Genomic DNA, 56,974 nt, shown 5'->3' with positions numbered 1-56,974 from the left:
ACTTTTCCAACGCCAGGCACGCTGGTCATGATCTCCATTTTGGTACGCCACTGATCCACTTTGGCGACCTCCTGCTCAATCTGTCGGGTCACGGTTTCGATCTGGCTCTGGAGCGTTCTGAGCAGGCTTTTGATGGACCGGTGAAGGTATTTTGGCAGTATCTGGAGACGGTTTTTCTCCATGGTGGACATTTCCAGAAGCTGAGAGCGCCTGATCAGTAAGTCCTTAATCTTCTGGGAGGTTTTATCCGGAATCGGCTTGATCTCAGGCTTCAGCGTGGCAGCATACCGGGCAATGACCTGTGCATCGATCCGGTCGGTTTTGGCGAGCACGCCAATGGCCTGAGCATAACGTCGAACGCTGATGGGATTGATGATGATGATCGGCAAACCGGCTTGGTCGCAGGCTTGAACCAAGGCATGTTCATATCGTCCTGAGGCTTCAACAACGATGCGTTCGATCTCGTAGTTTTTGAGGATACGGACAAAGCGGCGAATATGCGCTTCGGTATTTGGGATGGTGTAGAACTGCCCGGAGGGATGAAGAGCGATGTCCAGATTGGCTTTACCGACATCGACACCGACATTGACTGGGGTTTGGATTTCCGTGTTGTTCATAATAAGCTGACTCTGCCTTGCTATACGGGCTCGAGGCCCCGATGACTGTTCGAGTTATCGCTTGAGAGTCATGCAGCGCTACACACTGGTTATCGGTCTCTCGAAAGAGGAGCCTGCCAAGCATCGAGCTGCTGCATGAAGGCCCCCAGCGGCCACTGGGGGTGGGCCTCAATTTACCCAAACACGGCAGAAATTATCCATACAATGCAGGCACAGCGACGCCCATTACATTGCGCCTTCGGCTCCATTCCTTGGGCGCGCATGCTGCAAGCGTTATGTGGCAGTGACAGCCAGATTATGGAGATAGAGAAGCTCAGCAAGCTGCACCGATATGCAGCCCTCATGGCAGGCCTTTTCTTTGTGGCCGGTTTCATTAAAGCGTCTTTCCACGGTGGGAATGCTAGTGTTGCCGCCGTCGTTTGGTTGTTCGGGCTGTCGATTTATTTGCCTTTCTATGTCCTATATTCAGAGGGCACAGGTGCAATACGAATTCCGTATGGTGGAGAGGTTAGAAAGGACACTGGGGTAGTTGGTTTCCGTATTGCCCAGGGCTTATATTCCATTGGAGCAATTACGTTTTTTTTGCTCACCGTGGGTGACATTACATAACAATTGACTGTTGTCGGACGCGCCTACGCTGGCGCTCCGGGGCGCCGCAAAGCCGAAGCGTTAACTCGTAGAGCCGGTATGAATCTGATCTTGGAACGGACCGACCAAGTACGTTTTTTCACAAATATGCGTGAAGTCATAGCGGCGTTGGGTATTAGCTGCTCTGATTACGATTGGTATGTGAGCGATATCGAGACGAATGGCTTTCAGTTTGCCGAGGGCTGGTATTCCGGTGGTGAGCTCGAACCCCAGATCACAAGTGACGATATTCAGTTCATCTGGGCCGTATTCAGTGCCTTTCCTAAAGGAGTTCGGGTTGAAGTGAGAGAAGCGCCATTTGTCGATGGCAACCCGCATTACTGGGATGGCTCTGAGCCGGGGCCTCAATTAGACGGGGCTAGCTTCGAAATCGCTTGCTGGGAAAGTAGCGCAACCATCCTCGTCGGATTGGACGCAGAGAAGGCTGGCAGCTATCGATCAACTTTTTCCGATGCTGTGGATCTGAAATCCGCTGCCCGGAAATGAGTTAACAAATGCAGGCAAGGGACGCTCCTAACGTCGCGCCCCTGCTGCTGGCGTTATATCTTAGGGTCATATGGAAGAAAGTAATCTGGTTCAGGCATTGGCAATTTGGGGGGCTGTTACGGGAACTATCGGTACTGTAACTGGGGTTATCGGCTTGATTCTTCGTTATCGAGCGCACAAGAGAGATAATCCATGCCTGCAATGTGAATCGGATTTCTCCTTTGAGCATTCCTCGGGGAAGGCCAGTCCGAAACATAAAATCACGATCAGGTCTGTAGGTCGCCGTCCGGTAGCAGTGGATTATGTCAGATTTTTTATGAGGCCTGGGCGCCGCTGGCATCGTGTTTTCAAGTGGTATCACTGGTCTAACAAAAGGTGGGTCTACGATCAGGCGCCAAGAAGACCAATAAACCTGCCCGAAGGAACAAAGGAAGACATCTTAATATCGGTTCCAAACGGTTTTCCTCTTGGTGAAGTGCAAAAAGCAGAGGTGCACGATCAGGCTGGGAATGCTTGGAAGGTCTCCTGGCCAAGGCGAGGACGGCTTCAAACTTTGATTAGAAGTCAGGCGCTTGATGACAAACAGGAACAAAATGAGCGTCAGAAATGCACGGTTGAAGGGTACTTGGCTGGCGAGCACTTCTATATTTATGCTCAATGGAACCAAGAGCCAGGGAAAAAGAATTCGTTTAAGGCGCGGTTGTTCCGGTTCCAGACACGGCAAGAATATGATCGTAAGTGGACAGATTTAATAGAGAATCAGGTCCCGAGGCTTCTGCGAGAAGAGGTTTTAGAGATTCAGTGATATAACAATCGGCTGCACGGCGACCGATTTTCCGCCGCTTCGCGTCTCCAAACCGGCGCGTGAGCCGGGCGTTACGCACATAAATCAGAGGATCATGGCTAGCATCAGTCAGACTAAGGCTACACTTCGGATAATCGGCGATGATCTGCTTCCGGAGGACATAACCGATTCCCTTGGTGGCTTTCCAACCAGTTGCCAAGCCAAAGGCCAGGAGATCATTGCCAAGTCCGGAAAGGTCCGGGTGGCTACCACTGGGCTGTGGCGGTTGACTGCTACCGATCAGCTGCCGGGTGATTTGGATGCCCAAGTCTCTGAAATTCTTGACCAGCTTACAGACAATCTCGACGCATGGCAGGAATTATCCGATAACTATCGAATTGACCTTTACTGTGGTGTTTTCTTGGGTGGCAGTATGGAAGGGCTTCGTCTCAGTGCGGGATCTCTGTTGAAGCTTGGCGAACGTAATATATTGTTAGATATGGATATTTATGGCCCTGATTAAGGCCTCGAACTTGCGTAACAAGCGCATGTTGTCGGACTGGTTTTCCGCTGCGCTCCAAACCAGCCGAAAATGCAGGCGTTAAGCATCAAGCACACATAAGCATGTGTGAATATCACGTGTATATCGCAGGCCACCAATGAAAACTTACGATTTCCAGTCCTCCAACGCTTTTGCTGAACGTTTTGAAATAGCCCCCTATGCATCCGGCGCATTGGATGGTTTGTGCTTTGCAGTTAAAGACAACATTGATATCCGTGATCGATTTACCTCCTATGGTAGTAAGCCATGGCGTGAAGCGCATCCGCGAGCTGCCTACCATGCGGTTTGTGTGGAACAACTGCTGATGGCTGGAGCGCGTTGCGTCGGCAAAACAATAGCCGACGAATTTACCTATAGTCTGGACGGCGAGAGCTACTTCTACGGTACGCCAGTGAACCCACGCGCCCCGGATCGGATCCCCGGCGGGTCATCAAGTGGCTCGGCGTCGGCAGTCGCGTGTGGGTTGGTAGACTTTGCGCTGGGTACCGACTGTGGCGGATCAATCCGGATTCCCGCTAGCCTTTGTGGGGTGTTCGGTATGCGGCCAAGCCTGCACCGCATCTCCGAAGCCGGAGTACTTCCTTTTGCACCAAGTGTAAGCACTGTTGGCATATTGGCTCAAAATCTTCCTGTTCTGCGCCAAACGATGCGTGTACTTCTTCGCAGCCATGACGTTGCACTTCCACCAGTGAAAAATATCTATTTGGTGAAGGAAGCCTTCGCACTAGCCGACCCCGCGATCCAGAACGCCTTGTCCGAGTGCATTACGCATTTGGGTAATTTCCCTAACATCACCGTCACCTCCATTTCTCTGCGTGACATCACCGGCTTGGACATCAGCCTGAAATCGTGCAACGAGGATGCTCTTCGGATACTCCAGACGGCGGAAATTGCCAACGCCATTGGAGGCTGGATTCAGGAAAATCGACCTGAACAAGGACCGAACTTCCAGGCAGGATACCGGAACGTCGAACAGTTCGACCGCAGCACGATGAGCGACGCCCTGAACTTATGCGAAGTCCTCTTTTCACGGGTTGCCGCGTTCACTCAGCCAGGCGATGTTTTCTGTTACCCGACGGCACCTGTGCTTGCTCCGAAGAAGGGCACACTCACCGGCAGCAACCTAAATTCTGTACTCGATTATTACGACCGTACTATGGCCGTCACATCGTTTGCTGGTGTTGCCCGGCTACCCGAGATCACCATTCCACTGGCTCAGGTTAATGGTATTCCTGTTGGGCTTTCTCTGACAGCTGGTCACTATCAAGATGAGTTCCTACTCGACGCCAGTCTGCGCTTGTGGGGTTCTCAACCAACGGGGTTAGACTTATGTTCCGTAACTACGTAACGCACAAAGCCCAGATGCCCAACCACTCATTCCACCGGACACTGCGCGATAAAGCTGCGCATCGCCGGTGAATGCAGCCGTTAGCTATGATTGCCTTACCTGCAAAGTGATACTATAGTGTCACTTTCTATGTGTATCAGGGTGGGCCCATGAAAGTTGAGCTTGTTACCAACCTTAAGCGCCAAGCCACAAAAATCTTGGCAGACCTGCATCTGTCCAAAGAGCCGGTACTGATTACGGAGCACGGACAGCCATCCGCATACCTTGTCGATGTGCAAGATTACGAATTCATGCAGCGCCGACTTGAGCTGCTTGAGGGGCTCTCGCGGGGAGAGCTTGCTGTACTTGAGGGAAGAACGTACAGCCAAAGTGAGGCCAGGGAGAAAATGAGTAAATGGCTGAAGTAATTTGGACAGAGCCCGCCCTTCAAGAATTGGATGCCATTGCTGAGTACATTGCTCTGGATAATCCTGCTGCCGCAAGTCATCTGGTCCAGGAAGTTTTCGATAAGATCGAGCGTTTGGAAAATTTTCCCCAATCCGGACGGATTCCTCCAGAGCTCCCTAATTCGGTATACAGGGAGGTGGTGGTTCCACCGTGTCGCATTTTTTATCGTGAAGATGAGAAACGGGTTCTCGTCCTCTATGTCATGCGAGAGGAGCGGCAGCTTCGTGCGTACATGATTGGGAACAGCTAACCAGGCGCGTCACCCGGATGCCCTTGTCTGCGCTTCGCTACGTCAAGGTCACCGGTGCGCTCAGCGTTAGGCCGGCCAGGTGAACACAAAATAGTGCTGTCCCGGTTTGCGTACTGACGCCAAAGCTGTTGGTTGTCACTGATAAGTAAGGTCGTTTATTAAAGGGAGGGGGGTTAACGCCTGACTGAAACGAAACGCAAAAGGCCGGCAATTTTTTATCCCGCCATAGCGCGGCTCCAAAAACGCACCTGATTAATCCGAAATATCAAACCAATGAATATCAATAAATACACTGAGTGCCTGAATGATCTAATGGACTATTTTATTCTCGCCGACGTCCAAAGGTTGTCCCAGTTCAGCTCTGAAAATGCTTTGTCGGATGACTTGATGACTGAATTCACAACCAACGACAGTGGTGAGAAAGCGGTAGAGTCTGGTGTAATTATCCCGATGAGGGGTATTGAGAACTATCCTTACACGGTGTACTTCAATGAATCGTCCGATTCAGTGTTTTCGGCGCAAAACAGCGATCTCCAACACCGAAAAGCTGGTTATCTTATAGAAGTGAAGAGTTCCCGGTTGCACCTGTTAACTATGCCGCTTTTGCGAGCATGGTCAAAGAGTGTTGGGTTTATTGAATCGGGAACGCCTGGAAAGCCCTTTTTCGATTTGGAGAATGGGTGGTATGCCGTAGAGATCCTTTGTGGAGAAACCCCGCAGGAGAGTGGCTGGGAACCCACCATCGAATTCCTTTTTGAGCCGCGAGAAACGAAACCGGTTTATGGGGCGAATGTGGATTACAGTTTTCACATCAGTGCCAGAGAGTATTGAGAGTGGCATTCCAAACATAACGCTCAACAGCTGTACAGTGGCCTTGGTTACTGAGCTCCACCAGAGTGGGGAAAGTCCACCCTTTGGGGCTGGACCTTCAACGGAACAGCCTTTTCAGGCCGTCGAGAATCATCTCCTGGCAAATTGCGCCATTTCTGCAAACGCTGTGGTTCTCATTTGGTCGCCGAGAGGCCTGCACAGCCACACGTAATTGTTCGGGTAGCCACTCTGGACGATGACCCCGGTTTGAAGCCCGAGGCCCATATTTGGGTGTCGCACGACGTGCCATGGCTTGAGTACGATCGGGTGTGTCAGCATAGCGAATGGCGCGACGACATTTAACAAATCAATCAAGTTCGTTCCCGGCCTGGCGGCCGTCCACCGGACGCCCCTGTCGGGGTGCCGCTAAACAAAAGCTACATGGTGAAGCCAGTCTTATGATTACGGTGAAACTGAGGAATCTTCGTCTCCAGGATAAAGAGGCTGTCATAGCCATGCTTGGGGACCCACAGGTAATGAGGTTTCTTGGGCCTCGTCGTGCTCTGGCTGAAGATGAGGCTGATGCGTGGTTCGAGAATTCGCTCACTAATCCGGCCCGCTTCGCTGTTGCTAACGCAGATACTGATGAGTTCATCGGATTCTGTGGCATTAAACAGATAGATGGTGTTCCAGATTTCGGCTATTTCATCAGATCGGAGTTTTGGGGCAACGGCATAGCTGCCGAGGCATGCGAGCTGGCAGTCGAAAGGCTATCCTCTGAGATCGATTTAGAGACTGTTCAGGTTTTCATAGCGGATGACAACTTGGCTAGCCAGAGAGTAGCTCAAAAATTGGGTTGGCAGGCCACGCACAATGGTTCTAAGGATGGAGAGTATGGCCGATACTACCGAATCACCATGTAACCAAGCGGTCAACCGGACGCCAAAAGCGTGCCGCTTTTGGTTCCCTCCGCTGCGTTCCGGCGCCGGTTACCATTAGCTTTATATTTATGTGCGAGGGAAGCACCATGGCTATCGCTGAAATAGAAGCATATTTCGGGAAAGAGCTTCCGAGAGCCTACAGAGACTTTGTTCTAGGACAACCAACAGGGATAACTGGGGACATTCATCTGTACCCCCTTGCGCTATTAGTAGAGCGGAATGAGTGCTACGAAACGAGAAAGTATGCGCCCGGCTACCTAAATATCGGAGATGATGGTGGAGGGCAGGCCTTCCTAATCAGATTTGACGAAGATGATCCGGCGGTCGTCGCTGTGGGGCATGGGAGCATGGACCCTAAATTCAAAGAGCTGGTTTGCTCAAGCTTCAGCGGTTGGGTGGCTACAGGCTTTCAGTATGAAGACGGGTAACCACATAACCATACGGTGAACCGGACACTGGTTTTCCGCTGCGCTCCAAACCAGCCGAAAATGCAGGCGTTATGCCTCAAGAGAGAACCATGGAATATAGTGAAGTCATAGAAAATTGGAAGCTATTTTCTGTTGGAGTAAAAGAAATAGGTGGTGAAGTACATACACTATCCATTGAGGAACCTGCCACAGAAGATGAAGTCGCGACGGTCGAAAGCAAACTTGGCTTTGAAATACCCCGCTCCTTGAAGGAGGTATTGCTTGTTTTTTCTAAAAAAGTAGAGTTTCGGTGGTTTTTGCCAGATAACTACAAAATGGAAGGAGAGCTGTCTCAGATATTTTCAGGTGATCGGCATTGGTCTTTAGAATGGCTAGTTAAATTTAATGAAAACAAGAATGAATTGCGGGACGAAATCTTTCCGAACAAGAATGATCCATATGATCTTGTTTGGCACGACAAACTTGCGTTTCATGAAGTCGGTAATGGTGATTATTTAGCAATCGATCTATCGCGAGCCGGCCAGGAGCCGGTCGTGTACCTTAGTCATGATTTCGGTGATGGTCACGGGGTTGAAATGGCCAAGAACTTTAAAGAATTTGTATTCTTGTCTAGTCGCTTGGGTTGTGTCGGTGCAGAGGATTGGCAATGGCTTCCATTTTTAGCTGAGGGTGTACCATTTATTAATCCTGACAGTGAAAATTCAATTAGGTTTAGAGAGGCTCTGCGTGTCAAGGTATAGCAAACGCGTCAAATGCGACGCTAGTACCTCACGCGCTTTATTCGGGCGTTATACGGTCTTATGAATTATCAATGCTGCTACTGTAAAGAAGAATTTCCTGTAACCGAGGCTATTGATGGGTACAAGGAAGGCTACAAAATTGGATTTCTCTGCCCTAAGTGTGGAAAAAATATTCAAGACACTCTAATGAATGAAGAATGGATTTTTTCTAGTAATTCATCCAAGTTATTCTTCGCTATCTTTATGGGTTACTTTTTTCTAGTGTGGGTATTTTTAGAGTTTTCTGAACCGAATACTTGGGTGCACTACGGTGTTGCTTTAGGAGGGGTAGTTCCATTTCTAGTTTATGGCCATATAAAATACCCAAAAGATATGTACTCTCCAACAATTGGAACTAAACCGGTAAAGTGATCGTTGCCCTCTCGTATAACAAAGCAAGGCACAACCACACAGCAAGCTGTGCTGGACTCGCTCATTTTTCGCTCGCCTGTGCTTGCGGGCATTAGAAATCCGAGTGACCCACGGAGGGAGTAGCCATTCGATTCCACCACATCCGGCAAGCGTTGTTGAATGAAGATATCTCTAGATGGCGAAAGCGGGTAGTTTTTCTTGTCCTCGTTGCAGCTATTATCCTTGGGATTGCTCACTTCTGCGTGTAGTTCGATTTTGAGAATGCCTCTCGTCAACTCTACGCATCTATTAGCGCGATGGGCGCCGCTTAATATATAGCTTTATATTTTTTTGACCGCACCTGCTAACAATGGTGCCTCGAAGAGGCGCGCCGAAAATCCGGATATTTATGAGTCATTGCATGTATCCAATTACGCCAAAGAAACCGTCAGAAATTAGAGAAGGGGACTTCTACTACATTCCACTAAGTAATGGCTGGTTTGCCTGTGGGCGTCTTCTTGAAATCGAGAAGAAGAGTGGTAGGAAAACTAAAAGTATTCTTGTCGGATTACATGATTGGACAGGGAGAGCGAAACCCACGGCTGAAGATATCCATAATTGCCCGATTATTGAACAAGGCGTTATGCATATAAATTCAATTGGTCATGTTGGTGGTGAGGTTATTGGCTTTAAACCATTAGGGGATGACGGTTTAAAACCATTGCCACAATTCGAAGCCGGAAATCTTATCCTGGGCTTCAAGAATTTGGGGCCCTTGCCAAAAGAAGAATATGAAAAATATAGCCGGCGTTTGACTTACGGCTTGAAGGTTATTCTCCTATTGGCGGAGAAACACTTTGTCGAGAACTAATAAAAAGCCAAAGTAGCCGGCGCATACACACGCCGCTAAACAAAAGCGTGAAGTGGGAGAAGTATGGCCTCAGAAGGTTGGAATAATGTTGCAAGTCAAGTCAATTTCAACCTGGAAATTGACCGTGAATGATTCTGCGTTCTGATCAAGTGAAGCTGTAAGCTACGAAGTTGAGGGGAGTTTAGGCCCGGTCTTCAATTGCCACTGCTCCAAATGTCGAAGGTGGCATGGCGCAGCGTTCCGTACCCGTACATAATCATGCCGTGCACCGGATGCCAAAATCTCCGCTTCGCTCGTCGTTAACCACTACCAATATGAAAGCAGTATCTAGGGTATTACTAACAATTGAAGTATTTGTCTGCTTTGCTCCCGTCGCCTATATATGGTTGCTGAGTCTGGTGGCATTTCCGGTCATGATTATGATTTTCGTAGAGAGCGGTGCGCCGGGTTCACTGGCGGCTCCCATAGCCACAATTCTTGGTGGCCCAGGCCTTCTTGGTGCTGGCGCTCTTTTTGTCGCCTTGGATTCAGGCAAGTTGATGATTTCGAAAAGAAAACTGTGGGTATTTTTGGTGTCAGGATGGATAGCATCCGCGATTGGTGCCTTGATGATTGGTTTTGGCGGCGTTGCCATATGGGCGATATTTTCCGCTCCGGTTATGGCATCGGTGCATTTCCTGTATTTATGGCTTCGGGCAGCGAGCAATGGTTAACCAGTGGGTGACACTGACCGGTACTGGGCTGCGCTCCGTCCTGCTGGACTTCCACCAACGACGCTGCGTTTCGTTGCCGCCTATGACCACCGGCGTTAGACAGGCGATGGCACTCCAATGAGCCTGAAATATCACTTTGAATGGCTCGCCACATACAATCAATGGATGAACTCGAAGGTTTATGAAGCAGCGGGCCAGCTCTCAGTGACTGATCTGGTGAAGGATCGCGGGGTCATTGCCGCGCTGCTGATGGGTTCCTCATCTGCGTACGCGACGAGTCAGTGCCCGCCTGGGTTCGGTCAGAAAGATCCGCTTGTCGATGCGATAGGTTGGCTTGTTGTCTCAGCAGGCGTCTTCGCTGGCGGACAGCTTTTTACTTACCTCATCCGACGTTCTCGGGGCATACGTTGGTTCCCTCGCTCTATCCTTATCATCATGGGCTTTTTGGGGATGATACTCGTGTGGGTTGGCGGGTTCGCCCTGGGGTTTGTGAATTTTTTCTTCAGGTGCTAAGGAATCTTGACTAATGGCGGCTTCGATATCGTTTTCTATTATTGAAGGAATGTCGGGGCAGGTGTATCTGCAATGAATAGCTTGCTCGAATCAGGCGCGTTTTCTCTTGAAGTGGAATTAGTGTCGATTCATGGTGAAGATGCACAAGGAGAAATCGGTGCAATTGTTTGAAACAGAGAGGTTGGTTGCAAGAACGTTATCCCATCAGGACGTACCGGTGCTCACCGCAATGCTCAGCGACCCAGAAGTCATGCGTTTTTCTGTCCGCGGGGTTTGCGATGAAGACGCCACCCGAAAGTTCATCGATTGGTGTCTTGGGTGCTATGCCTCTCATGGAATCGGGCCCTGGGCATTTTGCGAGAAAGAATCCGGGGAATTTATTGGTTTCTGTGGTGTAGGGCCGGAGTTGGTGGGTGGAGTTGAAGAGATCAATCTAGGTTACCGCCTGGCGCGCAGGTTCTGGCATCAGGGGTTTGCGACAGAAGCTGCCAAAGGTGTGCTTCGATACGCTTTCAGCCAAAAACGCTGTGAGTCGGTTATTGTCATCATCGAACCGGAGCATGCAGCTTCCGTTAGGGTTACGGAGAAGATTGGGTTCGGAGCCTGCACACACCAGAAATTCCATGACCGACCTGTGCGAGTGTATCGAATGACGAACGAGGACTGGGCATTGCATAACCCATTGGTGTAGTGCGTTTTGGAATTCACCCGCAGAAGAGAAGCTCAGAGAGTGTTGAGTTTGTGGAGTGTCTATTTTTAGCTGCCTTTCCCAAAGTGATTCAGAGGGCGGCATCATTCGTCAGGGGTTAAGGTGTGTATAGATCTGTCGAATTAAGTCCTTTTGGTATTCTCAAGTCAAAAGGCAGGACCAAGGTATGGAAAACGTCTTTAATCATTCCAGCGTTGGGGGGAAGTTTTGACGTTGTCGTTCATGGCACCATTGAGGGGCCATCAATGGCGCAAACGCGGATGTTCTCAAAACTGATGGATCACAGCGACGATTGGTGCGGGAAGGTGGCGCCCAAAGTTGTTGAGTTTATCCGGGTGTGTCATATCGCACCGCCAGATATAGAGGTTACGGCCTTGAATGTATGGTCGTTTTTAACCCCAGAGCAAATAGAAGTGCATGAGAGTCATCAGTATGCTCATGGCGAAAGCGAACTGGGTACCAACGCGATATCAATTGGTTATTTGACGCCCTGGACGGAAGAGCAAGCCATTCAGATTCCATTTTTAAATGGAAAAATCGGACGTATTTATAGTGAGTGAGGCCAGATCTTCGTGGCTGCATGCTTTCGTTGGCCGCTGAGGAAACATGGAATTCGAATCGAGTTTATTTGAGTGGATTAATGAGTCCCTGGCGAACGGAGTGCCATCGGACGTGAAGGCCTTCAGCTTTAACCTCTACCAAACCCGTTCCCACTTTGGCCTTGAACTCATCGGAGCCTCGGAGTTTGATGAGGCCGACCCTGGCTGGGCTTGTGAAGAAGTGTTCGAGCCGGCGCAAAGGCAGCTTGAAATTCCTCTGGCCTACTCTGGCAACACGTGGGAGCAGTGCCTGGAAAACATCAGGTCTGCGGTCTCACGTTATCTTCAGACCAGTGAGCCCGGGGCGGCTGTGCTGAGAAGCGCGCAGGGGGTCGCCATTGGCTTTGTGGACGGCGAGCTGGACATTCTGGCCTGCGACGGTTAACGGGTGTCTGTGTCAGGCACTGATCAGGATGGCCCGTCGTTCACGGTGTGGACCCCGGGCACCATACAAGGAGATGAAATGAGCACTCATACGTCAAACCGAAAGATTACCACGGCAAATATTCGGCAGATGAAAGGAAAAGGCAGCATTGTTTCTCTGACCGCCTATACCAAGCCAATGGCGAGCTTTATGGACCCGTATGTAGACCTCATTATTGTGGGCGACTCAACAGGAATGGTGGCTTACGGGTTTGATTCTACCTTGCCTGTCACTCTGGATATGATGATTGCTCATGGTGCCGCCGTTGTGCGTGGCGCTGAACGGGCCTGTGTTGTTATTGACATGCCCTTTGGGTCTTATCAAGAGAGTAAAGAACTGGCGTACCGGAACGCTGCACGCATATTAACTGAAACCGGCGCCCAGGCGGTGAAGATCGAAGGTGGGCTGGAACTGGTTGAAACGGTGGAGTTTCTGGTCAGCCGGGGAATTCCGGTTATGCCGCACATAGGTCTCCGCCCCCAGCATGCCAACGCGCTTGGAGGGTTCAAAGCTCAGGGTCGAGATGATGACGCTGTTGGCCTGCTGGTAAAGGAAGCGCAGGCCTTTGAAGCTGCGGGCGCGTTTTCGGTTCTGATTGAGGGGGTTTTTGAGAAAGCGGCAAGGCGTGTGACGGAAACCATCGCGATTCCTGCCATTGGCATTGGGGCTTCTCCGGAATGTGACGGGCAGGTTCTGGTGACGGAAGATATCCTAGGTTTATTCTCAGATTACACCCCGAAATTTGCTAAGAAGTATGTTGACCTCAGTGTCCAGATTAAAGAAGTCTTTGCGGAGTTTGAGAGAGAGGTTAGAGCGGGGGATTTCCCGTCGGACGAACATTGCTTTGGCTTGAAAAAGTGACCTGAAAAAGCGATCCGTCCTGTTTCAGCCGGTTGTTTTTCAGCAGCCGGGGCAGAGCGGATTGCCCGTTTTGGCGTTATGCAGAACCGGGATATGAAAAATGAATGAGAAAGTCCCGTGCGCGGAATGCGGTGCGGCAATTCTTCCAGGTACCGCTGAACGCACCGGAGGCCTGTGCATGCCGTGTAAAAACGGCAACCGTAAGAATATTGAGCAGGCAAAAGCGTACTACAGAAGAGAGCGTGAGCTGGACAAAACCTGCCCGTTCCGGGCACTTTGGCGGGAGCTTGTTGATAAGGTTTATAACCGGGAAGGTGGTTTTTCCCAGTTAACGGATGACGAAAAACTTTACTACGCGGTCAATGTGCTCATCGGCGAAGTGTATAACGGCGGGTTTAATCAGTATTTTGATAACAGCGCTGGCGGGCACTATCGGCACGCTGAGCTAGGCCTGATCCAACTTGGGGCGACGCATTCCCTTGAGTTATTGCGTCAGGCCAAAGCCACGTTATTTGGTGCAGCCGATGTGCCCGGGAACCGGGCCGAGCGCTTTGCTGCCCTCGATCAGTTTGCTGAGCCGCCAAATCTGAAGGCTCTGAATGATCAATTTTATGAAGACCCGGATGCACTGGAAGACAAGCTTCGGGCATTTGCGGAGGCAGCTGGGATGGTCCCGTGAGAGGTGTGCTTGAAACCATTGATTCGGCCATAAAGCGTTTGGTTTCTACAACCGCCATGCTGGTTGCTGCCGTGTTATTAACTCGCGGACTGGGCAAACCAGACACTAATGTCTGCATCCTCTATGGCCTGATTGTTCTCCTGGTGATCTCAGCGTTTGTGTACCTCGCAGCTTCGGCGATGGTTGCGATCAGAGAGTTGGAGGAAATGAAGCTTCGGTTGTGGCAGAAGGGTGCATTCAGTTGTACTCAATGGCATAGGGGCTTTGTCATGGCGGTGTCATAGTAACCTTCTAGCGTGGATGGTTTTTTCGAGTTACAGGAGCATTAACATGCAAGAGCGGGAGTGCGGGGAAAGCGCGGCGCCTCTTTATTTGAGAGTACGGGATCAGTTGGCAAGCCAGATTGAGGAAGGCTCGTTGGCGCCAAATACCCGACTGCCCTCAGAGAGGATCCTGGCGGAAGAGTATGGCACCACACGTGTGACTGCGCGCCTTGCGCTGGCCCAGCTGGAAAGAGAAGGGCGGCTGTTCCGGTCTAATCGCCGGGGCTGGTTTGTCTCTCCTCCCCGGCTGATTTACAAGCCGGCCCACGACTACAGTTTCTCCGATTACGTCACGGCTCAGGGACGGGCTCCGGAAACCGATACCCTGGGTGTCACGCCGATGGAGGTCAGCCCCTGGCTCGCTGCCAAAACCGGGTTGTCTGTGGGCGATCCTATTGTCCTGCTTCGCCGGCGCCGACTGATTGATGGCCGCCCGGTGCTTGTTGAAAACATTTATCTGAACCCGAAACGATTACCGAACATTGAGACCTACGACTTTAACCGGTCGTTGTGGAAGCTGCTGCGGGAAAAATACGATGTGGAGCTGCGGCAGAAACGCATTGAAATGTACCCGACGGCACTGGTAGATCCGCAGGCCAGTGACATTGGCGTGACGGTGGGCACTGCCGGGCTCTACGTAACTCGTTGCAGCCGGGATGCCGACGGGTGTTTTGTGGAGCTTGACGAGGAGTTCTGGCTGCACGATGCCCTGAGTATTCAAGTCGACGTCGACTGATTTTTCGAGACGGATGCGCCAGACTGTCATCCGTCTTTCATAAAAACGTCATAGTTCTTCGTCAAGCTGGTCTATACCAGTTGAGCGAGGAGCTATCATGCCCACAACTTATCATCCGGATGTCGTCATTATTGGCGGCGGTATACTCGGATGCGCCATTGCCCGATACCTCAGTCGGGGGTCTGATCTCAGCATTGTTGTTGTCGAACGCCACGGGCTGGGAGAACAAACCACCAGTTACGCGGCGTCGTTGCTGACCCGCGTTCGCCCGCACCGGGCACTCACCGACATGGTGATGGAAACCTTCCGAGCCATTGACGAACTCAGCGAAGCCCGGGGCGAGCCATTGCCCCTGCGAAGGGTTGGTAGCCTGCATGTCTCGGCCCGGCCCGAAGGGCAGCAGCAGCTTGAAGTGACGGCTCAACGCGCTGCGGAGGCTGGCGTTGTGGCTGAACCGGTGGGTGCAGACGACGGGATGGCTTTGGCCCCCTGGTTGTCGTTGTCCTCCGACACTTCCGCCCTCTGGATACCGGATGACGGCTACATCGACCCCTACGCGCTCTGTATGGCCTATGCCGATGACGCCCGGCGTCAGGGTGTCCGATTCCTGCTTAAACAGACGGTCACGGAGCTGCTGACTCAGGGGGCTCGGGTTTCCGGCGTCCGTCTGGCGAGTGGCGAGTCGATTTCCTCAGGCCTTGTGATCGATGCTGCCGGCCCCTGGAGTACCGCGCTGGCCCGGCAGGTGGGTGTTCACCTCGGCATGGCGCCGGTTCGCAGTCACTACTGGATCTCGGCGGAGCACCCTCGCATTACCAGCAATGGTCCGATGACCATTTTGCCCGACAGCGGCTCCTATGCCCGCCCAGAGGTGGGCGGGCTGTTGTTCGGCCTGCGAGATGCCCAGGCAGTGGTCGCCGATCCCGCAAGCCTGCCGGACAGCCTTCAAGGGTTTCGTTTTGACACCGATCCCACCGGAGAAATTGCGCTGGAAAGTGGCTATGAAGCCTTGCGCGCCCAGCTTTCGGTACTCGACGAACTTCCGCTGGCCCATTACATCAGCAATGTGTCCAGTTATACCCCCGATGGTTTCTATCTGATGGGGCCCATGCCTGGGGTAGATGGCTTTGTGGCAGCCACCGGCTGCTCAGGTGCGGGGATTGGCATGTCTGGCGGGATCGCCCGCTTTATTGCCGAGCAGGTTACTGGCCAGCCCACCTTTGTGCCGCCGGAACCGTTCCGCCTGGATCGTTTCGGTGCCATCGATTCCTTCGATTCCAATTTCATTCGCCTTTGCTCTGAGGCTCGTGCCCAGAAACGCACCGGTTAATTCCCAGGGAGAATCTCATGACTCAGAAAGACCCGTATCTGCTCACCCCCGGTCCTTTGACCACCAGTCTGTCCGTTAAAGAGGCCATGTTGCACGACTGGGGATCTTGGGATGGAGAGTTCAATCGTTTGACGGGCGAGGTATGTGAACGCTTGCTGCGCGTAGCCGGCGGCCAAGGCAGTCACGTGTGTGTGCCCATGCAGGGCAGCGGCACGTTTGCGGTGGAGGCAACGCTGGGCACGCTCATTCCGCCGGCCAGTACGACGCTGGTGTTGATGAATGGGGCATATGGGCAGCGCATTGGCAAAATCCTGGACACGCTGGGGCGACCCTACCTCGCGATTAACAAAGGTGATTACCATCCGCCACGGGGTGAGGAAGTGGCCAGGGTACTGGCGGACAAGCCGGAAATTGAGCAGGTGGTGGTGGTTCATTGTGAAACCAGTTCCGGCATTCTCAACCCGGTCGAAGAAATTGCCGACGTGTGCCGTGAGGCCGGCAAACGGCTGATCATCGACAGCATGAGTGCCTTTGGTGCACTGCCGGTTAATGTGGCGGAGTTGCCGTGTGCGGCGTTGGTGTCGTCGGCTAACAAATGTTTTGAAGGGGTACCCGGGTTCGGGTTTGCCATTGTCGAGCGTGAGTTGCTGGCGGCCTCGGCTGGGCAGTGTCACAGCCTGTCTCTGGATCTGCACGCTCAATGGCAGTACATGGAAAAAACCGGCCAGTGGCGCTTTACGCCACCCACGCATGTGGTGGCGGCTTTCCTTCAGGCCCTGCGTGAACACGAGGCCGAAGGCGGTGTGGCAGGGCGCCTGGCGCGCTACCGTCGTAACCGGGACCGCCTCGTGGCCGGACTGCGTGAGATTGGTTTTCAGACTCTGCTGGCTGATGAGTGGTTGTCACCGATTATCACCACTTTCCTGTCGCCAGACAGCCCGAACTTTGAATTTTCCCGTTTCTACGATGCGATCAAAGCACGTGGTTTTCTGATCTATCCCGGAAAGCTGACCGTTGCAGACAGTTTCCGGGTTGGTTGCATTGGCCAGCTTCACGATGAGCAGATAGATGCCGTGGTGTCGGCCATCTCTGACGCCTGTCAGAACCTTGGGCTGTCTGTCCCGGTTCCTGCACCGGCTGCGGCTCCCGATAACCTCGAACACGCCTGATATTTCCAAGGAGACTTGTTATGTACACCTACACCCGTCGTTACACCGGGCCGCTGCAGGCGGTCATTATGGACCTGGCTGGTACCTGTGTGGATTTCGGATCACTGGCGCCCATTCAGGCGTTTTTGAATCTGTTTGAATCCGAGGGCATCGAGCTTTCGGAAGCGGAGGCAAGGGAGCCCATGGGCACCGAAAAACGAGAGCACATCCGCCGTCTGCTGACGATGCCCCGCATCCGTAATCAATGGCAAAGCCGCCACGGCCAGATGCCGGGCAGTGACGACATTGACCGTCTCTATCAGGCATTTCTTCCGTTGCAAACTGCGGCCATTGCTGAACGTACGAAGCTGATTCCCGGCGCGATTGCTCTGCGTGATCTGCTTCGGGAGCACGATATCAGGCTGGGCGTGAACACCGGATACAGCCGGGAGATGGTGAATGTCATGTTGCCAGGGCTGGCCGGACAGGGATTCGAGCCGGAAAGCGTGGTGGTGGCAACGGAAGTGCCCCAGGGGCGGCCCGCGCCTCATATGAGCCTGAAGAATGCGCTTGAGCTGGGCGTTGGCGCGGTTCAGGCGTGTGTGAAAGTGGATGACACAGCAACCGGGATCGAAGAAGGCCTGAATGCCGGCATGTGGACTGTGGCTGTGGTGGCCTCCGGTAACGCGGTTGGCCTCAGCGAAGAACAGTTCACCGCACTGGAGTGCGAGGAAAAAGAAGCCATCCTTGCCCGTGGCTACGCGGAAATGGCGAAGTCGGGCGCGCATTACGTGATCGATTCCATCGAGTATCTGCCAGAAGTGCTTGAAGACATTGAGCGCCGTCTGGCTGAGGGCGAGTGCCCCTGAGTGTTGTCGGGGGCGGCGTCATATTGCTGTCACGTATTTGCAATCAAATGACTCTAAAGTGGCGTAATAATTTTGGTATATACCAGAAGTTTGCGACCGACCGACAACGAGATAAGGAGACGTCTGTGAAACACCTGAAGCAAGCCTTTGCCCTGGCTGCATTGACGATGGCCATGAATGCCAGCGCCCAGACTGAACTGACCGTGTACACGGCGGTTGAGGCTGAGGACCTGAAAACGTATGCCAAGCGGTTTAATGAAGAGCATCCGGACATCCGGATTAATTGGGTGAGGGACTCGACAGGAGTAATCACGGCGCGTCTGCTGGCGGAGAAAGAGAATCCCCAGGCCGATGTGGTCTGGGGGCTGGCTGGCACCAGCCTGCTGCTTTTGAAGAACGAAGGCATGCTGCAACCCTACGCACCTGAAGGGCTGGACAAGCTGTCTCCGAAATTTCGTGACCGCGACGAAACGCCATCGTGGGTTGGGATGGATGCGTGGATGGCGGCCCTGTGTGTGAACACCATTGAGGCGGAGAAGAATAATCTGCCGATGCCGAAAAGTTGGCAGGATCTGACCAAGCCGGTGTACCAAGGCCACGTGGTGATGCCTAACCCGAACTCCTCAGGAACCGGTTTTCTTGATGTCTCGGCCTGGTTGCAGCTGATGGGTGAGGACGAAGGCTGGACGTTCATGGACGGGTTGCACCAGAACATCAGCCGTTACACCCATTCGGGCTCCAAGCCCTGCAAGATGGCTGCCTCTGGTGAAGCGGCGATCGGCGTCTCCTTCGCGTTCCGGGGTGCCCGCCTGAAAGAGAAAGGCGCACCTTTGGAGCTGGTCTTCCCCGAAGAGGGCCTGGGCTGGGAAGTGGAGGCCACGGCGATTGTGAACGGCACCGACAAACTGGATGCGGCTCAAACGCTGGTTGACTGGTCCATCTCCCGTAAGGCGATGGAAATGTACAACGAAGGATACGCCATTGTAGGCATGCCCGGTGTGGCACAGCCTGTCGCCCATTTTCCGGAGAACGCGGAAGCGCTGATCATCGAGAATGATTTCAGTTGGGCTGCCAGCAACCGCGAGGCGATTCTGACGGAATGGGCCAGCCGTTACGACGGAAAATCCGAGGCCAAGTAAACCGGTTGGTGAGGCCGCTTCGCCCACCAACTCCACTGGGTGCCCATCAGGGCACTCAGACCTATTTTTTGTAAAGCAGAGGGATTCACCATGATCCAGCAAACTCAGGGAAGCCGTCTCGACATCCGGGGCGTAAACAAGTTCTTCGGCGATTTCTGTGCACTGAAAGAAATCAACCTCACCATCGAGCCCGGCGAGCTGGTGTGTTTCCTAGGGCCGTCCGGATGTGGCAAGACCACTCTGCTTCGCATCATTGCCGGACTTGAACAGCAAACAGCAGGCCTGCTCCATCAAGGTGTTACGGACATTTCCCGTAAACCGCCCAAGGATCGCGATTTCGGAATTGTCTTTCAGTCCTACGCGCTGTTTCCGAACATGACCGTGGCAGACAACGTGGCTTATGGCCTGCGCAGTATCGGCATGCCCAAGCCACAGGTGGCCAGCCGGGTATCGGAGCTGTTGGCCGTGGTTGGTCTTGAAGATCACGCCCGGAAATATCCGGCGCAACTGTCGGGTGGCCAGCAGCAACGGGTTGCTCTGGCTCGGGCTCTGGCACCGTCCCCCGGTTTGTTGCTGCTTGATGAACCCTTGTCGGCGCTGGATGCCAAAGTCCGCCATCACCTGCGCAGTGAGATCCGAAGTCTTCAGAAGCAGTTGGGAGTGACGACCATCATGGTCACCCACGATCAGGAAGAAGCCCTGGCCATGGCCGATCGCGTGGTGGTTATGAACAACGGCGTGATTGAACAAGTGGGTACGCCGCTGGAAATCTATCAGCAGCCTGCGTCGGCGTTTGTCGCGTCCTTCATTGGCGCCATGAACTTCTTTGACAGTGCTCCGGTGAATGGACAACGGGTTCGGGTTGGTAACCGGGAACTGGACCTGGTTCGGCCACTCCCCTCTGACCAGAGTTGTGTTCAGCTGGCGATTCGCCCGGAAGATGTTCACCTGTTACCCAATGGCGACGGCGAGTGGGAAGGGCAGGTGGAGTCCATGGATTATCTGGGGGCTTTCATCCGGACCCGGGTTCGCCTGAGCGAGGTTGAGCTGGAGCTGGTTGTAGACGTAGATCCACGTTCCGCTCGCCAGCTTGAGCTTCAGGTCGGTGCCTGTGTGTGCCTGAATCTGCCCTCCGATGCCCTGCATTGCTTCGCGGCCTGATAGGTCGCGAAGTCTGACTTCCCCGGTTTGACCCTGGTATCTGTTCCATGATTGATTCTCCTGCGCTTTCCACCCCGTCATCACACAACCGCCGACCCTTGTCGGCGTTCGGCCAGCGGTTTGCCGGGCGCTGGGTGTTCGCACTGCTGCTGGTTGCCGGCTGTGCGGTTCTTGGCTTACTGGTGCTTGCCCCGTTGTACACTCTGCTCTCCAAGAGCGTAGAGAACAAAGACGGCGAATTTGTCGGGCTGGATAACTTCGCCCATTACCTGAGCTCGGGCGGGATCGAGTCGGCCTTCTTCAATTCCCTCTGGGTGGCTGGGCTCAGCACGGTGATCGTGGTGTTCCTGGCGTTCATGGCGGCCTGGGCGATTACCCGAACCCGGCTGCCCTTTACCGGATGGATTCGTGGTGTCCTGGTGTTGCCAATTCTGGCGCCGTCCCTGTTGCCCGCCATCAGTCTGGTGTACCTGTTCGGGAATCAGGGTGTGCTGAAAAGCTGGTTGTTCGGTGCTGAAATCTACGGCCCGATTGGCATCATCCTGGGATCGTGCTTCTGGACCTTTCCTCATGCCCTGATGATTCTTCTCACCGCAATGGATAACGCCGACGGGCGTCACTACGAGGCGGCTACGGCGCTGAAGGCAAGCCCCTGGCGCACGTTCTGGACGGTCACGGTGCCGGGGGCCCGGTACGGGTTGGTGAGTGCTGCCTTTGTGGTGTTTACCCTGGTGATCACGGATTTTGGGGTGCCCAAAGTAATCGGCGGGCAGTTTGATGTGCTGGCCACAGACATCTACAAGCAGGTAATCGGACAGCAAAAGTTTGAAATGGGCGCGGTAATCAGCGTGTTGCTGTTGTTGCCGGCCATGCTTGCCTTCGTGGCCGATCGCTACGTTCAGCGTAAACAATCTGCGAGTTTCACTGCCAGATCGGTGCCCTACAAGCCCAGTCACGACCGTCGGCGAGATGCGGTTGGTGCTTTGATGCTGACGCCAACCCTGGTGTTCATCTTTGCCATCATTGGTATGGCAATCTATGCCTCGTTTGTCACGTTCTGGCCATACAATCTAAGCCTGAGCCTGAATAACTATGACTTTGGCCGGATGGATGGGGGTGGCTGGGGTGCCTATCTCAACAGCCTCCAGATGGCACTCGGGACCATGCTGATCGGAACCGCACTGGTATTCTTCAATGCCTGGCTGGTTGAACGGACGCCACAACCCCGGCTGCTGACGGGGGTGTTCCAGCTTTTGTCACTGTTGCCGCTGGCGGTGCCCGGGCTGGTATTGGGGCTGTCCTATATTTTCTTCTTTAACCACCCCGACAACCCGATCAATTTCATCTACGGCACACTGTTCATTCTGATTTTGTCGAGTGTGACTCATTTCTACGCGGTGTCTCATCTCACCGCCGTAACGGCGCTGAAACAGCTCGATAAAGAGTTCGAAGCGGTCGGCGAGTCTTTGAAGGCTTCCCGGTGGCGGGTGCTGTTTACCGTGACCTTGCCGCTGTGTCTGCCGGCCATACTGGATGTTGCCCTGTACCTGTTCGTGAATGCCATGACAACGGTCTCGGCGGTTGTGTTCCTGTACGGGCATGATTCCCAGCTGGCATCGGTGGCGGTCCTGAACATGGACGAAGCGGGTGATATTGCCCCCGCAGCCGCAATGGCGATCCTGATCACGGTCACCTGCGCAGGGGCGAAGCTGTTGCAGGGTGTGCTTCGGTTCTGGGTAGATCGTTCAACCCGGGCCTGGCGGCAGGGCACAGAGTGAGCCGCCGGCCGGACGCATTATGACCGCCGCTGCCATTGTGATCGTACTGGTTTCAGCCTTGGCTCACGCTGGCTGGAACCTGTTTGGCAAGAAAGTGAGCCCCAGCGGGGCTTTCTTTTGGCACAGTACCTTGTGGGGGGTACTGCTGACCGTGCCGGTGCTGGTATACCAGCACCGGCTTTTGTCCCAATTGGATTCCGGGGTCTGGTGGCTTGTGGTTTTGACGGGCTTTTTCCAGGCGACTTACCTCAGCTGTCTGGCTGCTGCTTATCGTCATGGTGAGCTGTCGGTGGTGTACCCCCTGGCACGTTCATCGCCCTTGCTGATTTTACTGGTGGGTGCCCTGTTTCTGGGAACCGCAGACGCCATCACTGGCGCAGCGGTTGCGGGCATTGTTCTGATTGTCGCCGGCTGCGTAATCCTGCCAATGCAGAAATTCCGGGATTTCCGGCTGGCCAATTACCGTAATCTTGCCACTTTGTTTGCGCTTCTGGCCGCCGCCAGTACCGCCGGTTATTCGATCGTGGACGATAACGCCACGGCGCAGATGCGGGGCCTGCTCGCCGGGCAGTCTCTGGATGCCGAGGTGGCACTGGTGTTCGTTATTCTTCAGGCATGGTCTGCCCTGGCGTGGCTCAGCGTTGGTCTTCTGTTGCAAAAGACGGAACGAAGACTGCTGCGGGAGCTGGTGTCGAAGTGGCGCAGCACCATGGCGGCCGGCGTGCTGATCCTGGGGACCTACGCGCTGGTGGTATGGGCCATGGCCTACGCCGATGACGTCAGTTACGTGGTGGCTTTTCGCCAGATCAGCATTCCCATCAGCGTGGCGCTGGGATGGTACTTTCTGGGTGAGACAATCCATGCCCCGAAAATTCTGGGTGTTCTGACGATCCTCGTGGGGCTTCTGCTGGTCGTTCTGGGATGAGTGGCCGTTGGCGCCTGTAGGGGGCAGACCCCATGCAGGCGCGCGCCGCGTTCAGGAATCTGAGGGTCATGATGGCCGGAGCGCGTCGTTAAGAATACGCCAGCCGTGGTGTTGAGCGTGCTCGTGAAGGCGCGCATCCGGGTTGATGGCAACGGGGTAGTCCACTGTGTTCAACAGCGGCAGGTCGTTGTGTGAGTCCGAGTAGAACCAGGTTTTTTCCGGTTGAAAAGCCTGGGCCTCCAGCCATTCATCAAGGGCGCTGATCTTACCCTCCCGAAACGGACGGCGGGCGCCGATACGGCCTGTGAGGCTGTTATTCTGCCATTCCACCTGAACGCCAATCCCGTCTTCAAGGCCCAGATAGCGCGCAATGGGGGCGACGAGGTGTTCGCCTGTGGCGGAAATAATCAGCAAGCGGTGGCCCTGGGCTCTATGCCACGCAACACGCTCTTTGCCGGTGGGAAGCACCCTTGGGGCGATGATGTCATTCACGAACTTACCGACGAGCGCATCAAGCCGCTCCCTTTGCCAGCCGCGCAATGGCGCCAGGCTGAACTCCATATAGGCCTGAAGGTCCAGTTTTCCGGCCTGATAATCGGACAGAAAAGCCCGATCCTGCTCCATTGCCTCGGGGTCTGTATCGATAGCTTCCTGTCGCAGAAACGCGGTGAACAGGTGAGAACTATCGCCATGAATCAGGGTTTCATCCAGGTCAAATACTGCAAGCATGTTACACTCCTTTGGTATAGACCAGATTGTGGGGCAAGGGTGTTACGGTTGTATGACGAAAGGTATTGGCCGGAGCTGGGTGCTGGTTGGTGAATGAAAAAACCCGGCGTAAGCCGGGTTTCTATGGTCATGCTATGGCTGGCCGGGTCAGTTTTTCAGGCCCATTTCTTCTATCGAGATCTCCCGCATTTTGAACTTCTGGATTTTCCCGGTCACGGTCATGGGGAAGGCATCCACGAATTTGTAGTTTCTGGGAATCTTGAAGTGGGCAATCTTGCCCTTGCAGAAGACCTGCAGGTCCTCTGCGGTTACCGGGTCTGCATCGGGGCGAAGTTTCACCCAGGCAATCAGCTCTTCACCGTATTTTTCGTCCGGAATGCCGGTTACCTGCACCTCTTCGATGGCGGGGTGGGTATAGAGGAACTCTTCAATCTCTTTCGGGTAAATGTTCTCTCCACCCCGGATTACCATGTCCTTGATTCGGCCGACAATCTGGATGTAACCATCCTCGTCCATGGTCGCCAGGTCGCCGGTGTGCATCCAGCCTGCATCGTCGATGGCTTCGCGGGTTTTTTCCTCGTTGTTCCAGTACTTCAGCATCACGCTGTAGCCACGGGTACACAGTTCGCCAATCTCACCTCGTGGCATCACGTTTCCGGTGCCCGGGTCGACAATCTTGGTTTCCAGATGCGGCTGGGTGCGACCCACCGTGGTGACCTGCTTTTCGAATGGGTCGAGGGAACTGGTTTGGGTGGAAACCGGGCTGGTTTCGGTCATGCCGTAGGCAATCTGCACTTCCTTCATGTGCATTTTTCCGTTGACCTTCTTCATGACTTCGGCCGGGCAGATGGAGCCCGCCATGATGCCGGTGCGCAGGGTGGAGAGGTCGTAGCTGTCAAACTCCGGGTCGGCCAGTTCGGCGATGAACATGGTAGGCACACCGTACAAGGCCGTGGCTTTTTCCTGGTGGACCGCCTGAAGTACGGTCTTTGGATCAAAGCCCTCACTCGGGTAAATCATGGCGGTGCCATGGGTGATGCAGCCGAGGTTGCCCATTACCATGCCAAAGCAGTGGTACAGCGGCACCGGAATCACCAGCCGGTCGTTCTCGGTCAGGCGCTGGCTTTCACCAACAAAATACCCGTTGTTCAGGATGTTGTGGTGGGTGAGGGTGGCGCCTTTCGGGTTGCCGGTGGTACCGGAGGTAAACTGGATATTGATGGGGTCGTCGAACTGCAGCTCATCCTGGCGCCTGGCGAGTTCGGCTTCTGATACGTCGCTGGCAAAGCCGAGGAAATCCTGCCAGGTCCACATGCCGTCGTGTTTGTCAGGGTGGAGGTTGATGACCGCCCGAAGATCGGGCGCGTTGTCGACTTTGAGTTTACCCGGGGCACTGCGCTTCAATTCCGGAGCCAGCTCGTAAATCATGTCCCGGTAGTTGGAGGTTTTGAAGCTGTCGGCGGTAACCAGCACACTGATGCCGGCGAGGTTCATGGCGTAATTCAGTTCATGCACGCCATAGGCCGGGTTGATATTCACCAGAATGGCGCCCACCTTTGCGGTGGCGAACTGAGTGACGGTCCATTCGTAGCGGTTGGGTGACCAGATGCCCACGCGGTCACCGCGTTTGACGCCAATAGCCATGAAGGCCCGGGCCGCCTCGTTCACTTTGTCGACGAACTCTTGGTAAGTCCAGCGAATGTCCTGGTGCAGGCACACCAGAGCCTCGTTGTCGGGAAACTGTTGGGCGGTGCGGTCCAGCATATCGCCGATGGTCATGCCCCGCAGTGGCTTTTCTGCGATACCACTGGTGTAACTTGGGAGAGTCTTGCTCATGTCTCTGCCTCCATTGTTTTTGTAGTTGAGGGCTGGAAAGTTACTGGCACAGGCCCCCGAGTGCCTGGCCCACTTTAGAGCCGTTATGACGTTTCAGTTGCGCGCAGATCCATTCGCCGGTTGCCACCAGTTTGTTCAGATCCACGCCGGTATCGATGCCCAGGCCGTTTAGCAGGTATAGCACGTCTTCGGTGGCCACGTTGCCGGAGGCGCCTTTGGCGTAAGGGCAACCTCCAAGGCCGGCTACCGAGGCGTCAATCACGCCGATGCCTTCTTCCAGCACCGCGTACAGATTCGCCAGGGCCTGGCCATAGGTGTCGTGAAAATGCGCCGCCAGCTTGTCCATGGGCACATGGGCGGCCACGGCTTCCAGCATGCGCCTGGCTTTCAGGGGCGTGCCCACGCCGATGGTGTCGCCCAGGGAGATTTCATGGCAGCCCATGTCGTACAAAGCCTTGGCCACGTAGGCGACCTGTGCCGGTTCGATATCGCCCTCATAGGGGCAACCCATCACGGTGGAGACGTAACCTCGCACGGGGATGCCGTGTTTGCGGGCTTCCTCGACCACCGGTGCAAAGCGTTCCAGGCTTTCGGCAATCGTGCAGTTGATGTTCTTTCTGGTGAAAGACTCCGATGCTGCGCCGAACACCGCCACTTCGTCGGCCCCGGCGGCCAGGGCGCCCTCGAACCCTTTCAGGTTAGGGGTTAGAGCGGAGTAACGAACGCCGGGCTTGCGGGTGATGCCGGCCATCACATCGGTTGCGTCGCCCATTTGCGGCACCCATTTTGGTGACACGAAGCTGGCGGCCTCAATGTGGCTGAGCCCGCAATCGGCCAACCGGTCGATCAGGCCGGTTTTGATCTCAGTGGCAATAACATCGCCGGGTTCGTTCTGGAGCCCGTCCCTCGGGCTCATTTCCACCAACCGAACCTGCTTGGGAAAGGCCATTATTCTGCCTCCCCGGTGTCGATGGCGATGAGTTCCGCACCCTCGGCGACCTGGTCTCCTTCGGCGTAGAAAATCTCTGAAACCACACCATCGGCGGGTGCCTTGATGGCGTGTTCCATTTTCATGGCTTCCATAATCACCAGCGTCTGCCCGGCCGTTACCGTGTCGCCCACCTTGGCCTGAATCGCCACCACTGAGCCGTTCATGGGCGCCGCCAGGCTGCCTTCGCTGGCCATTTCCTCAAACCCGTAGGTTTCCCGGTACACGGTGCACTTGAAAGTGTCGCCCTCGTAGAAGAGCACCAGTTCCTCGTTGTGAAGGTTGCCGTGCACGCTCAGTCGGTGGCCATTGATCACGGCCTGCAGGTAATCGTCATTGAGTTTGGCGTTCAGGTGGTACACGCTGCCGCCCACGAATACCTGATACCGGTCATCCCGCTCCAGGATTTTGAGTTCATGCTGGCCGTCGCCCACCTGTAGCGTGAGGGGCTGGGCGTATTCGGAGTTCATGCGCCAGCTGTTCTTGCGGCCGAACGGCGACCAGGGATCGGCGGTAACCGGTTCCGCCGATTTCCGTTGTTCGAGGATAAAACCGGCCGCAAGCACCAACGCCTTGTCCAGATCCAGTCTGGATTTCGGGAACAACAGGTTGTGGTGGGAGGCAATGAAGTTGGTGGTCAGTTCGGCTTCACGAAATGGCTGCGCATCCACCGCCGCGTGCAGGAACCGGATGTTGGTTTTCAGCCCGGCAATGCGGTAGTGCTCCAGGGCCTGAACCATGCGGTTGACCGCCTGTTCCCGGGTGTCGTCCCAGACAATCAGTTTGGCGATCATCGGGTCGTAGTGGATGCTGATCTCATCGCCTTCGGTCACGCCGGTGTCTACCCGAACGTGGGCGGATTCATCCGGAGTGCTCAGGTAACGCAGGGTGCCGGTGGCTGGCAGAAAGTCCTGATCCGGATCTTCAGCGTAGATACGTGCTTCGATAGCGTGGCCTCGGGTCTTTACCTGATCCTGAGTCAGCGGCAGGGGCTCGCCCCAGGCCACTTTCAGTTGCCATTCCACCAGATCCTGGCCGGTGACCATTTCGGTGACCGGGTGCTCTACCTGCAGGCGGGTGTTCATTTCCATGAAGAAGAACGAACCGTCCACGTCGTACAGAAACTCGACGGTGCCGGCGCCCACGTAGTTGATGGCCTGGGCCGCCCGCACAGCGGCTTCGCCCATGGCTTTACGGGTGTCTTCGCTGAGTCCGGGGGCGGGTGCTTCTTCCAGCACTTTCTGGTGTCGGCGTTGCACGGAACAGTCGCGCTCGGCCAGATAGATGCCATTGCCGGACTGATCGCAGAACACCTGAATTTCCACATGGCGTGGCTGGGTCAGGTAGCGCTCGATCAGCATGTCGGGGTTGCCGAACGCGTTTTTCGCCTCGCGCTGGGCGGCGGCCAGGGCGTCGTCAAATTCGGCCATGTTCTCGACCACACGCATACCTTTACCGCCACCACCGGCAACGGCTTTCAGCAGCAGCGGGAAACCGCATTTTTCGGCTTCCGCGCGCAGCAGGTCCGGTGACTGGTCTTTACCGTGGTAGCCGGGCACCAGGGGGACACCGGCGTCTTCCATGATGGCCTTTGCGGCGGACTTGGAGCCCATGGCGGCAATGGCCGACGAGGGCGGGCCGATAAAGACAATGCCGTTGGCCTCGCAGGCTTCGGCAAAGTCGGTGTTTTCAGACAGGAAGCCGTAGCCCGGATGGATGGCCTGGGCGCCGCTTTCTTTGGCAATCTCGATAATCTTGTCGGCCCGCAGGTAGCTCTCGGAGCTGGGGGCGGGGCCGATGTAGAAGGCCTCATCGGCCATGGCCACGTGCCGGGCGTTGGCGTCGGCTTCGGAATAGACCGCCACGCAGCGGATGCCCATTCGATGGGCCGTCTGGATGATCCGGCAGGCGATTTCGCCCCGGTTGGCTATCAGGATCTTGTTAAACATTATTGTGTCTCCGGAATCCAACTGGCCTTTCGTTTGTTCAGGAAAGCGCTGAGCCCTTCCTGGCCTTCCTCGCCTACGCGAATATCGGCGATGCGCTGAGCGGTATCGTCAATCACCTCGGTGGTGATGTTTTTTTGGCTGACGGCAAAGACCAGATCTTTCGCTGCTTTCATGGCTTCGGGCCCGTTTAGCGCGAGTTGCAGCAGCAGTTCGTCGCAACGCCGGTGCATGGCTTGTTCGTCTTCGCAGACGATATGAACCAGCCCATAGTGCTGAGCCTCCTGCGCGCTGAAGAGTTCGGCCGTCAGGAAGTAGCGTCTTGCCTGGCGTTCACCAATGGCGCGAACCACGTAGGGGCTGATCACGGCTGGAATCAGGCCGAGCTTCACTTCACTCAGGCAAAAACTGGCTTTCTCGGTGGCCAGCACGATGTCGCAGCAGGCGGCGAGGCCGACCGCACCGCCGAAGGCAGCTCCCTGCACCAGGCCAATCACGGGTTTGGACAGGTGGTTCAGGGTGTTCATCAGCCGGGCCAGCTCCCGGGAGTCGTCCAGGTTTTCCTGGCGGGTGTTGTCCGCCATACGGCGCATCCAGCCCAGGTCGGCACCGGCGGAAAAGTGCTTGCCCTCTGAGCGGAGGATGACGATCTGCGTTTGCTCGTCCCGGTCCACGTGTTCCAGGGCCTGTATGAGCTGCTGGATAACGACGTCGTCGAAGGCGTTGCGTTTATCGGGGCGGTTCAGCACGATTTCCGAGACGCCAGTGTCTCGTTGGTGCAGCAGAACGGCCGAGTGTTGCTGTGTCATGGCTGCGCTCCTTTACATGCGGAACACGCCGAAGCGCGTTGGCCTGGCGGGTCGGTTGAGGGTGGCAGACAGGCTCAGGGCAACCACTTCCCGGGTCTGGGCCGGGTCGATCACGCCGTCATCCCACAGGCGGGCGCTGGCGTAGTAAGGGTGGCCCTGATGTTCGTAGGTCTCAGTAATGGGCTTTTTGAACTCGGCTTCTTCCTCGGCACTCCAGCTCTGGCCTTTGCGTTCCAGACCTTCGCGGCGTACCTGAGCCAGTACGCCGGCGGCCTGTTCGCCGCCCATCACGGAGATGCGGGCGTTGGGCCACATCCACAGGAAGTCGGGGCTGTAGGCGCGGCCACACATGCCGTAGTTGCCGGCGCCGTAGCTACCGCCAATCAGCACGGTAATCTTGGGCACGTTGGCGCAGGCCACGGCCATCACCATTTTGGCGCCGTGTTTTGCGATGCCTTCGGCTTCGTACTTCTGGCCGACCATGAAGCCGGTGATGTTCTGCAGGAAGAGCAGCGGGATGTTGCGCTGGCAGCACAGTTCAATGAAGTGCGCGCCTTTCTGGGCGGATTCGCTGAACAGGATGCCGTTGTTGGCAATGATGCCAACCGGGTAGCCGTGAATGTGGGCGAACCCGGTCACCAGGGTGGCGCCGTAGTAACGCTTGAATTCGTCGAATTCGGAGCCGTCGACTATGCGGGCGATGACGTCGCGGGCGTCAAATTGCTTGCGTAGGTCGGTGCCGACAATGCCGTAGATTTCTTCCTGATCGTACAGCGGAGCCCGGGGTTTCTGGACCTCCACCGGTACGGGTTTTCGGCGGTTGAGGTTGGCTACGCAGCGGCGGGCGATTTCGAGCGCGTGAGCGTCGTTCTCGGCGTAGTGGTCGGCTACCCCGGAGGTTTTGCAGTGCACGTCGGCACCCCCCAGGTCTTCGGCGCTGACCACTTCACCGGTGGCGGCTTTTACCAGCGGCGGGCCGGCCAGGAAGATGGTGCCCTGGTTGCGGACGATGATGGATTCGTCGGCCATGGCGGGAACGTAGGCGCCCCCGGCGGTACACAGGCCCATGACGACGGCAATCTGTGGGATGTCGTCGGCGGACATGCGGGCCTGGTTGTAGAAGATGCGTCCGAAATGATCTCGGTCCGGGAAGACTTCATCCTGTTGGGGCAGGTTGGCGCCCCCGGAATCCACCAGGTAGATGCATGGCAGGCGGTTGGCCATGGCGATCTCCTGGGCCCGCAGGTGCTTTTTCACGGTCAGGGGGAAGTAGGTGCCGCCTTTCACGGTGGCGTCGTTGGCGATGATCATGCATTCCGTGCCGGAGACGCGGCCGATGCCGGCGATGGCGCCTGCGGCGGGGACTGCTTCTTTATACACGTTGTAGGCGGCGAACTGGCCGATTTCGAGGAAGGGGGAGCCTTCGTCGATGAGGGTGTTGATGCGCTCGCGCGGCAGCAGTTTGCCTCGGTCGGTGTGGCGCTTCTGGTAGTCAGGGCCGCCGCCCTGATGGATCTTTTCGACTTTTTCCCGGAGGTCGGCGACGGCTTGTTGCATGGCCTGATGGTTGGCCTGGAATTCGTCGGACCTTGGGTTGATTTTGCTTTGGAGCACGGTCATTGGTTCGTATCCCTCGGTTTGGGGGCGTCCGGGTCTGGCGGGGTGTTCTTTCTGGGAGACGCTACGAGCACATCCCTGTGCGCTTGACTGTGGCCATCCATGGCCACAGACACTCCCGGAAAGAACACCCCACCAGCCCCTCGTCCAACCTTGTCAGTGGATTCGCTGCAGAGGCTTACTTGTTCAGGAACAGCTCGCGGCCGATCAGCATCCGTCGGATTTCAGACGTTCCAGCGCCGATTTCGTAGAGTTTCGCGTCCCGCAGCAGGCGGCCGGTCGGGTATTCGTTGATGTAGCCGTTGCCGCCGAGTAGCTGGATGGCGTCCAGGGCCAGTTTGGTGGCCATTTCGGCGGAGTAGAGGATGGCGCCGGCGGCGTCTTTGCGGGTGGTTTCACCGCGGTCGGCGGATTGCGCCACCATGTAGACGTAGGATTTGGCGGTGTTCATCCAGGTGTACATGTCGGCCACTTTGCCCTGGACCAGTTCGAATTCACCGATGGCCTGGCCGAACTGTTTGCGCTCACGGATGTAGGGGACGACCACGTCCATGGCGGCCTGCATGATGCCCAGAGGGCCGCCGGAGAGGACGAGGCGTTCGTAGTCGAGGCCGCTCATGAGGACTTTGGCGCCGTTACCGACACCGCCCAGGATGTTTTCTTTGGGAACCTTGCAGTCCTGGAACACCAGCTCACAGGTGTTGGAGCCGCGCATGCCGAGTTTGTCGAGTTTCTGGTGGCGGCTGAAGCCCGGGTAGTCGCGCTCTACGATGAAGGCTGTGACGCCTTTTGAGCCGCCCTTGGGGTCGGTTTTGGCGTAGATGACGTAGGTGTGTGCGTCCGGGCCGTTGGTGATCCACATTTTGTTGCCGTTGAGGACGTAGTGGTCGCCTTCGTCGCGGGCGTGGAGTTTCATGGAGATCACGTCGGAGCCGGCGTTGGGCTCAGACATGGCCAGCGCGCCGATGTGTTCACCCGTGACGAGTTTGGGCAGGTATTTCTGTTTTTGTTCTTCGGTGCCGTTGCGGTGAATCTGGTTCACGCACAGGTTGGAGTGGGCACCGTAGGAAAGGCCTACGGAGGCCGAGGCACGGCTGATTTCCTCCATGGCGATCACGTGGGCCACGTAGCCCATGTCTGAACCGCCGTACTCTTCGCTGACGGTGATGCCCAGCAGGCCCATGTCCCCCAGTTTGCGCCACAGGTCCATGGGGAATTCGTTGTTTTTGTCGATTTCCTCCGCCCGGGGGGCAATTTCGGTGGCGGCGAAGTTGTTCACTTGTTCCCGGAGCATGTCCAGGGTTTCACCGAGGCCGAAATTGAGCTCTGAGTACTGTGATTTCATCGTTTGCTACCTTTTTGTTTTAACGACTGGTACCCGCTGGCTGTCTCAGGTCATTTGCTGACAGCGGGTTCGGGTGTTTTCGGGGTCATGCCCTGTGCTTCTTTCTTTTTCTGGAGTTCCGCCAGGGCCTCTCGGCAACGCGCTTCGGCGGTGTCCATTTCCATTTCGGCCATGGCGATGTCTTCCTTCTGTTGTTCCAGGTGGGCTCGTCTGGCGCCGAGGATCTCCAGCATTTTCAGTAGCTGTTTTTCGTTGCCGGTGAGTGTTTCGTCCCAGAGGTCGAACAGTTCCTTGGTTTCGGCCAGGGAAAACCCCATGCGTTTGCCTCGGAGAATCAGCTTCAGCCGAACGCGATCCTTGGTGCTGAAGATTCGGGTTTGCCCGCGCCGGGCAGGTTTGAGCAGGCCCTGGTCTTCATAGAACCGGATGCTTCGGGTGGTGACGTCGAACTCCTGAGAGAGTTCGCTGATGCTGAAAGTTCTTTTGTCGTTCATTACGCATTCCTTTTTTTACGTAGGTTAGATGAAGTTTACGTAAACGTAAAGCTTTTGGCGGGCGGATTAATATCACGGGGTTTTCGGGGTATTCAGAGGCTGGGCCAGCAAGGTCCCGGGGTGGTAAAGACGAGGGGCAAGACGCCCGCCTGGGCGTGGTGATGCTTTGGCGGGCAATGGGTCAGGCGAGGCTGTCGGCGCTGGTGAAGGTTTCTCGCAATTTGCGTTTGAGTAGTTTGCCAGCACTGTTTTTTGGGAGCTCGTCTACAAACTGAATGTGTTTTGGGATTTTGAAACGTGCCAGTGTTGCCTTGGCATGCTCAAGTAAGGCGGATGCGTCTTCCGTGTAACCTTCCCGGGCCACCACAATGGCGCAGATGGCTTCAATCCATTTTTCATCTGGCACCCCGATAACCGCAACCTCTGCCACCGACTCGTGTTGATACAGGGCTTCTTCCACATCACGGCTTGCGACCAGCACTCCGCCGGTGTTTACCACGTCTTTAATACGGTCGACGATGTAAATGTACCCTTGTTCGTCTCGGTAACCAAGGTCGCCGGAATGAAACCAGCCCCCGTGAAACGCTTCGTCGGTGGCTTCGGGTTTTTGCCAGTATCCGGTCATGAGCTGCGGGGAGCGATGGACCAGTTCTCCCTGTTCTCCCGCTGGGCAATCTTCACCCGTGGCTGGGTTGATGATTCTGGTCATAACGGTTTGCAGGGGCCGGCCAGCGGAGGTGGGTCGGTCGTGGTGTTCCTCGGGGCGCAGGACCGTGGCCAGTGGGGCGATTTCGCTCTGTCCATAGCAGTTGTACAGGCCCGCCTGTGGGAGAAGTTCCCGGAGTTTACGAACAATCTCCCCGGGCATGATCGACGCGCCGTAGTAGATTTTGTTCATGTGCTGAAGTTTTTTCGCGTCGAAACTCCGGTACTGCAGCAGTGAAATCCAGACCGTTGGCGGGGCAAAGGAGGCATTCAGTTGTTCGCTGGCCAGCAATCCAAGGATAGCGTCCGGGGTGGGGGTGCTGATCAGTCGTGTGTACCCGCCGGTCAGTAACATCGGCATCATGAAGACATGCATCTGGGCCGAGTGGTAGAGCGGTAAGGCTGCCAGGCAGCGGTCATTGGGGCTGATATCCAGGTGATACTGGGCGGCACCATACTCGGTCAGCAGGGAACGATGGGTGTGCATCGCGCCTTTCGGGTCTGAGGTGGTGCCAGAGGTGTAAAGAATCTGCACGATGTCGGTGTCGGCCAGGTTGAGCTCCGGTGGCTGGTCGCTTGCGGAGGACCGGGCCATGTCGAGAATGTCGGTGGTATCTTGGGTGCCGTGCAGAGCCCCGGTTATTTCGATGGCGGTGCCGGGCAGAACGGCTTTGGCCTGAACCTCGAGGTCGGTATCGTAAAACAGGGCTCTGGCGCCTGACTGCCTGAGGATATAAGCCAGTTCCTGTTTGACCAGAGCGTAGTTCACCGGCACGTGAATCAGGCCAGCTTTGGCACAGGCTAGCCATAGCAGTACATAGGCATCGGAGTTTTTGCCATAGGCGGCGACACGCTCTCCTTTATGCAGGCCGAGGCGGATCAGGTGATGGGCAACTCGGTTGCTCGCGCGTTCGATCTCGTCGTAGGTCCATTCCCGGTTGTTGAAGGTCAGGGCTGTTTTGGCTTTGTGGCAGGCGGCTGAGCGGGCGATGGCATCGCCAATGGTGTTCCTCAGCGCTCGGCAAACGTGGTCATACATGGGAGGAGCAGGAGCGTAGGTCTGTTCTGACATGGTTTACCTCGATTGCTTGTTGTTGTAGAGACTACAGACAATTAAGGCAAAGGCTCCGGAGCGGAGGGAATGACCCTACTGGCCAAAAAAGTTGACCGGTTCCGACATGGCCTGGTTGAGTCGGTCTCCTCGCCACCGGGCCGGCGAGCGGCCGGTCCAGCGTTTGAAGGCCCGTGAGAACGACGCAGTTTCAGAGAATCCTACCCGTTCGGCTATTTCGCTGATGCTGAGATTCTCGCTGGTGATCAGCCGGATGGCGTGTTCCCTGCGTAACGTTTCCTTGATTTTGCGCAGGGACGTGCCTTCGTCCTGAAGTTTCCTGCCCAGATTGCGGGGCGTCATATGCAGTTCCAGCCCAAGGGCTTCAAGGCCGGGCATGTCCGGGTAGTTGTAGCGCGCCAGGATCGCCCGGATGTGGGTCCTGAGGCTTTCGTCCTGGCTGGGACGATGCAGGATATAAGCCGGTGCGGCCGCCAGAAATTCCCGCACTTCCTGTTCGGTCCGGACGATCGGCAGTTGGAGGTATTTCTCATGCAGCAGGAAGCCGCACACCGTTTGGTCAAACGCCAGCTCGCCCGGGTACATCGCCCGATACTCGGCCTCATGCCGGGGGCGAGGGTAGCTGAACTGAGTACGAGCAAACGGAATCTGCTGATCGACCAGCCAGCAGGACAGGCGTTCCCACATCAGAATCAGGAACTCCTGGAGCATGTGGTCGGTGTCGTTCCGGGTGTCTTTCAGGTGCAGGCGGAAAAAGACCCGCCGTTCCTGCTCTTCCAGGGCAATGTCCAGATTATGGCAGACGACCCGATAGAAGCGGGCGCTTTTCCGGAGCACGGCGCCCAGGGTGGCGGAGCTGAGGCTGAATTCGCACATCAACGCAAAGGTGCCTTGATTGCACCGTTCTGAAGATAACCCCAGAAATTCATCCCGGGTGGAGCGCCAGACGGACTGAATCAGCCGGGCCAGTTGTTGCTCGGTAATCAGTCGTTCCGGTTGGTTCAGCCAGCCGGGTGGCACGCCTGCCTGAGCCAGCAGCTCCCCGGCGTTATGACCCTGGCGTTCGGCGCCGCGAATCGTCGCCTGGAGGTAGTGATTGGCAATGTGAGCTTTGGCCATAACGATCAGTGCCGTTGCGTAATGGGTCAATTGATTTGGCAGGAAGGGTCATTCTAGCCCGGGGGCAGGCGAAGTCTAATATGGCGACAAGGTATTGGTTGCATGGTGCCGGGTGGGAGTTGGTCGTCGGACTGCAGAGTGAAGGCAGGTGTTGTTTTGGGGAGTACATCTGAGTTAAGTTTACGTAAACGTCAACTGTGTGATTTACATGCGTGCCGCCGTGGCCGCATAGAAACTTTTGAAGGACACGAGTTATGGATTTTAAAGACACACCCGCGATCGTTACCGGCGGTGCCTCCGGGCTGGGTGAAGGTGCAGCCCGGTCTCTGGCTGCCGCTGGCTGCAAGGTTGCTATTCTGGATCTGAATAAAGAACGGGGGGAGCAGGTTGCTGCAGAGCTGGATGGCCTGTTTATCGAATGCAACGTGGCTTCTGCTGACAGTGCGGAGAAAGCAGTGAGCATTGCCCGGGAAGCACACGGGCCTTGTGGGGTTGCTGTCAATTGCGCAGGCATTGCCCCGGCCTCGAAAATCCTGGGCCGGGAGGGGGTGATGCCGTTGGCGGATTTCAGCCGGGTGATTGAAGTAAACCTGATCGGCAGCTTTAACATTCTGCGCCTGGCGGCAGCCGACATGGCTCAGCGTGAGCCCAACGAGGACGGTGAGCGGGGTGTGATCATCAACACCGCGTCGGTGGCGGCCTATGAAGGCCAGATCGGCCAGGCCGCCTACAGCGCTTCTAAAGGAGGCGTAGTCTCCCTGACATTACAGGCTGCCCGGGAACTGGCCCGTGAGGGCATTCGGGTGAACACCATCGCCCCGGGCCTGTTCATGACGCCCATGATGGCCGGTATGCCGCAGGAGGTGCAGGACAGTCTGGCGGCCACGCTGCCATTCCCGAAGCGCCTGGGCAAGCCTGAGGAGTTTGGCATGATGGTGGATCAGATGGTGCGTAATCCGGTGCTCAATGGCGAGGTCATCCGGCTTGATTGCGCCCTGCGAATGGCGCCCAGGTGAGCATCAGAACAACGCCCGTCAAAAGCGGGATTTTGTAACAGGTTTCGCCACAAGCGAACCGGTAACCACAGGTGAGTATTATGACTAATCCTGTTGATCAGCAAGAGCTGGCCCTGTTTCGGGACTCCGTGATCAAAGCACTGGAGACGGAAGTGGCTCCTCAGTACGAGGCCTGGGAGAAAAACGGTATTGTGCCCCGGGAGCTTTGGAACACGCTCGGCAACGCAGGCATGCTGTGTGTGGATGTGCCCGAAGACTGCGGCGGTTGTGGAGCGCCGTTTCAGTATTCGGTGGTTGTGGGTGAAGAGCTTGCTCGCCTCGGGTTTGGTGCGCTATCCACCAACGTGATGGTGCATTCCGACATCGTCGCGCCCTATCTCAGCCATCTCGGTAATGAGGAGCAGAAACGGCAGTGGCTCCCGGGCATGGTCTCAGGTGAAGCCGTGGGGGCCATCGCCATGACCGAGCCTGGCGCTGGCAGCGACTTGCAGGCCATGCGCACCAGCGCCGTGAAAGACGGTGAAAACTACATCCTCAATGGCTCAAAAACCTTTATTACCAACGGCCAACACGCCGATATGGTGATCGTTGCTGCCAAAACCGATCCTCAGGCCGGTGCTAAAGGAATCAGCCTGTTCCTGGTGGATACCTCGCTGCCCGGGTTCAGCAAAGGCCGGAACCTGGACAAAATCGGCCAGCATTCTGGCGACACCTCCGAGCTGTTTTTCTCCGACATGCGCATACCCGCCTCCGCCATGCTGGGAGAGGAAGGCCAGGGGTTTGTTTACCTGATGCGTGAACTGCCCCGAGAGCGGCTGGTGATCGGAGCGCTGGGCGTGGCAGCGGCCCGGGGCTCACTGGATATGACCATTCAGTACGCCCAGGAGCGTGAGCTGTTTGGCCAGAAACTCAGCCTGTTGCAGAACACACGTTTCGAAATTGCCCGCATGGAAACGGATTACCGCATCAACAAAGCGTTTGTGGATCAGTGCATTCGGGAATACGAAGAGGGCAAATTGGATGCCCCCACGGCGTCCATGGCCAAGTACAGCGCTACCGAGATGCAGTGTCGTGTTGCTGATGGCTGTTTGCAGCTGTTTGGCGGCTATGGCTACACCACGGAGTACCCGATTTCCAGGAACTTTATTGATGCCCGGGTGCAGCGGATTTATGGCGGAACCTCGGAAGTGATGAAGGAAATCATTGCCCGGTCGGTTTTAGGTCGCTCACCCCAAAAATGAGGACAGTCACCATGAGCTCAAACGATATAGTAATAGCAGGCTCCGCCCGAACCCCCATGGGCGGAATGATGGGCGCCCTGAGCTCGGTACGCTCCCCGGAGCTGGGCGCCATCGCTATCAAAGCGGCCATAGAGCGCTCCGGCCTCAAGCCGGCCGACATTCAGGAAGTCATCATGGGCTGTGTGCTCCCGGGCGGCCTTGGCCAGGCACCTGCACGCCAGGCCTCCCGTGCCTCGGGAGTTCCGGACAGTTCAGGTTGCACCACCATCAACAAAATGTGCGGTTCCGGCATGCAGGCCGTCATCATGGCCCACGACCAGATCAAGGCCGGTACCAACAACATCATGATTGCCGGCGGAATGGAAAACATGAGCCAGGCCCCGTACCTGCTGCCCAAGGCCCGCGCTGGTATGCGTATGGGCCATGGCCAGGTGTTGGACAGTATGTTTCTGGACGGACTGGAAGACGCATACGAGGGTGGTCTGATGGGAGTATTCGCCCAGCGCACCGCCGACAAACTCGACATCACCCGGCAGGCCATGGACGAATTTGCCATTGGCTCTCTGCAAAAATCCCTGGCGGCTATCGAGAATGGCTGGTTCCGGGACGAAATTGTACCGGTGTCGGTTTCGGGTCGTGGCGGCGAGACGGAAATCGATACCGATGAACAGCCAGGCAATGCCAAACCGGAGAAAATCCCGCACCTCAAACCCGCGTTCGCCAAAGACGGCTCCGTAACCGCCGCCAACGCAAGCTCCATCAGTGACGGTGCCTCTGCACTGGTGCTGGCCTCGGCCGCCGAAGCGGACGCCCGGGGCCTGACCCCGCAGGCCCGGATTGTGGCGCATGCGACCCATGCCCGTCTGCCCGCTGAATTTACCTTGGCGCCCATCGGCTCTATTGAAAAGGTATTGAAAAAAGCGGGCTGGACCGTGGACGATGTGGATCTGTTCGAAATTAACGAAGCCTTTGCTGTGGTGACTCTGGCCGCCATCAACGAGTTGAAGTTGCCGGCGGACAAGGTGAATGTACACGGTGGTGCCTGTGCACTGGGGCATCCGATCGGCTCGTCCGGTTCGCGGATCATTGTCACTTTGATCAATGCCCTGAAACAGCGCGGGCTCAAGCGTGGTGTGGCTTCGTTGTGCATCGGCGGTGGCGAGGGCACCGCGGTAGCTGTCGAGTTGATCTGAGGGTCTGCGGGCAGGGGCGTTTGGCTCACCTGCCCGCAATGCCTGGGCTCGGTCAGGCCGTCCGTGACCGTGAAGCAGCGCCGGATACAACCTCCACACCGATCACCGTGTGCAGTTTTTCCAGTTGAGACTGAAGCATGGAAACCGGCCGTGAACCTTCCAGCGTCAAAGCAATTTCAAGACACTCTTCGGAGGACTCCATAGCCATCCGGGCAATCCGGAAACCCCGGACCCTCACAACCTGGCACAGTCGCTCAAGCGCAGCCGCTTCCTGATTCATGCGGCAATTGAGGGTGTAACTCGGGCTGGCAATCTCGTGCGTCGGGTTCATGCTACCTGTTCCTTGCGGTTGCTGGTTTTTCGGGGCTCGTCGATCATTTCCCGGTTGCTGGAACCGGCTTTTACGATGGGCCAGACGTTCTCTTCCCGGCTGATGGCTACATGCAGCAGCATCGGTCCGTTATAGGCCAGAATGGTTTCGATCCCCCGGCGGATCTGGTCGGTGCGTTCAATGTGCAGCGCCGGAATGTCAAAGGCCCTGGCCATGGCGACGAAATCCGGGTTGTCGTCCAGATTGATCTGGCTCTCCCGGTTGTTGTAGAAGAGCTCCTGCTGCTGGCGCACCATCCCCAGGCACTGATTGTCCAGAATGATCAGTTTCAGCGGCAGGTTGTACCGCCGAATGGTGGCCAGTTCCTGTGCGTTCATCATGAACGAGCCGTCGCCAGTGACGTTGATGACGGTGCTGTTCCTGTTTGCGAACTGGGCACCGATGGCGGCAGGCATCCCGAACCCCATGGTACCGAGTCCGCCGCTGCTCAGGTGGTGTCTTGGATGGGCAAACTGATAATACTGAGCTACCCACATCTGGTGCTGGCCCACATCACAGGCAATGATGGTGTTGTCCGGGGTAATGCCTGAGAGCTGGCGAATAAACGCGGGGCCGGTAATCGGCGTCAGGGGCGCTTCGTTCCCTGCAGCCCGGAAGCCTCCAGTGGTATGCCAGGTCTGGCATTGTTTCTGCCAGTCACCAATGGACAGGGGGGTCTGCTCAGCTGCTGTGGTGAAGGCGCTGAGAATGGCGTTCAGATCACCCCGTACTGCAATATCCGCCGCTCGCAGCTTGTTGATTTCGGCTGCATCGGTGTCGATGTGTATCAGGCGGGCATTGGGGGCGAATCCGTCCAGTTTTCCGGTTGCGCGATCATCCAGGCGGGCACCAACCACAAACAGCAGATCGCATTCGTCAACGGCTTTGTTGGCGGCCCGCGAGCCGTGCATACCGAGCATGCCCATGTCGTTCGGGTTGTGTCTGCCGGCGTTGCCAATGCCTTTCAGGGTGACCACACCCGGCAGACCTGACGCTTCTGCGAAAGCACGGAAGTTTGCTTCGGCCTGGGCCAGGGAAACACCGCCTCCACTGTAGAGCAGGGGACGTTTGGCGGCTTTCAGCATGGCCCAGGCCTCGCGGATGTCGGGGCATTGCTGTTGGCGGTTCTCAGCCTGTGGGCGTTCGGGGGCTGCGGTCGTGATCGGCGACAACAGGATATCTTTGGGAATGTCGATCCACACGGGGCCCGGTCGGCCGCTCTGGGCCAGGCCGATCGCTTCCTCCAGAACCCGTGGCAGATCCCCGGCGTCTTCCACCAGATAACTGTGTTTCACGATCCCCAGGGTCATGCCAAGGATGTCGGTTTCCTGGAAGGCGTCTGTGCCAATGAGTGCCGACGGCACCTGGCCTGTGATTACAAGTAGAGGAATGGAGTCCAGGTAGGCGTTGGCAACCCCGGTGATCAGGTTGGTGGCACCGGGGCCCGACGTGGCGATGCAAACGCCCAGGCGACCACTGGCCCGGGCATAGCCATCTGCGGCAAGTGCACAGGCTTGCTCATGCCGGCACAGCACGTGTTCCACATCCACATCGTCTACCAGCGCGTCGTATAGCGGCATGATGCAGCCGCCAGGGTACCCGAAAACTGTGCTGATGTTGTGGCGGTGGAACGCTTCAAGAATGTGCTGTGAGCCGTTCATGGTCGTTTTTCCCTTTTTCTTTGCCGCAAAAAAGAAACCCCCGGGACCTTGCGGTGCCGGGGGTTTCTGGTGTCTTCGTCAGGTTGTCGCTATCTCACCTGTTTGTCCACGCAAAAGCCCCCGGACGGTACCACGACCACCAGGACTAGCATGACTAGGACAATTACAGCGTTGAGGTTCATGAAATCGACAATCTGCTCTGAATAGAGTTAAACAATGTGTGTAGAATCTAACCCACGTTTTCAACCGGATGCAAGGCCTTATTTCAGGAATCTTGACCTGCGCCTGTGATTTCCGGCCTCTTAACAAGAAACTTTTCACGGCGAGTGGTGCATGACTAGAGCAAAATGGAGCTCCCTGGGGATATCCCTCCTGATTGTTGTTTTACTGGTTATCTGGATGCTGACCGGTGAGCTGAAAGTGGCCAGTGAAGAGGCGCCGGGCGAGCCTGCCTCGGAAGAAAGATCGCTGACCCGGGTTGAAGTGGCCCCGGTCAGGGCTGAGTCTTACCAGCCATCACTGAAACTTCAGGGCCAGTTGGAGCCCTGGCAATCGGTTCAGGTCAGTGCCCGGGTGGCCGGCACCGTCGAGCGGCTGAATGTGCAGTTAGGGCAGTCGGTAGCGGCTCGAACTGTGCTGGCTACTTTATCAACGGATGGCCGGGACAAGGTGGCCGCACGCTGGCAGGCCAGCATTCGCAAACTCGAAGCGGACCTCGCCGCGGCGCGGAGGCTGCGCTCAAGCAATCTGGCGGCCGAAACCGAGATTCTGCGACTGCAGAGTGAGCTGGCCGCGGCGCGGGCAGAGTTGGCGGTCGCTGACCTGGATCTTGCCCACCTGAGGCCGGCCGCCCCTTTCGATGCCATTGTTAACCGTCGCGACGTTGATGAGGGCAGCCTGGTGCAGGTGGGTTCACCGCTGTTTGAGCTGGTCCAGATTGATCGTCTTAAGGCCTCAGGGCAGATACCCCAGCAGTCTGCTGCTTTGGTACACCCGGGCCAGACGGTGGATATTCAGTTGCTGGACGGCACTCGCCTGGTCGGCGTAGTCAGTTTTGTCGCGAGTGCCGCCAATCCGGAGACCCGCAGTTTTGCCGTGGAAGTTGAGGTTGAAAATCCGGATCTGAAGCGCGCGGCAGGGGGCTCTGCGAGCCTGAGTATTCGCTTGCCAGAGCAGAAAGCCACGTTTGTATCCCCAGCCTACCTGGGCCTGGATGGCGATGGTCGTCCTGGTGTGAAGTTTGTTGATGAAGACAACCGGGTTGTCTTTGAAACCGTGCGGTTGCTGAGTGTTTCTACCGAAGGCGCCTGGGTGTCCGGCCTGCCTCAGGATATCCGGCTGATTACCCGGGGCGGCGGTTTTGTCTCCGAAGGCGAGCTGGTTCGGCCCGTCGACGCATCAGATCCGCGGAGCTGACCGGCATGAATGCACTGATTGCGGCGGCTATGGACCGAAGTCGCACCACGCTGTTGCTGTTTCTTTTCCTGCTGCTTGGGGGTATGGCCGCGTATCAGGTGATCCCCAAGGAATCCAATCCGGATGTCACGATCCCGATGATTTACGTGTCCATGAGTCTGGAAGGAATCAGCCCGGAGGACGCGGAGCGTTTGCTGGTTCGTCCCATGGAGCAGGAACTTCGGTCTCTTGAGGGCATCAAGGAAATGCGGGGTACTGCATCTGAGGGGCATGCTTCGGTGATGCTGGAGTTCGATGCCGGGTTCGATCCGGATAAAGCGTTGCAGGACGTGCGGGAAAAAGTAGATACCGCCCGAAGCAAGCTGCCGCAGGAAGCGGATGAGCCCCGGGTGAACGAAATCAATGTGTCGTTGTTTCCGGTCTTGTCGGTCGGATTGTCTGGCCCTTTGTCTGAGCGGGAACTGATCAGCATTGCGCGCCGCCTTCAGGATGCAATCGAAGCCATTCCCGAAGTGCTCGAAGTGGAAATCGGTGGAGACCGGGAAGACCTTCTGGAAATTGTGGTAGATCCTCAGGTGCTGGAGAGTTACGGCATCGATTTTGACCAGCTTGCCTCGTTGGTTACCCGCAACAATCAGCTGGTGGCTGCCGGTTCTCTGGATACCGGTAATGGCCGGATGTCGTTGAAAGTGCCAGGCGTGATCGAAACCGTTGAGGATGTCATGTCCATGCCGGTGAAGGTTAACGGCGATACCGTGGTGACCTTCGGCGATGTGGCGATGTTGCAGAGAACCTTCAAAGACCCGAGTGGCTTCGCCCGAATCAATGGTGAGCCGGCACTGGTGCTGGAAGTGTCCAAACGATCAGGGGCTAACATCATTGAGACCATCGAACAGATACGGGCTCTGATTGATGAAGCCCGCCCCAGGCTGCCTGAGGCGCTGGATATCCGTTTCATTATGGATCAGTCCGAGGAGGTCAGGGACATCCTGTCGGACCTGCTTAACAACGTCATGACGGCGATTGTCCTGGTGATCATCGTGGTGATCGCAGCCATGGGGCCCCGGTCTGCGTTGCTGGTGGGACTGACCATTCCCGGGGCCTTTCTGACCGGTATTCTGGTGATCTGGAGTATGGGGCTGACCCTCAACATTGTTGTGTTGTTCAGTCTGATTCTGGTTGCCGGAATGCTGGTCGATGGGGCCATCGTGGTCTCCGAGCTGGCAGACAGGAATCTCTCGGATGGCCAGCCGGTTAAAACCGCCTGGGTGCAAGCCGCTTCCCGCATGGCCTGGCCGGTGATTGCCTCAACCGCGACTACGCTGGCGGTGTTCGTTCCCCTGCTGTTCTGGCCGGGTGTTGTTGGTGAGTTCATGAAGTTTCTGCCCATGACAGTGCTGATCTGCCTGATCGCGTCTCTGGCGATGGCGCTGGTGTTTCTGCCAGTGCTGGGCGGTGTAAGTGGCGGGCGCCGTCATCACCAGAATGCCCGTGAAGGGCGTTTCATGAAGCTCTACCGAAAGCTACTCTCCCGGTTATTGCTGCGGCCGGGACTGACCCTGCTGGGGGCATTGACGGTCATTGTGGTGATCTACGCCGCCTATGGCCGGTTCAATTACGGAATGGAATTCTTTCCAAGCGTCGAGCCTGAATCCGCTCAGGTTCAGGTGCGCGCACGGGGTGATCTGTCCGTCTGGGAGCGGGATGCCATTGTCCGGGAGGTGGAGTCACGGTTGCAGAACATGCCAGAGGTGAAGGCCCTTTATGCCCGCTCTATGGTCAGCGCCGGCAGTCAGGTTGCTCCGGATGTGATCGGGGTTCTTCAGTTTCAGTTTACCGACTGGTACACCCGCCGCACCGCCACCGCGATTCTGGATGACTTCCGGGAGCGCACCGCGGACATTGCCGGTATTGAGCTGGAGTTTCGAAAACAGGAAGGTGGGCCAGCTGAGGGCAAGCCGATTGAGCTTCTGGTCAGCAGTATGAACAGTGCCCAGCTGGATACCTATGTGGATACTCTGGAGAACCGAATGCGGGAGTTGGGCGGCTTTGTCGATATTGAGGATGATCGGAGCCTGCCCGGTATCGAGTGGCGCCTGAAGGTAGACCGTGAGGCTGCGGCCCGTTTTGGCACCGATGTTCTGAGTATCGGCAGTGCGGTACGGCTGGTGACGAACGGGCTGGTTCTGGCCACGTATCGCCCGGAAGATGTCAGGGACGAAGTGGACATTGCGGTGCGTGTGCCCAACAACTGGCGTGAGCTGGATCATCTTGAACGACAGACCCTGAATACATCCCGTGGGCAGATTCCGCTGTCAGAGTTTGTTGATCTGGAGCCGGGCGATAAGACCGGCTCCATTGTCCGGGTGGATGGCCAGCGCACCATTACCGTCAAATCGGATGTGGCGCCGGGCCGGCGCATGGACGAATTGCTGCGTACGCTGCAGGCCGAAATGCCCGAACCACCAGAGGGTGTCAGTATCCGCTTTGCCGGGGAAAACGAGGATCAGCAACAGGCTGCGAACTTTCTGGCTGCCGCCTTTCTGGTGGCGGTGGGGCTGATGCTGCTGATTCTGGTCACGCAGTTCAACTCCCTGTATCAGACCCTTCTGATTCTCTCTGCCATTGTGCTGTCGACCGCAGGGGTGTTGCTGGGATTGCTGTTTTCGGGCCAGTCGTTTGGCGTTGTAATGGTCGGTATGGGGATCATTGCGCTGGCGGGAATTGTGGTGAACAACAACATCATTCTGATTGATACCTTTAATCAGATGAAGCGGGAGGGCAAGGGTGCCTACAGCGCAGCGCTGGAAACCGGGTGCCTGCGTTTTCGTCCGGTGCTGCTGACTGCGATTACCACCATCCTGGGTCTGATGCCCATGGTACTGGGCGTCAACGTCAATCTGCTGGAGCCCTCGCTGGGGCTTGGCGCACCCTCCACTCAGTGGTGGACTCAGCTGTCCAGTGCCATTGCCGGTGGGCTCGCGTTTGCCACCTTGCTGACTCTGTTACTGACGCCGGCGCTTCTGGTTCTTGGAGAGCGTACGGGCCTGCGGGTGAGGGCGTTGGCCAGGCGCGTGTTCCGGGGCAACCAGTAACGGATACGCCCGGCTAAATCACGGGCCTTGCCGGTTTCTTTCAAGAGATGATCAGAATCCGGTGAAGAAGACTTTTGGTGTGCCAACGCATTCAACGGGAGTTCTGTAATGATCGGAAAGCTGAGGGTAAAATCGTGCAAGGAGGTAGTCTCTGCTGGGCTGCCGGGTTTCATTATTGACCGTTACTCTGCATGTTGAACCCCCTTACCGTAATTTATCGAGATTCATGGTTGCTTGCCGTCCATAAGCCCGCTGGTCTGCTGGTTCATCGAAGCCCCATTGATAAACACGAAACGGAATTTGCCTTGCAGTACGCTCGTGAACTCAATGGCGGGGAGTATGTCTACCCGGTGCATCGGCTGGATCGGCCCACCTCCGGTGTGTTGTTGTTCGCCAGGGATCAGGAGACCGCACGTCGGTTGGGTATGGCGCTGATGGCAGGCGAGGTCGCCAAAACCTATCTGGCGGTGGTCCGGGGCTGGACACCGGAAGATGGGGTGATCGATTACCCGCTTCGGGATGAGCCCGAGGACCGTCGGTTGAAAGGCCGGGAACAGCCGGTCAGAGAAGCGCTGACACGATATCGCCGGCTCGCGACCACAGAATTACCGGTGGCGATAGAACGGTATCCGACAAGCCGGTACAGCCTTGTGGAGCTGACACCAGAGACTGGCCGGAAGCACCAGTTGCGTCGGCACATGAAACACATCAACCACCCGATCATCGGCGATGCCAATCATGGCCGGGGGCGGCACAACCGATACTTTGCCGAGCGGTTCGGGCAGGGGCGGCTGATGCTGGCGGCAACGGCCCTGAATCTGACTCATCCGGTAACCGGTGAGCCGCTGAGTCTGAGCGCTGAGCCGGAGCCAGGCTTTATCCGGGTTCTGGAAATTTTTTGTGAGACGGGGGAGGAGATTGGTCTCTGATCGGGTTGAATTGCTTTTAAGGCATTTTGTGTAGCTTTTTATGTCATTTTGAGACGATTGGTTGCTTTCGGGGGCGCCATTCGGGGGCTTGGGGCATACTTCGGACAGTCTGTAACCAATAACAAACGTGCACCCGCCCGAGTCTGATATGCCAAGGCCTGACGTCTTTTTTGTTCTTTTGCTTTGTCTGTTGGCCCCCTCCCTGGTGTTGGCCGGGCCTGCGGAGTGGGGGAGCTATTCCAAGCGGCTGGAGCTATCACGGTTTGTGGACTACTGGCAGGAGGCAGGGTCGCCTTCGATTCGGGATGTCCGACAATTGCCAGACGAAGCCTGGACAAGAAACGGTAGTGACAGCGTCAGTCTGGGATACGGCGCTTCGGTTTACTGGTTCCGGGTCACCCTGGTGAATGTCTTGCCATCAGAAGCCAGTAATTTTCTGGAAATCGGTTATCCGGTGCTGGACCATATCGAGGTGTATCGTGAGCTCGATGGCGAGCTGGTTGAATCGTTATCGCTCGGGGATAAGCGCCCGTTTTATGACCGTCCCATCCATCACCGCAATTTTGTTGTTCCGCTGCCCTTGCCGCCGGTGTCTGACACGATCGTTTATCTCCGCGTAGACACCACCAGCTCCATGCAGTTGCCCATGATCCTGTGGGATCAGGATGCTTTTTACGCCGCTGAGCAGGCAAGAAGCCTGTTTGAGGGTATCTATTACGGCATTGTGTTGGTGATGATTCTATACAACCTTTTCGTTTTTATGGCGGTGGGAGAGCGGAGCTTCCTCTTCTATGTGGGCTATATTGCGGCCATGCCGCTGTTTCTTGCGTCTCTGCATGGGGTTGCATTCCAGTATCTGTGGCCCGAGGCAACCTGGTGGAACGACCAGGCCATTATCGTGTTTCTGAATCTTGTGGTTCTGTTTGGTGGTGCGTTCAGCATCCGGTTTATCCGGGTTACCCGACAGAACCACCCGTTGCTGAACCGCTGGACCTGGGCGATGATCATGGCAGCAGGGGGGCTGGCGCTGGCAGGGCTGGTGGTGCCCTATCGGTTGATGATCCTGCCAACCATCCTGGTGGCATTTGTTGGTTGTTCCACCATGCTTATGCTCAGCGTGGTGCGCTGGATCAGGCAAGACCCGGCGGCCCGATACTATACCGTGGCCTGGGTGTTCATGTTGTTTGGCGGAATTGTGCTGGCCATGAGCAAATTCACCATGCTGCCACGCAACTTGTTAACCGAGAACGCCACCCAGGTAGGGTCTGCTCTGGGTGTTATCCTGCTGTCCATTGCCTTGGCAGACCGGTTGAACCGAGAAAAGAAACGGACCTTTTCGGCCCAGCAAAAGCTCCTTCGGGAAGAGCGCAAGGCCCGTCTGGCTCAGGAGAAATCCCTTCGTGTTCAGCAGGAAGCCAACGCACTGCTGGAGCAGCGGGTGCAGGAGCGCACCCGGGACCTGGAAGCACTCAATCAGCAGTTGCTGGAGCTGAGTGCCACCGATCCAATGACAGGCCTGAAAAACCGGGGTCACTTTGATCAGGCGTTCCAGTCCGAGACGGTACACGCCTATCGCTTCGGCGAGACACTTTCGCTCCTGGTGGTAGACATTGATCATTTCAAGAGTTTTAACGACCGCTACGGTCATCTTGTCGGTGATGATTGCCTGAAAATGGTGGCCGATTTCATCAAGCGCCATGTAACCCGCCCGCAGGACCTGGCGGCTCGTTACGGTGGAGAAGAGTTTGTGGTGCTGTTGCCGGATACCCCGGAGGCAGGGGCGCTCCGGGTTGCAGAGAGAATCCGCGGTGATATTCAGAAAACCGCTTTCCGCGTCTCCGATCAGGTGCTGCACCTGACCGTGAGTATCGGGGTTTGCAGCCGTGCCCCGGATCAGGCAGATGCCACCAAGATCCTGTTTGCCTGTGCGGATGAGGCTTTGTACCGGGCCAAAGCCGAGGGTCGTAATCGGGTTGTGGTTAATTCCCAGGCAGGACAGAGCGAGGCGCTCTGTCAGGTTTGAAGGTTCCGGAACGCCTGGTTCAGGGTTGGCCAGGGATGGTCTGCCTCCAGCGCATAGGCAAGCTCCAGCAGCGTGCGCTCATCGCCGTGGCGGGCCATGAACTGCACCGAAACAGGAAGGCCGTGTGTGCTTTTGCCCATTGGCAGAGCGATGGCGGGGGCACCGGTGGCATTGGCCAGCGGGGTAAAGTTCACGTAGCCGGACAGGCGTTCAAACAACGTGTCGAAGGGCACATCGGGGCGCAGGTGGCCTAGTGGCTGTGTGGTTTGACCTAGCACCGGGGTCAGTACGGCGTCGTAGTTCTGCATCCTGTGCTGGTAGTCATGCCAGGAACGCTTCAATCGCCAGATGACCGCTGGCAGGCGCCAGAATTGACGCCTGAACATGGCGGCCAGGCCATCGGTTAGACCATCCACCTGGTGTTTATCGAAGTCGGGGTGGAACAGTTTCTTGCCCCGGGCTTTGACGCCGTAGGCAAGCATCCCCCAGTAAAGCGCGAAATCGTCCGGAAACGAGTTGGCGACGGGAATGTCCATCGGTTCAATCACATGCCCGAGCTTTTCGAGGTGACGGGCGGTCTGCTCAACGGTGATCCGGGTTTCGGAATCGGTGGGGTAGCCGTTGATGGAGTCCAGCACCATGCCAATCCGAAGTTGTCGGCTGGAAGGGCCCTGAATATGCCCGACAGCTGGTAATTTACGGTTGAGAAAGTAGCTCTCGGCATGCGCCAGGAAACCTGCGGTATCCCGAACGGAACGGGTAACCACGCCATCGCTGACAATGTTCACCGGCAGATCCCGGGCGGCGTCGTTGTCGACTACCCGGCCCCGGGTGGGTTTCAGTCCGACCAGACCGCAGCAAGCGGCGGGGATACGAATGGAACCCCCGCCGTCGTTGGCGTGTGCAATGGGGACCACTCCGGCTGCGACGAGGGCAGCCGCGCCACCGGATGAGGCGCCGGAGGAAAAGGCCAGATTCCAGGGGTTGCGGGTGGGGGGGCCAGTGACTGGCTCGGTGGTGGCATTGAAGCCAAACTCGGGCAGTGTGGATTTGCCAAGGCAGAGGTAGCCCTGCGCCAGCATCTGCTCGGCAAACGGACTGGTCTTCTGTGCAATCTTCGGGGAGATTGCCCGCGAACCATGGCCAGTTGGCAGCCCCTGCACGTCGGTGTTGTCTTTGATGTAGGTTGGCACACCTGCGAAAGGACCGGACAACGAGCCAGGGTGCTGGCTGTGTTGCCGGGCCTTATGGTAGCACTCAGACTCTACCCCGTGAATAACTGGCGTGGCGGCCTGCGCCCGTTCAATCGCCGCCATCGCCACTTCCCCGGCGGAAACGTCCCCGCTACGAATCCGCTCCGCAAGGGCGGTCGCATCGTCGTCGGCCATGGCATCATCGCGAAAACAATGAAAATGAGTGTTGGCAGGCTGGTTCATGGTGACTCCTGAATATGTCGCACAGGCATCCTACGATAACCCAGCTTAAAACGTGACGGCATGTCATTTTAGGTATCGCGTCATGAAATGAGAGGTAGCGGGGATTCGCAGAGATTGATCAACATCACTTCAAAACCCGCAGCATGCAAAGTAAGCTTGCTACTAACTCACTGAAACAGAATGAATAATGGATTTTATCGAGCCTGCTGTCCGGGTATTCCTTGGCATTTTTTTCCTGATGATCGGCCTGCAGTTTGCCGCGCGTACCCTGGGGCTATACGCCCGGCTGGGATTTTCCCACATTAACTATGGCCGGCCCGGGGCGGCGACATGGTGGCATCGTCAGACGTTCAACCTGTTCCGCTCGGCGATTCTGGTGGTGTGTCTTGCCCGTCTGGGGCTGGATCTGGACCCGTGGCTCGGGGTCTTCCCGGCGCTGTATCACTGGCCGGTGCTGGTTACCGGTGTCATTCTTTTGCTCGCGTCATTTACGGCGGTGAACTACCTGCAAGCCTACATGCATGAAGACTGGCGTTCCGGCATTGATGAACGCCATGGGAGCGGCAACCTCTTGACCGGAGGGCCTTTCGGGCGATGCAGGCACCCGATGTTCGTTTCCGTGATGCTGGGGCAGCTGGGCTTTTTTCTGGCGTTGCCCAGCGCGTTTTCGCTGGTCTGCCTGATGGCGGGTGTGCTGGTGATTGTGCGCCAGGCCAGAGAAGAGGAAAAGGCCCTGGCCCGGCGCTTTGGGGATCGTTATGAGGACTACCGCTCTCGAGTGCCTCGCTGGTTCTGAACGCGGCCGTCAGGAAGCGCGTTTCCGGGCCTCTTTGATGACGTCGTAGGCGTGGCTGATCTCCCGGGTTCGTTCTTCCGCCATTTCCCGCATACTTTCTGGCAGACCTCGCCCGGCGAGTTTGTCAGGATGGTTTTCGCTCATCAGCTTGCGGTAGGCCCGTTTGATCTCAGCATCGGAGGCCGAGGCTGAGACACCCAGAACTTTGTACGCGTCGTCAATCTGCTGAGTGCTTGAATAGTTCCCCGCTCCACCGGTCTGGCCGGCATGTGCGCCCCGGAGCATGGCTTCTAGCTGGTCGACCTGACTCTCCGGAAGACCGAGGCCTCGGGCGATGCGGACCAGCATTTCATGCTCGGCCGGATGAACCTGGCCGTCTGCGGCGACGGCGGAGACCTGGACCTGCAGAAACATCTGCAACAGGACCGGTTGGCGCCCCGAGGCTTGCATGAAACGATGAAGTTCGGCGTCCAGATCGAACCCGGGAGCTTTGCCGCGGTTAAACGCCTCTTTGGCCATGGCGCGCTGAGCTTCGTTCAGCCGGAAGCGGGTGAACATGGCTTCAGCCATTTGAATTTCGTCCCGGGAGACAACGCCGTCCGCTTTACAAAGCGCACCCATGACGGCAAAAACGGACTCAATAAACCCGTTCTGCAGGCCATGAAGTTTGCTGACCAGCCTGCTTTTCAGGCGCTGTAACACGAAAGCACCAATGGCTGCGCCAATCAGAAAGCCGGGAAAACGACCGAAGGCATAACCGATCAGACCGCCAAAAATGATTGCGAACAGCATGCTTTATCCTTGGTTGAGTAAACAGTCCTGAGAATATACGTGTTTTTGGTCATCGCTTCATGAACAGGCTTTCATCCACGGTATCCATCTGGCCCGCATCTAAATGCTGTTCGCCGTATCTTCGGTAGGTGCCGGAGCTGACAAAAAGTCGGAAGACCTCTGGGTCGATGTGCCCCTGTTGTGCCATCTTGTCCATGATGCTGAGGGCTTCAGACAGAGTTTTGCCCTTCTTGTAGGGCCTGTCGACGGCGGTGAGTGCTTCGAAAATGTCGGCTATGGCCATGATGCGTTCCGGAATACTCATGTCTTCACCCCTGAGGCCGTACGGGTAACCCTGGCCATCCATTCGTTCGTGGTGAGTGCCCGCCAGACGGGGGACGTTCGCCAGTCGGTCGGGTAGGGGCAGGGCATCAAGCATGCAGATGGTCTGGACAATATGTTCATTAATGCGGAAGCGTTCTTCTTCCGACAAAGTGCCGTACTGGATGGTCAGGTTGTGAAGTTCGCCCCGGTTGCAGGCATGCTTGGGCAGTGTCATGTCGAAGCCCCAGCGGTTGCGGGGATCGTCCCGCTGAACCGGGGGCACCCGGTCGCCCCAGGGTCTCAGGTGCCAGGGGTGGTCTGCCAGCAGTGGCTCGGTGGCGGGCAGGCTCTGTTCGGGGATCCCGGTCAGAGCCTGTTGTTCGTCACGGGACAGCCCGACACGATCACTGAAATGGCGTTGCCAGGTTTGCGCTGCAATCTCGCGAATGCGTGTGACGTCGTTGTCCGACATGGCTTCGCTGCCCAGGTTGGCGTTGGCAAGGAAGGCAAAATCGGACTGCAGCCGGGCCTGGCGGGCTTCTTTTTCCCGGGCGGCCTGTTCAGGGTCGCCGCCGGCCAGACAGGTGTTGAGATAGTGGATATCCGCATCCCGGTGAAGCACCTCGAACCGGGTTCGTATCTCATGAATACGGTTGTAGATCGTTTCCAGCTTGACCGATTTGTCAACGACATACTCGGGGCTGGTGATCTTGCCGCAATCATGGAGCCAGGCGGCGAGATGGAATTCATAGCGCTCGTCTTCAGTCATCCTGAAGTCCGCAAAAGGGCCTTCCGTGGCGTGCTCGGCAACCTCCGTCAGCATCTGCGCGAGCCTGGGAACCCGTTCGCAATGGGCCCCCGTGTATGGGGACTTTGCATCAATGGCGCCTGCCACCAGTCGAATAATGCCATCGAGCAGGGCCTGCTGGCTCTCGATCAGCTCCCGGGTCTCAATGGCCACTGCAGCAGAACCGGCAATTTCATCGACAAAGACGATCAGGTCGTCGCTCAGATGCGTATGGCTGCCATGTTCCATCTCGATGATCAGGGCGCCGATGAGTTTTTTACGGCGGTTGCGCAGAATCGCAAAGACCGGATGGCCGGTAATGTGTGAGCGCAACTGGCGGATGATGTCGTTGTCATCGGCGTTGGAGGGGATGTGAGACAGGCGGGTGGGAAGTTCCAGACCACGGTCGACGGCAAGGTCCAGTTGTTGCTGATGGCTGTTAAACAGGTAGATGGCACCTCGTTGCTGGCTGACGATGGCAATGATCTGGTCGAGAATATCCCGAAGGAGCTGGTTGAGGTCCTGGCCGCGGTTCAGCACGGTGGCGATGCTCTGAAAGCTTCGGATGGTGCGTGCCATGTCGTCGAGGGCGATCCCCAGTTCGGAGGCTTCCCGGATGTGGGATTCCGAACGAACCTGAGTATCGAAGCGGAACTGCGAGAGGTTGCTTACCCGATTGGTCAGCCGTTCCAGGGGTTTGCCCACCTGGCGGCCCAGAAACCATCCAAGTATCAACAGCAACAGTGCGATGGCGCTGGCAATGGTGGTCTGGCGCGCCAGCGCCGCCCAGACATCGGCCAGTAACTCGTCTGAGGGAATGGCGACGACAATTGAGAGAGCTTCTCCGGGCAGGGTTTCGAGGGGCTCGGTCATGCCATACCATGCTCTGCCCTGGTGCTCGAAACGATGGATGCCGGGGGTGTTTCCGATGTGCATGGCCAGGGTCAGCAGGTCGTCTGATTCGGTGTGCCGGTTGGCATCGGCCAGCAGTTCGCCGGTTTCGCTCATGATGGCCAGCCGACTGCCTGGCGTCTGCTTCAGCTCTGCAAGCTGATCACCAAGGTCTGTGACCGTTACGTCGATACCAAGAACGGTGCCCGGAGTGTTTGCCGCTCCTTGCGACAGCGTCAGGCCGGTTTCCTGGGTGGTAAAGAAAACATAGGGTGTTGACAGTTGCAGGACGTCGCCTGCCAGCGCATTCTGGTACCAGGGGCGTGTGCGTGGATCATAGTCGTAGTGTTCCAACACCCGGTGTTCAAGCAAGTCCAGTGCTTCGTTGTAGAACCGCCAGACGCCACGACGTTTCTGACCGTTGCGCTCAAGGCTTTGCAGGAGGTATCGCGCATTGCCTGGCGCATCCGGAAACTGGAGGGACCCGGAGCTGTGGACTTTCCGGAACAGGAGGAAGTCCCCGTTGTCGTAGCCTGCGTAAACGGCGCTGACAATGCGGCTACTGGCGAGAACATCGGCAATCACGGGCAGGCGTTGCAGCCGCTGCTCCAGGCTGGGAAGTCGATTCAGTGTGTCGTGCCGTAGTACCGCGAGAGCGGTCGATGGAGGCTGGGTGATGGCGTTGATCCGGTCATCGACGCTGATCGCAAACTGCCTGGCGGTGGCGGCTGCGGCGGTGACTTTGGCTTGTTCCATGCCCCGGTAACTCTGCGCAACCAGCACAATCGCGAGGGTGAGCATGCCCAGAGTGATGGTGGAAGCAATCAGGAAAGCAAGGGAGACCCGGGCAGCCTGTCGTTTTTGTTCCATGGCGTCCAATTCCAGCAACGGATGATAGGCATCCTAAGTGTAGACGCTTCACGGGTATTATTCCGATTACGCAAGATCAGGGGGTGGCTTATGACGGCCGATCTGTTTGCAGGGCTGGCCGGTGAGCAAACGAGGGAGGCTTTTGACGAGGGCGTAACGTTACTGCGGCAGTATGCGGTCGCGCAGGACGAGGTGTTGGTCAGGGCTATTCTGGCCGTCGCCCGGAGTGCGCCATTTCGCCATATGAAAACACCGGGTGGTCATTCGATGTCGGTTGCCATGGCTTGCTGTGGACAGGTGGGCTGGGTGACGGATGAGGGTGGTTACCGGTACCAGTCTCAGGACCCGGAGACCGGCCGGCCCTGGCCAGCCATGCCGGAAAGCTTCGTGGCGCTGGCCAGATCCGCGGCTGAGGCCGCCGGATTTCCCGGATTCGCTCCGGACACCTGCCTGATCAACCGCTATCAGCCCGGAGCCAGGATGGGATTGCACCAGGACAGAAACGAAAAAACCTTTTCATCTCCGATTGTGTCGGTGTCTCTGGGGTTGCCAATTGTGTTTCAGCTTGGCGGGTTGCGGCGCACGGACCGCACGGAACGCATTCTGCTTGAACACGGTGATGTGGTGGTCTGGGGAGGTCCTTCGCGTTTGCGATACCATGGGGTCCTGACGCTGAAACCCGGTGAACATCCGGTGACCGGCCCGGTGCGGTTCAACCTGACGTTTCGCCGGGCCGGGTAGGGCCTATTGGAACCAGGCTACCGCCAGTCCGGCGGCCAGTGACAGCACCATGGGCCCAGCCACCAGTAAGCCGGTCTGGCGATTGCCAATGCTCCAGGCGATTCCGGATTTGACCAGATTGTTCACCGCGGCGGCGATGACGATTCCCAGCACAGCGGTATCCATGCCCAGGCTGTCGTTCGACATGCGGGTCAGGGACAGGGTGATGGCATCCACATCGGCCACGCCGGAGGTGGCGGCGAGGGCGTAGATACCGACGTCGCCGAATGCGTTCTTCAGAAATTCCCCCAGCAGCAGGATAGCGGTCAGCAGAATCCCGAAGACCAGGGCCGATGAGAGATCAAGGGGGTTCTGGTTCATGGTTGGCTGGCTGATCTCCAGCTGACGCGCATTGCGACGCCAGATGACCAGTGCTGGCACGTAGAGCAACATTGTCATCATGGCCACCGGCCAGACGAGGCTGGGTAGCAGGTCTTTGTTGATGACCAGACAGTAGACCAGAATTCTCGGAAACATGGTGCCGCAGGCTATCAGAATCCCCGCCGCGAACTGGGGGCTGAAGCCCGGGTTTTTGGCCGATTGGCGGGCGAAGTGCAGGCTCAGAGCGGTGGAGGAACTCAGGCCGGCAAACAGGCTGGTAAACAGAATGCCCTTGCGGGCACCGGCCACGCGTATGGCAAAGTAGCCAACAAACGAGATGGAGGCAATCATGACCACCATCCACCAGATCTCCCGGGGATTCAGCACGCCGCCCGGGCCCATGGGTTCATTGGGGAGCAGCGGCAGCATCACCACGGAAATCAGAAGTAACTTGAGGGCGGCATCCAGTTCGCTGGCCTGAAGTTTGTGCACCCAGCCGTGGATTTCTTCTTTGTTGTCCAGAATGATGGCGGTCACCACCGCGGCTGCGGTTGCTATTACCGGGTCCACCGCCACTGCGACGGCCCCGAAACAGAAGGTCAGGAGCATGCCTACCATACCGGTGATGCTGAAATTCCGGATATGTTCAAGGCGTTCGCTGTAGGCCACCAGCCCCATGGCCACAACACTCAACAGCAAGACCGGGAAAGCCCAGGGTGTAATTTGTTCAGACAGCAGCGCGGCGATACCGCCAAGCAGGCCGATCAGTGAGAACGTGCGGATACCGGCAATGCGTTCTCCGGCTTTCTGTTCACGGGCATCCCAGCCTCGTTCCAGGCCGATGATGGCCCCCAGAAGGAGGGCAACGGCGAGATGGATGGTGGTCTGGTTGGCGCTGATAAACTGGTTTGCTACGTCGTCCATACTCACGTCACGGCAAATAAAAGGGTAAGCCATTCTAGGCAATTCCCCGTCAACTGTCCTGTGCCAGCTTACGCTTCAGGGTGTTTTTTGGTATGCTTCGCGCCCTTTTTTACCGTTATCTGACTTTCACCAACGCGCAGCCCGCCAGACCCGTGACGATCCCTCCACCCTAGCGTTTCATCGATTCTTCACTGGCTGAGGTCAGGATCTTCTGCGCACACCCGGTCGTTTGCCCGGTCGC

55 protein-coding genes and 1 pseudogene (1 of these 56 running past the window's edge) are annotated in these 56,974 nt (G+C 56.7%); 39 read left to right on the top strand and 17 right to left on the bottom strand.

Translation table 11 applies throughout. From position 1 onward, the window contains the following. Nucleotides 1-617: the 5' portion of an IS110 family RNA-guided transposase gene (locus tag K325_RS0117420; protein WP_029655541.1), read on the bottom strand. The gene continues 337 nt to the left of window position 1, outside the view; 617 of the gene's 954 nt are visible here — the first part of the coding sequence; the start codon lies at nt 615-617; its stop codon lies beyond the left edge, outside the window. Nucleotides 618-752: 135 nt separating this feature from the next. On the opposite strand from K325_RS0117420, the gene K325_RS0117415 reads away from it, so the two are divergent. The 30 genes and pseudogenes from K325_RS0117415 to K325_RS0117275 all read left to right on the top strand — a co-directional run bounded on the left by K325_RS0117415 (nt 753) and on the right by K325_RS0117275 (nt 23,229). After that, nucleotides 753-1,226: a hypothetical protein gene (locus tag K325_RS0117415; RefSeq protein ID WP_029655540.1), complete on the top strand. Its 474-nt coding sequence runs from the start codon at nt 753-755 to the stop codon at nt 1,224-1,226. 78 nt (nt 1,227-1,304) lie between these two features. After that, entirely contained in the window at nt 1,305-1,751 is a 447-nt protein-coding gene (locus tag K325_RS0117410; RefSeq protein ID WP_029655539.1) for a hypothetical protein, read from the top strand. Between the two features lie 70 nt (nt 1,752-1,821). Then, the gene (locus K325_RS0117405) at nt 1,822-2,556 is read left to right on the top strand and encodes a hypothetical protein (protein ID WP_144133342.1); all 735 of its coding nucleotides are present in this window, start codon (nt 1,822-1,824) and stop codon (nt 2,554-2,556) included. Between the two features lie 94 nt (nt 2,557-2,650). Beyond that, nucleotides 2,651-3,058: a DUF4279 domain-containing protein gene (locus K325_RS0117400; protein WP_029655537.1), complete on the top strand. Its 408-nt coding sequence runs from the start codon at nt 2,651-2,653 to the stop codon at nt 3,056-3,058. 136 nt (nt 3,059-3,194) lie between these two features. Continuing rightward, nucleotides 3,195-4,445 carry an amidase family protein gene (locus K325_RS0117395; RefSeq protein WP_029655536.1) on the top strand — a complete coding sequence of 417 codons (1,251 nt, stop codon included), beginning with the start codon at nt 3,195-3,197 and terminating at the stop codon, nt 4,443-4,445. A 149-nt stretch (nt 4,446-4,594) separates the two neighbouring features. Beyond that, nucleotides 4,595-4,852, top strand: coding sequence for a type II toxin-antitoxin system Phd/YefM family antitoxin (locus tag K325_RS0117390; protein WP_029655535.1), 258 nt, complete (start codon nt 4,595-4,597; stop codon nt 4,850-4,852). Beyond that, complete coding sequence (locus K325_RS0117385) at nt 4,840-5,142, top strand: type II toxin-antitoxin system RelE/ParE family toxin (RefSeq protein ID WP_029655534.1); 303 nt, start codon at nt 4,840-4,842, stop codon at nt 5,140-5,142. The genes K325_RS0117390 and K325_RS0117385 overlap by 13 nt, the downstream gene beginning before the upstream one ends. A 387-nt stretch (nt 5,143-5,529) precedes the next feature. Further along, nucleotides 5,530-5,973 (top strand): hypothetical protein, encoded by a 444-nt coding sequence (locus tag K325_RS0117380; protein ID WP_156836628.1) that lies wholly within the window; start codon nt 5,530-5,532, stop codon nt 5,971-5,973. Nucleotides 5,974-6,063: 90 nt separating this feature from the next. Next, nucleotides 6,064-6,315, top strand: a pseudogene (locus tag K325_RS18510) (GFA family protein); the annotation flags it as partial. Nucleotides 6,316-6,410: 95 nt separating this feature from the next. After that, nucleotides 6,411-6,875, top strand: a complete 465-nt coding sequence (locus tag K325_RS0117370) for a GNAT family N-acetyltransferase (RefSeq protein WP_029655531.1) — start codon at nt 6,411-6,413, stop codon at nt 6,873-6,875. A 104-nt stretch (nt 6,876-6,979) separates the two neighbouring features. After that, nucleotides 6,980-7,321: an SMI1/KNR4 family protein gene (locus tag K325_RS0117365; protein ID WP_051146710.1), complete on the top strand. Its 342-nt coding sequence runs from the start codon at nt 6,980-6,982 to the stop codon at nt 7,319-7,321. An 89-nt stretch (nt 7,322-7,410) separates the two neighbouring features. Further along, on the top strand, nt 7,411-8,061 hold the full coding sequence (locus tag K325_RS0117360; protein WP_029655529.1) for an SMI1/KNR4 family protein: 651 nt from the start codon (nt 7,411-7,413) through the stop codon (nt 8,059-8,061). Nucleotides 8,062-8,121: 60 nt separating this feature from the next. Further along, nucleotides 8,122-8,472 carry a hypothetical protein gene (locus K325_RS18645; RefSeq protein ID WP_156836627.1) on the top strand — a complete coding sequence of 117 codons (351 nt, stop codon included), beginning with the start codon at nt 8,122-8,124 and terminating at the stop codon, nt 8,470-8,472. Nucleotides 8,473-8,872: 400 nt separating this feature from the next. Further along, entirely contained in the window at nt 8,873-9,322 is a 450-nt protein-coding gene (locus K325_RS0117355) for an Imm26 family immunity protein (protein ID WP_036193773.1), read from the top strand. Nucleotides 9,323-9,549: 227 nt separating this feature from the next. Then, on the top strand, nt 9,550-10,035 hold the full coding sequence (locus K325_RS18640) for a hypothetical protein (protein ID WP_156836626.1): 486 nt from the start codon (nt 9,550-9,552) through the stop codon (nt 10,033-10,035). 117 nt (nt 10,036-10,152) lie between these two features. Continuing rightward, entirely contained in the window at nt 10,153-10,548 is a 396-nt protein-coding gene (locus tag K325_RS18830) for a hypothetical protein (RefSeq protein WP_051146709.1), read from the top strand. Between the two features lie 157 nt (nt 10,549-10,705). After that, a complete protein-coding gene (locus K325_RS0117340) occupies nt 10,706-11,239 on the top strand; it encodes a GNAT family N-acetyltransferase (RefSeq protein WP_029655525.1) in 534 nt (177 codons plus the stop codon). 122 nt (nt 11,240-11,361) lie between these two features. Continuing rightward, nucleotides 11,362-11,817: a hypothetical protein gene (locus K325_RS0117335; RefSeq protein WP_029655524.1), complete on the top strand. Its 456-nt coding sequence runs from the start codon at nt 11,362-11,364 to the stop codon at nt 11,815-11,817. A gap of 46 nt (nt 11,818-11,863) precedes the next feature. Next, complete coding sequence (locus K325_RS0117330; protein ID WP_051146707.1) at nt 11,864-12,241, top strand: hypothetical protein; 378 nt, start codon at nt 11,864-11,866, stop codon at nt 12,239-12,241. Between the two features lie 78 nt (nt 12,242-12,319). Further along, entirely contained in the window at nt 12,320-13,141 is an 822-nt protein-coding gene (gene panB / locus K325_RS0117325; protein ID WP_029655522.1) for a 3-methyl-2-oxobutanoate hydroxymethyltransferase, read from the top strand. A 178-nt stretch (nt 13,142-13,319) separates the two neighbouring features. Beyond that, nucleotides 13,320-13,820, top strand: a complete 501-nt coding sequence (locus K325_RS0117320) for a DMP19 family protein (protein ID WP_228128483.1) — start codon at nt 13,320-13,322, stop codon at nt 13,818-13,820. Between the two features lie 5 nt (nt 13,821-13,825). Continuing rightward, entirely contained in the window at nt 13,826-14,104 is a 279-nt protein-coding gene (locus K325_RS0117315; RefSeq protein WP_156836625.1) for a hypothetical protein, read from the top strand. Between the two features lie 46 nt (nt 14,105-14,150). Beyond that, on the top strand, nt 14,151-14,879 hold the full coding sequence (locus tag K325_RS0117310) for a UTRA domain-containing protein (protein WP_029655519.1): 729 nt from the start codon (nt 14,151-14,153) through the stop codon (nt 14,877-14,879). A gap of 97 nt (nt 14,880-14,976) precedes the next feature. Beyond that, nucleotides 14,977-16,209: an NAD(P)/FAD-dependent oxidoreductase gene (locus tag K325_RS0117305; RefSeq protein WP_029655518.1), complete on the top strand. Its 1,233-nt coding sequence runs from the start codon at nt 14,977-14,979 to the stop codon at nt 16,207-16,209. 17 nt (nt 16,210-16,226) lie between these two features. Continuing rightward, entirely contained in the window at nt 16,227-17,378 is a 1,152-nt protein-coding gene (locus K325_RS0117300; RefSeq protein ID WP_029655517.1) for a 2-aminoethylphosphonate--pyruvate transaminase, read from the top strand. 20 nt (nt 17,379-17,398) lie between these two features. Then, complete coding sequence (gene phnX, locus K325_RS0117295; protein ID WP_029655516.1) at nt 17,399-18,226, top strand: phosphonoacetaldehyde hydrolase; 828 nt, start codon at nt 17,399-17,401, stop codon at nt 18,224-18,226. Between the two features lie 125 nt (nt 18,227-18,351). Continuing rightward, entirely contained in the window at nt 18,352-19,365 is a 1,014-nt protein-coding gene (locus K325_RS0117290) for a putative 2-aminoethylphosphonate ABC transporter substrate-binding protein (RefSeq protein WP_029655515.1), read from the top strand. A gap of 90 nt (nt 19,366-19,455) precedes the next feature. Beyond that, a complete protein-coding gene (locus K325_RS0117285; protein WP_029655514.1) occupies nt 19,456-20,526 on the top strand; it encodes a putative 2-aminoethylphosphonate ABC transporter ATP-binding protein in 1,071 nt (356 codons plus the stop codon). 47 nt (nt 20,527-20,573) lie between these two features. Further along, nucleotides 20,574-22,304, top strand: coding sequence for a putative 2-aminoethylphosphonate ABC transporter permease subunit (locus tag K325_RS0117280; RefSeq protein ID WP_029655513.1), 1,731 nt, complete (start codon nt 20,574-20,576; stop codon nt 22,302-22,304). Between the two features lie 19 nt (nt 22,305-22,323). After that, nucleotides 22,324-23,229, top strand: a complete 906-nt coding sequence (locus tag K325_RS0117275; RefSeq protein ID WP_029655512.1) for an EamA family transporter — start codon at nt 22,324-22,326, stop codon at nt 23,227-23,229. A gap of 66 nt (nt 23,230-23,295) precedes the next feature. Here K325_RS0117275 and K325_RS0117270 read toward each other — a convergent pair whose 3' ends face one another. From K325_RS0117270 to K325_RS0117225, 10 genes are all read right to left on the bottom strand, one after another. Beyond that, nucleotides 23,296-23,958 (bottom strand): HAD family hydrolase, encoded by a 663-nt coding sequence (locus tag K325_RS0117270; protein ID WP_029655511.1) that lies wholly within the window; start codon nt 23,956-23,958, stop codon nt 23,296-23,298. A 147-nt stretch (nt 23,959-24,105) separates the two neighbouring features. Next, on the bottom strand, nt 24,106-25,794 hold the full coding sequence (locus K325_RS0117265) for an AMP-binding protein (RefSeq protein WP_029655510.1): 1,689 nt from the start codon (nt 25,792-25,794) through the stop codon (nt 24,106-24,108). Between the two features lie 40 nt (nt 25,795-25,834). Next, a complete protein-coding gene (locus K325_RS0117260; RefSeq protein ID WP_029655509.1) occupies nt 25,835-26,743 on the bottom strand; it encodes a hydroxymethylglutaryl-CoA lyase in 909 nt (302 codons plus the stop codon). Further along, nucleotides 26,743-28,731, bottom strand: a complete 1,989-nt coding sequence (locus K325_RS0117255) for an acetyl/propionyl/methylcrotonyl-CoA carboxylase subunit alpha (RefSeq protein ID WP_029655508.1) — start codon at nt 28,729-28,731, stop codon at nt 26,743-26,745. The genes K325_RS0117260 and K325_RS0117255 overlap by 1 nt, the downstream gene beginning before the upstream one ends. Further along, a complete protein-coding gene (locus tag K325_RS0117250; protein WP_029655507.1) occupies nt 28,731-29,537 on the bottom strand; it encodes an enoyl-CoA hydratase-related protein in 807 nt (268 codons plus the stop codon). Before K325_RS0117250 ends, K325_RS0117255 begins: the two co-directional genes overlap by 1 nt. A gap of 12 nt (nt 29,538-29,549) precedes the next feature. Then, nucleotides 29,550-31,157 (bottom strand): carboxyl transferase domain-containing protein, encoded by a 1,608-nt coding sequence (locus tag K325_RS0117245; protein WP_029655506.1) that lies wholly within the window; start codon nt 31,155-31,157, stop codon nt 29,550-29,552. 175 nt (nt 31,158-31,332) lie between these two features. After that, a complete protein-coding gene (locus K325_RS0117240; protein ID WP_029655505.1) occupies nt 31,333-32,499 on the bottom strand; it encodes an isovaleryl-CoA dehydrogenase in 1,167 nt (388 codons plus the stop codon). Between the two features lie 50 nt (nt 32,500-32,549). Next, nucleotides 32,550-32,993 (bottom strand): MerR family transcriptional regulator, encoded by a 444-nt coding sequence (locus K325_RS0117235; protein ID WP_029655504.1) that lies wholly within the window; start codon nt 32,991-32,993, stop codon nt 32,550-32,552. A 181-nt stretch (nt 32,994-33,174) separates the two neighbouring features. After that, complete coding sequence (locus K325_RS0117230) at nt 33,175-34,770, bottom strand: fatty acyl-CoA synthetase (protein ID WP_051146706.1); 1,596 nt, start codon at nt 34,768-34,770, stop codon at nt 33,175-33,177. 75 nt (nt 34,771-34,845) lie between these two features. After that, nucleotides 34,846-35,889, bottom strand: coding sequence for an AraC family transcriptional regulator (locus tag K325_RS0117225; protein ID WP_051146705.1), 1,044 nt, complete (start codon nt 35,887-35,889; stop codon nt 34,846-34,848). 254 nt (nt 35,890-36,143) lie between these two features. Between K325_RS0117225 and K325_RS0117220 the strand changes: the two genes are divergently transcribed. The 3 genes from K325_RS0117220 to K325_RS0117210 all read left to right on the top strand — a co-directional run bounded on the left by K325_RS0117220 (nt 36,144) and on the right by K325_RS0117210 (nt 39,339). Beyond that, entirely contained in the window at nt 36,144-36,905 is a 762-nt protein-coding gene (locus tag K325_RS0117220; RefSeq protein WP_029655501.1) for a 3-hydroxyacyl-CoA dehydrogenase, read from the top strand. An 80-nt stretch (nt 36,906-36,985) separates the two neighbouring features. Further along, the gene (locus K325_RS0117215) at nt 36,986-38,146 is read left to right on the top strand and encodes an acyl-CoA dehydrogenase family protein (protein WP_029655500.1); all 1,161 of its coding nucleotides are present in this window, start codon (nt 36,986-36,988) and stop codon (nt 38,144-38,146) included. Between the two features lie 11 nt (nt 38,147-38,157). Then, a complete protein-coding gene (locus K325_RS0117210) occupies nt 38,158-39,339 on the top strand; it encodes an acetyl-CoA C-acyltransferase (RefSeq protein WP_029655499.1) in 1,182 nt (393 codons plus the stop codon). A 52-nt stretch (nt 39,340-39,391) separates the two neighbouring features. Here K325_RS0117210 and K325_RS0117205 read toward each other — a convergent pair whose 3' ends face one another. Together K325_RS0117205 and ilvG are read right to left on the bottom strand one after the other, a co-directional pair. Continuing rightward, on the bottom strand, nt 39,392-39,670 hold the full coding sequence (locus K325_RS0117205) for an ACT domain-containing protein (protein ID WP_029655498.1): 279 nt from the start codon (nt 39,668-39,670) through the stop codon (nt 39,392-39,394). After that, the gene (ilvG, locus tag K325_RS0117200) at nt 39,667-41,370 is read right to left on the bottom strand and encodes an acetolactate synthase 2 catalytic subunit (protein ID WP_029655497.1); all 1,704 of its coding nucleotides are present in this window, start codon (nt 41,368-41,370) and stop codon (nt 39,667-39,669) included. The genes K325_RS0117205 and ilvG overlap by 4 nt, the downstream gene beginning before the upstream one ends. 333 nt (nt 41,371-41,703) lie before the next feature. Here ilvG and K325_RS0117195 point away from each other — a divergent pair, with 333 nt between their 5' ends. The 4 genes from K325_RS0117195 to K325_RS0117180 all read left to right on the top strand — a co-directional run bounded on the left by K325_RS0117195 (nt 41,704) and on the right by K325_RS0117180 (nt 48,833). Beyond that, nucleotides 41,704-42,786, top strand: a complete 1,083-nt coding sequence (locus K325_RS0117195) for an efflux RND transporter periplasmic adaptor subunit (protein WP_029655496.1) — start codon at nt 41,704-41,706, stop codon at nt 42,784-42,786. Nucleotides 42,787-42,791: 5 nt separating this feature from the next. Continuing rightward, entirely contained in the window at nt 42,792-45,881 is a 3,090-nt protein-coding gene (locus K325_RS0117190; protein ID WP_029655495.1) for an efflux RND transporter permease subunit, read from the top strand. A gap of 191 nt (nt 45,882-46,072) precedes the next feature. Further along, on the top strand, nt 46,073-46,810 hold the full coding sequence (locus tag K325_RS0117185) for a pseudouridine synthase (RefSeq protein WP_029655494.1): 738 nt from the start codon (nt 46,073-46,075) through the stop codon (nt 46,808-46,810). A gap of 148 nt (nt 46,811-46,958) precedes the next feature. Then, nucleotides 46,959-48,833 (top strand): sensor domain-containing diguanylate cyclase, encoded by a 1,875-nt coding sequence (locus tag K325_RS0117180; protein WP_029655493.1) that lies wholly within the window; start codon nt 46,959-46,961, stop codon nt 48,831-48,833. On the opposite strand, the gene K325_RS0117175 is transcribed toward K325_RS0117180, so the two are convergent. Next, on the bottom strand, nt 48,824-50,269 hold the full coding sequence (locus tag K325_RS0117175) for an amidase (protein WP_029655492.1): 1,446 nt from the start codon (nt 50,267-50,269) through the stop codon (nt 48,824-48,826). The genes K325_RS0117180 and K325_RS0117175 overlap by 10 nt on opposite strands. Nucleotides 50,270-50,456: 187 nt before the next feature. On the opposite strand from K325_RS0117175, the gene K325_RS0117170 reads away from it, so the two are divergent. Further along, nucleotides 50,457-51,065 (top strand): methyltransferase family protein, encoded by a 609-nt coding sequence (locus K325_RS0117170; RefSeq protein WP_029655491.1) that lies wholly within the window; start codon nt 50,457-50,459, stop codon nt 51,063-51,065. Between the two features lie 9 nt (nt 51,066-51,074). Here the strand turns inward: K325_RS0117170 and djlA are convergent, their stop codons facing one another. Continuing rightward, complete coding sequence (gene djlA / locus K325_RS0117165) at nt 51,075-51,857, bottom strand: co-chaperone DjlA (RefSeq protein WP_029655490.1); 783 nt, start codon at nt 51,855-51,857, stop codon at nt 51,075-51,077. Nucleotides 51,858-51,906: 49 nt separating this feature from the next. Further along, the gene (locus tag K325_RS0117160; protein ID WP_029655489.1) at nt 51,907-54,708 is read right to left on the bottom strand and encodes an HD domain-containing phosphohydrolase; all 2,802 of its coding nucleotides are present in this window, start codon (nt 54,706-54,708) and stop codon (nt 51,907-51,909) included. Between the two features lie 90 nt (nt 54,709-54,798). Between K325_RS0117160 and alkB the strand changes: the two genes are divergently transcribed. Continuing rightward, nucleotides 54,799-55,449, top strand: a complete 651-nt coding sequence (gene alkB, locus K325_RS0117155) for a DNA oxidative demethylase AlkB (RefSeq protein ID WP_029655488.1) — start codon at nt 54,799-54,801, stop codon at nt 55,447-55,449. A 3-nt stretch (nt 55,450-55,452) separates the two neighbouring features. Here alkB and K325_RS0117150 read toward each other — a convergent pair whose 3' ends face one another. Continuing rightward, the gene (locus K325_RS0117150) at nt 55,453-56,733 is read right to left on the bottom strand and encodes an MgtC/SapB family protein (RefSeq protein ID WP_029655487.1); all 1,281 of its coding nucleotides are present in this window, start codon (nt 56,731-56,733) and stop codon (nt 55,453-55,455) included. Nucleotides 56,734-56,974: the final 241 nt, after the last annotated feature.

This window comes from Marinobacter daepoensis DSM 16072, assembly GCF_000421165.1.
In the GTDB taxonomy this organism is placed as follows: Bacteria; Pseudomonadota; Gammaproteobacteria; order Pseudomonadales; family Oleiphilaceae; genus Marinobacter; species Marinobacter daepoensis.
The sequence above is the reverse complement of the archived record's forward strand: the minus strand, read 5'-3'. Positions and strand labels throughout refer to the sequence as shown.

Coding starts and splice junctions, on each gene's coding strand:
- K325_RS0117175 (WP_029655492.1), bottom strand. CDS start 50,269: ATGAACCAGCCTGCCAACACTCATTTTCATTGTTTTCGCGATGATGCC.
- panB (WP_029655522.1), top strand. CDS start 12,320: ATGAGCACTCATACGTCAAACCGAAAGATTACCACGGCAAATATTCGG.
- djlA (WP_029655490.1), bottom strand. CDS start 51,857: ATGCTGTTCGCAATCATTTTTGGCGGTCTGATCGGTTATGCCTTCGGT.
- K325_RS18640 (WP_156836626.1), top strand. CDS start 9,550: ATGGCGCAGCGTTCCGTACCCGTACATAATCATGCCGTGCACCGGATG.
- K325_RS0117305 (WP_029655518.1), top strand. CDS start 14,977: ATGCCCACAACTTATCATCCGGATGTCGTCATTATTGGCGGCGGTATA.
- K325_RS0117225 (WP_051146705.1), bottom strand. CDS start 35,889: ATGGCCAAAGCTCACATTGCCAATCACTACCTCCAGGCGACGATTCGC.
- K325_RS0117365 (WP_051146710.1), top strand. CDS start 6,980: ATGGCTATCGCTGAAATAGAAGCATATTTCGGGAAAGAGCTTCCGAGA.
- K325_RS0117170 (WP_029655491.1), top strand. CDS start 50,457: ATGGATTTTATCGAGCCTGCTGTCCGGGTATTCCTTGGCATTTTTTTC.
- K325_RS0117300 (WP_029655517.1), top strand. CDS start 16,227: ATGACTCAGAAAGACCCGTATCTGCTCACCCCCGGTCCTTTGACCACC.
- K325_RS0117285 (WP_029655514.1), top strand. CDS start 19,456: ATGATCCAGCAAACTCAGGGAAGCCGTCTCGACATCCGGGGCGTAAAC.
- K325_RS0117160 (WP_029655489.1), bottom strand. CDS start 54,708: ATGGAACAAAAACGACAGGCTGCCCGGGTCTCCCTTGCTTTCCTGATT.
- ilvG (WP_029655497.1), bottom strand. CDS start 41,370: ATGAACGGCTCACAGCACATTCTTGAAGCGTTCCACCGCCACAACATC.
- K325_RS0117385 (WP_029655534.1), top strand. CDS start 4,840: ATGGCTGAAGTAATTTGGACAGAGCCCGCCCTTCAAGAATTGGATGCC.
- K325_RS0117215 (WP_029655500.1), top strand. CDS start 36,986: ATGACTAATCCTGTTGATCAGCAAGAGCTGGCCCTGTTTCGGGACTCC.
- K325_RS0117260 (WP_029655509.1), bottom strand. CDS start 26,743: ATGGCCTTTCCCAAGCAGGTTCGGTTGGTGGAAATGAGCCCGAGGGAC.
- K325_RS18830 (WP_051146709.1), top strand. CDS start 10,153: ATGAGCCTGAAATATCACTTTGAATGGCTCGCCACATACAATCAATGG.
- K325_RS0117220 (WP_029655501.1), top strand. CDS start 36,144: ATGGATTTTAAAGACACACCCGCGATCGTTACCGGCGGTGCCTCCGGG.
- K325_RS0117320 (WP_228128483.1), top strand. CDS start 13,320: ATGCCGTGTAAAAACGGCAACCGTAAGAATATTGAGCAGGCAAAAGCG.
- K325_RS0117245 (WP_029655506.1), bottom strand. CDS start 31,157: ATGACCGTGCTCCAAAGCAAAATCAACCCAAGGTCCGACGAATTCCAG.
- K325_RS0117210 (WP_029655499.1), top strand. CDS start 38,158: ATGAGCTCAAACGATATAGTAATAGCAGGCTCCGCCCGAACCCCCATG.
- K325_RS0117250 (WP_029655507.1), bottom strand. CDS start 29,537: ATGACACAGCAACACTCGGCCGTTCTGCTGCACCAACGAGACACTGGC.
- K325_RS0117280 (WP_029655513.1), top strand. CDS start 20,574: ATGATTGATTCTCCTGCGCTTTCCACCCCGTCATCACACAACCGCCGA.
- K325_RS0117310 (WP_029655519.1), top strand. CDS start 14,151: ATGCAAGAGCGGGAGTGCGGGGAAAGCGCGGCGCCTCTTTATTTGAGA.
- K325_RS18645 (WP_156836627.1), top strand. CDS start 8,122: ATGAATTATCAATGCTGCTACTGTAAAGAAGAATTTCCTGTAACCGAG.
- K325_RS0117275 (WP_029655512.1), top strand. CDS start 22,324: ATGACCGCCGCTGCCATTGTGATCGTACTGGTTTCAGCCTTGGCTCAC.
- K325_RS0117230 (WP_051146706.1), bottom strand. CDS start 34,770: ATGTCAGAACAGACCTACGCTCCTGCTCCTCCCATGTATGACCACGTT.
- K325_RS0117380 (WP_156836628.1), top strand. CDS start 5,530: ATGACTGAATTCACAACCAACGACAGTGGTGAGAAAGCGGTAGAGTCT.
- K325_RS0117150 (WP_029655487.1), bottom strand. CDS start 56,733: ATGGACGACGTAGCAAACCAGTTTATCAGCGCCAACCAGACCACCATC.
- K325_RS0117185 (WP_029655494.1), top strand. CDS start 46,073: ATGTTGAACCCCCTTACCGTAATTTATCGAGATTCATGGTTGCTTGCC.
- phnX (WP_029655516.1), top strand. CDS start 17,399: ATGTACACCTACACCCGTCGTTACACCGGGCCGCTGCAGGCGGTCATT.
- K325_RS0117360 (WP_029655529.1), top strand. CDS start 7,411: ATGGAATATAGTGAAGTCATAGAAAATTGGAAGCTATTTTCTGTTGGA.
- K325_RS0117255 (WP_029655508.1), bottom strand. CDS start 28,731: ATGTTTAACAAGATCCTGATAGCCAACCGGGGCGAAATCGCCTGCCGG.
- alkB (WP_029655488.1), top strand. CDS start 54,799: ATGACGGCCGATCTGTTTGCAGGGCTGGCCGGTGAGCAAACGAGGGAG.
- K325_RS0117410 (WP_029655539.1), top strand. CDS start 1,305: ATGAATCTGATCTTGGAACGGACCGACCAAGTACGTTTTTTCACAAAT.
- K325_RS0117370 (WP_029655531.1), top strand. CDS start 6,411: ATGATTACGGTGAAACTGAGGAATCTTCGTCTCCAGGATAAAGAGGCT.
- K325_RS0117180 (WP_029655493.1), top strand. CDS start 46,959: ATGCCAAGGCCTGACGTCTTTTTTGTTCTTTTGCTTTGTCTGTTGGCC.
- K325_RS0117190 (WP_029655495.1), top strand. CDS start 42,792: ATGAATGCACTGATTGCGGCGGCTATGGACCGAAGTCGCACCACGCTG.
- K325_RS0117405 (WP_144133342.1), top strand. CDS start 1,822: ATGGAAGAAAGTAATCTGGTTCAGGCATTGGCAATTTGGGGGGCTGTT.
- K325_RS0117240 (WP_029655505.1), bottom strand. CDS start 32,499: ATGAAATCACAGTACTCAGAGCTCAATTTCGGCCTCGGTGAAACCCTG.
- K325_RS0117395 (WP_029655536.1), top strand. CDS start 3,195: ATGAAAACTTACGATTTCCAGTCCTCCAACGCTTTTGCTGAACGTTTT.
- K325_RS0117400 (WP_029655537.1), top strand. CDS start 2,651: ATGGCTAGCATCAGTCAGACTAAGGCTACACTTCGGATAATCGGCGAT.
- K325_RS0117195 (WP_029655496.1), top strand. CDS start 41,704: ATGACTAGAGCAAAATGGAGCTCCCTGGGGATATCCCTCCTGATTGTT.
- K325_RS0117415 (WP_029655540.1), top strand. CDS start 753: ATGAAGGCCCCCAGCGGCCACTGGGGGTGGGCCTCAATTTACCCAAAC.
- K325_RS0117235 (WP_029655504.1), bottom strand. CDS start 32,993: ATGAACGACAAAAGAACTTTCAGCATCAGCGAACTCTCTCAGGAGTTC.
- K325_RS0117265 (WP_029655510.1), bottom strand. CDS start 25,794: ATGAGCAAGACTCTCCCAAGTTACACCAGTGGTATCGCAGAAAAGCCA.
- K325_RS0117205 (WP_029655498.1), bottom strand. CDS start 39,670: ATGAACCCGACGCACGAGATTGCCAGCCCGAGTTACACCCTCAATTGC.
- K325_RS0117355 (WP_036193773.1), top strand. CDS start 8,873: ATGTATCCAATTACGCCAAAGAAACCGTCAGAAATTAGAGAAGGGGAC.
- K325_RS0117330 (WP_051146707.1), top strand. CDS start 11,864: ATGGAATTCGAATCGAGTTTATTTGAGTGGATTAATGAGTCCCTGGCG.
- K325_RS0117390 (WP_029655535.1), top strand. CDS start 4,595: ATGAAAGTTGAGCTTGTTACCAACCTTAAGCGCCAAGCCACAAAAATC.
- K325_RS0117270 (WP_029655511.1), bottom strand. CDS start 23,958: ATGCTTGCAGTATTTGACCTGGATGAAACCCTGATTCATGGCGATAGT.